We start from the raw sequence: 57,671 nt of genomic DNA, 5'->3' as shown, positions 1-57,671 counted from the left end.
ATGCGAGCTCAGGCCGGTTCCTGCTTTTGGTGAATATGGCTGAATTGTGTAGCCTTTATAAATCAGGTCTTTATCATAAATCTGAGAAAGCAACCACCATACACTTTCCATATATTTTGACGTATAGGTGATGTATGGGTCGTTCATATCAACCCAATACCCGATTTTTTTGGTCAAATCATTCCAAACATCTGTATAACGCATTACAGCATTTTTACAGGCTTTGTTATAATCTTCGACCGAAATTTTAGTTCCGATATCTTCTTTGGTAATACCAAGTTCTTTTTCAACACCTAATTCAACAGGAAGACCATGTGTGTCCCAACCTGCTTTACGCTTTACTTGGTAACCTTTTTGTGTTTTATAACGACAAAAAATATCCTTGATTGAGCGCGCCATCACGTGGTGAATGCCAGGTAAGCCATTTGCAGATGGTGGTCCTTCAAAGAAAACAAAAGGCTCTTGACCTTCTCTTGAAGTCACGCTTTTATCAAAAATTTGGTTTTCTTCCCAGAACGCTAGAATTTCTTCTGCGACTTTTGGCAAGTTTAAACCTTTGTATTGCGGAAATTTTTTGCTCATTTTAACTATTGATTTCAAATGATTCGCGAAAATAATGATTTTTACTTAACTCAATATGAGAATGTAAAGTGATATTTGAAATATGTATAAAATTAATTTCAGTTTAGAATTAAAAGCTTGATATTCATTTGTTTTTTATCTTTTATAAATGCCTAGAAATAGTCGTTTCAAAGCTTTTGTAGTCTTGTTTTAAAAAAGTTGATTTTCTTCTTTTTTGCTAAATTAAATTTATCATAAATGAAATTGATTTCTTTGTTTAAGAAGATTTTGTGTATGGGAAAAACTCTTTATTCAAAAACCAGAATCGTGTTTGTTTTTTTCGGCGTGATAACCAGTAAGATAGACAGCTCTGATTTTGTAGGTTGTATATGTTCATGTTTTGGTATGCATAAGTAATAATTTAAGTACTTTTGAACATCAAATTTAAGTAATTCAAGCAAATATTTATGCCGATTTACAAGAGACTATCGATTGATGAACAAACGACTGTATTGATATGGAAGATTGAAGAATCACTCGAAGAGCTAAAGGAAAACATCACATTATCACCTTATTGCGCTTCTCGTTATGACGCAATGAAATCCGAAATTCATAAAAAAGGTTTTATGAGTATTCGGCATTTACTAGCTGAATTTAGATATACAGATTCAGATTTGATTTATGATGAAAAAGGAAAACCACATTTAAAAGACGATAAAGAAATCTCGATTACACATTCTTTTGAATTTACGGCGGTTATTGTTTCTGATAAACCTGTTGGCATTGATATAGAAAAACAACGAGATAAAATAAAAATCATCGCCCCGAGATTTACGCCTGTTGATGAATATAATGCTTTAGGGCCAAAAGATTTAATTAAAAAATTAACCATTGTTTGGGGAGCAAAAGAATCGCTTTATAAGCTTTATGGTAAAAAAGGTCTGCGGTTTTATGAAGATATTTTTGTGCATGATTTTGATTTCACTGCAGGAACGACAAATGCAGAAGTGAATCATCATGGATTAGAAACACATTACACATTGAATTTTCTTGATTTTGAAGGGTTTATTTGTGTTTACGCAATCGCTTTATCATGAGTCGTATCAATCAATCCATTTTTAAAAAAATAAAAAATCAGAAGTCACTCGCTATTTTGATTGATCCTGATAAGTTTGAAGGCTCTTCAGTTAATCAACTTGTTGAAATGCTTCCTAAAGAAATCAGCTTTATTTTGGTTGGCGGAAGCACGGTTGATGATGGTGATGCCGAAAATTGTGTCAGAGCTTTAAAAAAGGCAACTGATTTGCCAATTGTTTTATTCCCAGGGTCATATCGCCAAATCACTAAACATGCAGATGCTTTGTTTTTTATGAGCTTATTATCAGGTGATAATTCAGAATACTTGATACATCAGCAACGCAAATCTATTGATTGTATTTTGGCATCTAAACTTGAAATTATACCCACGGCTTATATTTTAATCGATGGTGGTAAAATAACTTCCGTAGAAAGAATAAGTCAAACAAATGCGATTCCGCAAGATGATTTAAAGTACATTTTAGATACAGTGATGGCTGGTGAATTTATGGGGAAATCATGTGTATATTTGGAAGCTGGTAGTGGTGCTGAATTTCCAGTTTCTACAGAAATTGTGAGAGCAGTTAAAGCCATAAGCTCAATGATCATAATTGTTGGCGGTGGTATCAGAACTCAAAAACAACAAAAAGAATTATATGAAGCAGGTGCCGACGTTATCGTTATCGGAACTGCTTTTGAACAAAAAATGAATAAATTATGAGAATTTCAGTCGAGTTAACCCTGACACCAATTCAGGACGATTATGAACCTGCGATTATTCAGTTGATCAAAAACTTGAGAAAATCAGGTTTACGAGTGCTTGAAAATCCTTTAAGTACGCAAGTTTACGGTGATTATGATAAAGTGATGGAAGTCCTGAATGAAGAAATCAAAACAGCCATGGAAGGCATGGAACGCGGATTGATTTATATGAAGATTGTAAAAAGTGATCGCCAGAATTATGAGCCACATTTTTGATTGGTTGCTGTCACAATACGACGGTGCAGAAACCTACCTTATTGTTTTAGAAAGTATTGCTGTTGTCTTTGGATTTCTAAGTGTTTGGTATTCAAAACAAGATAATCTTCTTGTCTTTCCGACAGGAATTATCAGTACAGGAATCTTCGTTTATATCCTAAATATCTTCGGACTTTTAGGGGATATGCTCATCAATGCTTACTATTTCAGTATGAGTATTTATGGTTGGTATATGTGGACGAGAAAGGTTGATGACACTCATTTTATCCCAATTAAAAGAATCAATGCTAAAGAGAAAAAGCAATCTGTTTTTCTTTTTATTGGCGCCATCGTTTTTGTCGGTTTAGTTTACACTTATTTTGAAAAATGGAACGACTGGACAGCTTATGTTGATACATTTACCACAGCTTTATTTTTTATAGGGATGTGGCTAATGGCTAAGAAAAAATTGGAGAATTGGATTTACTGGATCATCGCTGATATAATTTCAATTCCACTTTATTTTTATAAAGGTTTAGGGATAACAGCTTTGCAATACATTTTATTTACTATTGTTGCGATTTACGGTTATAGAGCATGGAAAAAAGAACTGAACAAACCCAAAGAGACATTGTTAGAATAGTCTTGTTTGGGCCTGAATCGACAGGAAAAACAAGTCTTGCTAAAGCTTTAGCAAAACACTATAAAACAAAATGGGTGCCTGAGTTTGCCCGCGATTATTTGCAAAATAAGTACGACGAATCAGGACTCATTTGTGAAACTAAGGATATCACACCTATTGCTGAAGGTCAGTTAAAAATTGAGAACAAAGTCGCTAAAGACGTAAATAATTTGTTATTTTGTGATACAAATGCATTGCAAACTTTAGTTTATACTGAAGCTTACTATGACAATTACGAAAATGAAAGGCTCAATCAGCTTGTTCGTGATCTTAATTATGACTATTATTTTTTAACCTATTATGATACGCCATGGGAAGACGACGATTTAAGAGATAAGCCAAATGAACGCGAAGCTATGTTTAACAGATTTCATCAAAAACTCATCCTACACAATCAACCTTTTAGTATTCTAAAAGGCGATGAAGCTGTGCGTTTAAAGCAGGCGACGCAAATTATTGACCAACTATTTTAAAAAACAATTAATCATGTCTAAATTTTATCCTGAAGATTTAAGTCATATTCATTCGCATGAATTAACGCCAGAAAAAGTGAATGCAGATGTTAACTGCTTTAAAAACGGTTTTGAAACATTACAAATTATCAAGCCAGCCACTTTGAATGATGGCATCTTGAAATTAAATCAAGCTGACATTAAAAAATATTGTCAAGCTTACGATCAGGCTGAAATTGATGTGACGAAATTTGTTCCTTCAAGTGGAGCAGCTTCACGCATGTTTAAAGATTTACATCATTTTGTAAATACTTACGATAAACAACAACCACTCAAAAATAATTTGATTGCTCATGATCTTGAGCATTTATTAGATTTTTTTGAACATATACAAGACCTGCCATTTTATGGAGCCCTTGTTGAAAAAATGGGTTCGACGAAAACTAAGTTGACTTCTGATGAAGAAAAATTTGAATTCATAAAAGCGGCCTTGTCATATTCTGATTTGCCAAAAGCTTTAATTCCTTTTCATAATTATGGTCAGCATTTACTTTCAGCTTTTGAAGAACATTTCTTTGAAGCTGCAGAATACGCATCTCAAAAAGGAATTTCAAAATTACACTTTACAATTTCAGAGTTGCATCGTGAGAAATTTGATCAGTTTTTAGTAGAGAAAACTGATTTTATTTCAGAATATACAGGTGTTAAATTTGAGGTAAGTTTTTCATACCAATCACGGTCAACTGATACTGTTGCTGTTAATCCAGACTTATCTTTATATAGAGATCAAAATGGAAAACTTTTATTCAGACCAGCTGGCCATGGTGCTTTAATCAGTAATTTGAAAAGTATCGATAGCGATTTGATTTTTATCAAAAACATTGACAATGTACATTATAAGCCAGGAACGGAAGATGAGGATGTCAATGTTATTTATAAAAAAGCTTTAGCGGGATTGTGTTTAGATTTTGAAAATCAGTTAAAATCTCATATCAGAAATTTGAAAAATCATGCTTCTGTAAGTCAAATCAAAGCAGCGCAAGGTTTTGTTCAAACACATTTCCAAAATTCAGTTGAAGAAAACGTACAATGTTTGCTAGAATTTTTGGAAAAACCAATCCGCGTATGTGGAATGGTTAAAAATGAAGGTGAGCCAGGTGGAGGACCTTTTTGGGTAAAAACAAAAGATGGAGAAATGAGCCTTCAAATTGTTGAAAAATCTCAAATCGATCTTCAAAATGGAAATCAAGTTCAGTTGATGGAAGGCTCTACGCATTTTAACCCTGTTGACATTGTTTGCAGCATTAAAGATGTCGATGGAAATAATTACGACTTAGAAAAGTTTGTTGATTATAATCAAGGCTTCATCGCTGATAAATCTGTGAATGGGAAGCCAATTAAAGCTTTAGAGTTGCCAGGTTTGTGGAATGGCGGAATGGCAGATTGGCACACCATTTTTGTTGAGGTTCCTGTAGAAACCTTTAATCCGGTAAAAACAGTGGTGGATTTGTTGAAGCCAAGACACCAAACTTATGTTGAAATTTGATAAAAATCTTTTAGAAAGAGAAATTGATTTTCAAACCAGCTTAAGCGGTGGTCCAGGAGGACAGCATGTCAATAAAACTGAAACCAAAGTTATTTTAAAATGGAATTTTGAATCTTCTGAAGTGTTATCAGAAGTTCATAAGGGTCGTGTTCGTCAACATTTACAACGCTTTATTGTGCAAGATGATTATTTGCAAATGTCATCAGCAGAAACACGAAGTCAGCATAAAAACAAAAAATTGGTTTTTGAGTTGTTGATGTCTCACTTGGAAAAAGCTTTTCAGCCAAAAAAGAAAAGAAAGAAAACAAAGCCAAGTAAAATGCAAAAATTAAAGCGATTGCAATCCAAAAAGAAACAATCCGAAAAGAAAAGCCTCCGTAAGAAACCAGATTATTAAAGAGGGTTACTCATAAGAAAAAACATATCTTGCTTAATTCATCGTCTGATTGTGAAAAGTCAGATTTAGATATATCAAAATGACAAAGTATCTTCTCGGAATCTGTTTGATTTTATTTTCCAACTTTAGTTTTTCACAATCTATTTCAAAAGAGCAAGCTTTAGAGGATATTGACGAATTTATTGCTTTATTAGAAACAGAGTCTTCTTATTATCAGCTCTCCGATTTTGATTTTGAAGCGCGTTACACTCAAATTAGAGATAACATTCAAAAGAAAGATTCTGTCAGAATTGATTTTTTAGCTTATGAGTTTGAAAAAATCATTGCAGAAACCATCGATAGACATGCAAATATTAGATTTAAAAAGTCTAAAAATAAGTCTTCAAATACACCTGATTTGTACTTCCCTTTTGTAGTTTCTTCTCTAAACGGGAAAGTCGTTGTTTTAAGAGAGAAAAAATCTAAAAATGAATATCAGTTTGTCAAGAAAAAATATCCATACCTTAAAAGTATCAATGGAATTTTAATCGATGATTTTTTAGAAAAATATGCATACAGAAGAAAATTATCACCAAAGCAAGCGCAGCTAACCGATGCTTTGTTAGACTTGAAAAGAACAGGAAAGCTTTATCAAAAACAAGACGAAGAAATTCCTGAGAAAATCGACTTGGTTTTGACAAAAGGTCAAAAAGATTTTGAAATGAAACTTCCTTTGAGTCGAGAAAAACATGATTGGTTTCATCTAGGATCTTTGAGATATCATAAGGAGATGAAAACTTTTTTTAGAGATAAAAATTTTGATTTATCTCAATTAGATCAATGGCTGACAGATTCTATTGCCTATCTCGCTATCCCAGCGATGCAGAGTTATCGCAGAAATACAAAGCTTGAAGCTTATCTTAAAAATACAATTGAAAAATCAAGAAATGCAAAAGCTTTAATTGTCGATTTGCGAGGTAATGGTGGCGGAACAAGAGAAATATTGAATACTTTATCTGCTTATTTTGTACAACCAGAACAATCACCTTGGGTTGCAAATGTAGCGCATGTACGAAGCGATCAACGTCTGAATGAAGACATGTCTTCTATGCGAGGCAGATTCCTTTTTAATTATGATTCTGAGTTTTTATCTGATGATGACAGAGAAGCAATTGATGCTTTCAGTAAAAATTTTGAGGCTAAATATAATTTTGATAAGAAAAAATTTAGCAGTCCATTTTATATGGTTTTGAACAGTGGTGAAAAACCGTTTAAAACGCCTGTTTATCTTTTGGTCAATGAAGAAAGCTTTAGTGCAGCTTCAGTTTTTACATCAGCTTTTAAAGGTTTGCCAAATGTGAAAGTTGCTGGTGTCACAACCAATGGCTCAAGCGGAAGATCGGTGAGGTTTTATTTAAAAAACTCGAACATCCGCGTCAAGTTGTCAACAATGCTTTCCTTTCAAAGAAACGGAAAAACCCTTGATGGAAATGGAACTCAACCTGATGTGTTAATTGAAAGAAGAGAAGCGCAAGTTTTAGGTCAAAAAGATACGCAGCTCGAAGATTTGATTGAAATCATTAATGATAATTAATCACAACCGCAATCAGACATGCCACATGATTTAGCGGTTTTCTTACTTTTCCAAAAGAACTTTTTGATGATAAAACCGATTGCAATTGCAAAGGCGATAAAAACTAAAATTTCTTGTATCATAATTCTTTATTTTAATAATTGAAAGGCGATTAAAGCAACAATATAAGCAAAAGCTGACATCCCGAAAAACTGAATGAGCGGCCATTTCCATGTGCCTGTTTCTCTTTTAACGATAGCCAAAGTACTCATGCATTGCATCGCAAAGGCGTAAAATAAAAGTAAACTAATGCCGCTTGCAAAAGTGAATAGTTTTCCGCCTAATATTGGATTGACCTCTTGTGCCATCCTGTTTTTAATTGTTTCTTCCTCCTCGCTACCGACACTATAAATGGTGGCAAGCGTCCCAACAAAAACTTCACGTGCAACAAACGAACTGATAATGGCAATCCCGATTTTCCAGTCGTAACCTAAAGGCACAACAACAGGTTCAATCGCGTGTCCCATTTTACCGATATAGGAATGCTTGAGTTTATAAGATGCGATTTTTGTCTCAATTTCGTCAAGTGATATTGTTTCACCAGAATCTACAACTTCCGTTTTAACGATTTCTTCTGCATTATTGAAATCATCTCCAGGACCATAACTTGCTAAAACCCAAAGAATCACTGATATTGCCAGAATAATTTTACCTGCACCAAAAACAAAAGCCTTTGTTTTTTCAATAACATTATAAGCCACATTTTTAAACATTGGCATTTTATAATCAGGCATTTCTACAACAAAATAGCTTGAACTTTGCATTTTTAAAAACTTATCAGCTATCCAAGCAGAGCCAATTGCGGCAGCAAAGCCAATGACGTAAAGCAACATTAAAGTAATGCCCTGGTAGTTAAAAATACCAAACAAGCGTTCATCAGGAATTACTAAAGCAATAATAATAAGGTAAACGGGTAGGCGTGCAGAGCATGTGGTAAAAGGTACAACAAGGATGGTGATCAAACGCTCCTTCCAGCTTTCAATATTTCTGGCTGCCATCACGGCAGGAATGGCGCAAGCTGTCCCTGAGATTAACGGAATCACACTTTTTCCACTTAAACCAAAACGTCGCATAATTCTGTCCATTAAAAAGACAACACGACTCATGTAGCCAGATTCTTCAAGAATACTGATAAATAAAAACAAGAAAGCAATTTGTGGTATAAAAATAACAACACCGCCAATACCTGGTATGATGCCCTCAGCTATCAAACTTGTAAAGGCACCTTCTGGAAGATTAGAGTTTGCCATTTCGCTTAAACTTGCAAATAATGTATCGATCATATCCATCGGATATTCTGACCAATCATAAATGGCTTGAAAAATCAAAAATAAAATGGCTGCAAAGATGACATAACCCCAGACTTTATGAATGAGTAATCTGTCAAGTTTTGCACGTAAACCAGTCGCCTGATTGAGATCTTTGACCAAAAATTTGTTGAGCGTATCATTGATAAATTGATAGCGCTTGATGGTTTCTTTATGTTGAAGTCTTTTTATTTCAGACTTCGATTTTGTTTCTAAATTTGACTCAGCCTGAACCCTATTTCTATTCAGATTACCAAAATTGGCATCTTGAGAAATCACAAGCCAAAGTTTGTATAAATCTTCTTTAGGGTAAGTCTTTTTGAGAATTTCAAAGTAATCTGGGTCGATTTCTGAAGCATTTAAGCAAGGCTCTGTTGATAGATTTTTATAGTTTTCAATAAGGTTTTTAAGGTTATCGAAACCAGTATTTTTTCGAGCACTGAGCAAAGCGATTTTTGTTCCTAATCTTTCCTCCATGCCTTTGACATCAATGCTGATCCCTTTTCTTTCCATGCGGTCAGCCATGTTGATGGCTAAAATCGTAGGAATGCCTAGATCCTTAATTTGAGTAAAAAGCAAAAGGTTGCGTTTTAAATTTTCAGCATCGCTTATGACAACTATGACATCTGGGTAATCTTTATCGTTTTTGTTAAGGAGGAGTTCAATCACAACGCTTTCATCAAGCGAAGAAGCGTTAAGACTATAAGTGCCTGGTAAATCAATTATATGTGCTTTAAGAACCCTTGAAATTTTAGAAATACCTTCTTTCTTTTCAACAGTGATTCCTGGATAATTACCTACCTTTTGCTTTAATCCTGTTAATTGGTTAAAAACGGATGTTTTACCAGTATTAGGATTTCCGACTAATGCGACATTGATTTGTTTTGCCATAAAAACTTATGAGATAATTTCGACTTCGATTTGGATTGCAGTTTCTTTTCTGATCGCCACATATGAATCATTGATGTTTAAATACAGTGGATCCCTAAAAGGGGTGTTTTGTACCAGTTGGATATCATTACCTGGAAGGCACCCCATCTCAAGCAACTTCAATGGGATAAAGTCAGATGATATATCTAAAACTTTTGCTTTTTGCCCTTTTTTAAGATCTGCAATCGTCGGCATTTTTATTTAGATTTATTTTAAACAAAAGTAATAAAGAATTGTTGTCTTGAGTCTTAGCGATTAAATTTTTTTTTAAATTAACAGAAGATGCTAAAGCTTTATGGATAAAAATGGGCCAACTTAAAAATGCGTAGTAATTAATCTTCAGGTTGATATTCAAGCTTTAAGATGCCGATGTCCTCAATTAATTGCGTGATTTCCTCTTGATTTGTTCCATCATAAAAACCACGAATTCTTTTTTCTTTATCAACTAAAACAAAGTTTTCAGTGTGTACTAAATCATAAGGACCAGCATCACCTTCTGATTTTGAAGCTAAATATTGCTTCCTTGCCAAATCATAAATCTGTTTTTTATCGCCAGTTGCTAATTGCCATTTGCTTGCAATCACGCCTTTTTCTTTAGCGTATTTCTGTAATTGTGGAACATCATCAATTTCGGGTGTCACGCTATGTGATAGTAAGCGAATTTCAGGGTCATCAATGTACTCTTCTTGCAGACGTTGCATGCTTGAAGCCATATCGATGCAAATACTTTGGCAGGTTGTAAAAAAGAAATCTGCCACATAAATTTTGTCTTTAAAATCTTGTTCAGAAATCGAATCACCATTTTGATTGACTAAGTTGAACTCGCCTATTTTATGAAATTTTCTTACGTATTGAACAGTGGTGTCAACCAAGTCAGCGGTGACCATATCTGGTTGATAAACCGGAAGTTTAGGCGTTGGTTTATAGAGATTGTAAATAGCCGTCACAATGAAAACAGACAAAATAAACAAGACGATAGCTAAAAACTTATATTTTGCAAAAAACTTCAACATGATTCTTTTTTCTGCAAAATTAAACTTTATACGATGTATTGTCAGATAAATATGCGACAATTATTTGTTAACTCTTAATGATAGTTCAATTAAAATATTGTCTTTGCATTTTTAAAAGTTTACTTTTGCGCATTGAAATTTAAAATCAGTTCATGGATCCATTTTATATCAAGACAATTCAGTTTTTCCTGAGTTTATCCTTACTTATTGTTCTGCACGAGTTGGGACACTTTATTCCAGCAAGATTATTTAAAACACGTGTTGAGAAATTTTATTTATTTTTTGACTTGAAATTCTCTTTATTTAAAAAGAAAATAGGCGATACAGTTTATGGTATTGGTTGGATTCCTTTAGGTGGTTACGTGAAGATTGCTGGAATGATCGATGAAAGCATGGATAAAGAACAAATGGCAAAGCCACCACAACCATGGGAGTTTAGAAGCAAGCCAGCTTGGCAAAGATTAATCATTATGTTGGGTGGTGTAACCGTTAACGTGTTGCTAGGTTTTTTTATTTATATGATGATTTTACTGGTTTGGGGGAAAGATTATGTGGCTCCTGAAAGCTTAGAAAACGGCTTTGCACCAGTTTCAGTTTTACAAGACTACGGTTTCCAAAACGGAGATTTAATCGTCAGCGTTGATGGGGAAGAGTTGGAAAGTCAGCTTGATATTAACAGATATATGATGCTGAAAGAACCACAAGAAATCACTGTCAAGCGTCAAGATGGTTCTACAGAGTTGATTAAAATGCCAGAAGATGTTGGGCTCGAACTTTTTGAACAAGGCTATATGCAGCCAATGATGCCGATATATCATAGCGTTATTGATAGTGTACTCCCAGAAAAAACTGCACAAATTGCAGGATTAAAGAAGGGAGATAGTATTGTAAAAATCAATGATCAATCTGCTCAATACTGGCACGAGTTCACTGAATTAGTTCAAACTAATAAAAATAAAAAAATCAATATTTCTTTTTATAGGAATGAAAATTTAGAAGAAATAGAGTTAGAAGTTCCTGAGGAAGCTAAAATTGGTGTTATTTCATCACCTGATTTTGAAATCAAACACAGAGATTTTACTTTTGGTGAAAGCTTTGTTGGCGGTTTTGATATGGCAGCGGAACAGCTTTCTAATTACGCAGCACAATTCAAGTATGTATTTACGAAAAAAGGAGCAACGCAAGTTGGTGGATTTGGAGCTATTGGCGGATTATTCCCAGACTCGTGGAACTGGATTGGCTTTTGGGAAACGACAGCCTTTATTTCACTTATTCTCGCATTTATGAACATATTGCCTATTCCTGCATTAGATGGTGGTCACGTGATGTTTTTGTTATACGAAATGATTTCAGGCCGTAAGCCAAATGAAAAAGTGATGGAATATGCTCAGATGATCGGGTTTTTCTTATTGATTGCTTTGGTTCTTTACGCCAATGGGAATGACGTTTATCGCTGGCTATTTGAATAAATAAAAAAAATATAAAAAAAGTTTTGCAGATATGAAAAATGAGCTTATATTTGCAACCGCAAAACGAGCAAGTTTTGTATAATAAATTCCTCCTTAGCTCAGTTGGTTAGAGCATCTGACTGTTAATCAGAGGGTCCAAAGTTCGAGTCTTTGAGGAGGAGCAAATAAAGCCTGATAGGAAACTATCGGGCTTTTTTGTTTTATAAATTTTCTAAAGAAAATTAAAAGTTATTTTAACCAAAGTTCCCCCGACGCTTCGGGGTTTGAAGAGGAGCAAACAAGGCCTGATAGAAAACTATCGGGCTTTTTTGTTTTATAAATTTTCTAAAGAAAATTAAAAGTTATTTTAACCAAAGTTCCTCCGAGACTTCGGGGTTTGAAGATGAGCAATTAAAGTCTAGCATGAAAATGTTTGGCTTTTTTGTTTTTTGATAGTTTTAAAGACAGATTATTGTTTTTGATTTGCATTTTGCACTTCTAGATTGAGGTGCTATTTTAAAATTCTTAATAATTAAAATTATTTATTGAAATAAACCAATTGGCTAAAGTATTTATTACCCAAAGTTTTCTATTTTTGAGACTTTATTATGAAAACTTCAAAAGTTATGAAAAAAACATTGGCCGCATTGTTTTTGATTTTTACTTTACCGTTTACTTGGGCGCAAAGCAGTTTTGAAAAAGGTTATATTGTCAATAATGAAGGTGTAAAAATTAATTGTTATATCAAAGACAACAATTGGAAAGCTACACCATCTTCATTTAGATATAAAACCAATTTAAATGAAACAGCAAAAGATGGTGAGATGGTTCATGTTAAAGAATTTGGGATTGGTGATGATAAACGTTTTGAAAGACATACTGTTAAAATAGACAGATCTTTAGATGATGTTAACTTCTTGACCTCATCTAGATTATCAGAACTTAATGAAGAAACCTTATTTCTTCAGGTTTTAGTAACTGGGAAGGCTACACTTTATTATTATGAATCTGGAAAATTGAGAAGATTTTTTTATAAAACTGGAGAGGATGATGTGCAGCCTCTTATTTATAAAAGATATTATAATAAAAATAGAAAAATCGCAACGAATAGCCGATACAGGCAACAGCTCTTTAATAATGTAAATTGTGATAAAATAAGCCAAAAAAGTATTGAAAATTTAAAATATTTTAAAGATGATCTCATCGATTATTTTGTGAAATACAATTCATGTTTTGGTGATTTAAAAGCTGATGAGGTTAAGGAAGATAAAAGCACATTCATCGTAAAAGAGAAAAAAAATAAGGGACAGTTTAATCTCAGCTTAAGGCCAAGTTACAGAAAGGGATCCGTAAATGTTACTAATTTTACAATTGGTGAGCCAAGATCACCTAAATTTTCAGATCAAAATCAATTTGCTTTCGGCGTAGAGTTAGAATATATTTTACCATTCCATAATAATAAATGGGCGGTATTTGTAGAGCCTACTTTTGTGCAAAGCTATGAAGGCTTTAAAGAAATAGGGCATTTTAAAAATCAAATAGATTATAGTTCAATTGAAACTCCTATAGGCATAAGACATTATTTTTTCTTAGGTCAAGATTTTAAAATATTTTTAAATGGAGCTTTCATTATAGATGTACCAATTTCAAATTCTGAGCTTAGTTTTGCCGAGCAAAGATCATCTATTACAATTGAGTCAGGTACCAATATTGGTTTAGGCGCTGGCATAAAATTTAAAAATAAATTTAGTCTAGAATTTCGTTACCTAACAGAAAGAGAGCTTTTGATAAAACATCAAAATGTTTCTGCAAAATATGAAAGCTTAACCTTTGTTTTAGGCTACTCTTTTAATTTGAGTAAAAAATAAAGACTGTTATAAGCCAGCTTTTGATTGTTTAATTTAAGTCGAGTAGATAGAGAATGTTTTTTTGTTATTGTCTTAAGAATAGCAAATTTTTGAATTTTTACATTTCTAACAGATGATATTTAGACCTAATAATTTGATATAAAAAAGCTGCTTCATTTCTGAAACAGCTTCTTTAGATAATTATAAAAATACTATAAAAATTTATTTCTTGATAAACTTTTGAGTCATAGTTCCTTGCGCTGTCTTGATGTTTAAAAGATAAACACCTTCAGAAAGTGTGTTGACTTGTATTGTTTTGTTTTCAATCTTTCCATCTAATACAATCTGACCAGAATAATTAAAGATTTTAAAAGCTTCTAAATCAAGTTGTGTTGAAATATTGATATCATTTTCAACAACAGTTGGATAAATGCTCAACGCAAGCTTAATTTCCTCTGGCTGAGTCGTTGAAAGCGTTTGATCTAAAATAGGGTAACCATCATTTTCATTTGCATCTAATGTCCAAGGGTTATCGCTTGATCCAGAGTTTAGTAAATCAACAACAGCTTGTGATTTCATTTCAGCAGTTGTTTTGCCTTCAATATCATAAGTTTGTGTAGGGCCAGTAAAACCACCAACACCTTCAGTCATGTTTGACGATTCAGTATCAAAATAAGTATTTTCAATAACCACACTACCGCCTCCAAAAGCACCGATGACGCCACCCTCAAATTCAGGCGCATAGACAGCCCCTGTTGAATAAGAGTTTGTAATTAATAAATCACTATCTCCGCCGCCATAAAGTCCACCAGCTCTACCTAAAATGACTGTAACATCAGCTCTTGAATAACAATTATCAACTGCGTTTGTTCTGTAAGGTGCAAATGCCATTGTGCAGTAGCCGACTAAACCGCCAGCCAAATATTGAGCTGTGATATTTCCTTCTGAATATGAGTTCGTAATGTCCGTTCTATCCCATGCTGATCCAACTAAACCGCCAATTTGACTCTCTCCAGTCACTTCTCCAGCAGCAGAGCTATTGCTGACACTTGAGTCTGTTAGAAGTCCACCGACGAGACCTCCGCAATTATAACCTTCACAAGTGATGTTCACATTAATAGCATGAGAATTATCAACTGAACTTTCTGTAGATAAGTTTCCGACTAAAGAACCCGCAGTGTCGGCAGTATTAATATATGCAGTATCAATTTTTATATCAGATAAACTTGCGCCAAATGCCTGGCCAAAAAGACCTTTGAATGAACCACTGACGTCATTAATCCATATATTTGAAATTGTAAAGTTGTTACCTTCCATAGTTCCCGAAAATGGAAAATCAACATCTGTACCAATAGGTGTCCAGAGGTTGCCGTCTAAATCGATATCCGCATCAATATTAATCGTTTTACCTGAAAAGGTATTTCCGTCTTGAACAAGTTCAGCCAGGCCAGCTAATTCTTCTGCAGTTGTGATTGAAAAGTTATCCGAGCTTGCATCGTACCAAGTCACATCAGCAAAATCTATCCATTCTGTCGTTGGATAGTTTTGTGCATAAATAGCTGTTGTCGCTGTTATACAAAAAAGTAATAAAAGTTGTAATGTTTTAGTCATGATTTAATGTTTTGTAAAGTTTGCGGCAATTTAGGTAATTCTATTCTTTTAATTAATACACAAATGATATTAATTCGGCTTTATGACTTACAAATATTTTAGCATTTGATAAAGCGTCTTTATGATACTGAATAAGTTACTTTGTCGTAATTCTACATGAAAAACAACTGAATCAGTCGAGGATTTGTTTTTTTGAATTTTTTATTGTAAATTATCGAGGGTCATTTTTTCATGTTTTAAAACTTAAATTTTAAGGATTAAATGACTGTTTGTCAATATTTTACAAAATTAAATTTTACATTATAAGAATTAATTATTTAACGTCCTTTTGTAGGATACATAAATTTATAGCATAATATGAACAACAAAAGAGTAGGAATAATAGGAGCAGGACCAAGTGGTTTAGCTCAATTAAGAGCTTTTGAAGCTTTAAAAGATAAAGGAATTGAAATCCCTGAAATTGTATGTTTTGAAAAGCAAGACAATTGGGGAGGTATGTGGAATTACTCTTGGCGAACTGGTGTTGGTAAATACGGTGAGCCTGTACATGGAAGTATGTATAAATATTTATGGTCTAACGGACCTAAAGAGTGCTTAGAGTTTTCAGACTATTCGTTTGATGAGCACTTTAAAAAACCGATTTCATCTTACCCACCGCGTCCTGTTTTATTCGATTATATTCAAGGTCGTATCAAAAAAAGCAATGCACGTGAATATATCCGTTTTAACACAACTGTTAGATGGGTGTCGTTTGATGAAAGCACAAAAAGGTTTAAAGTTGTTTTAGATGATCTTAAAAGTAATGAAACTTATGAAGAAGAGTTTGATTATTTGGTAACTGCTTCTGGACACTTCTCAACACCTAATATGCCGCATTTTGATGGTATTGAAGATTTTCCAGGTCACGTGATGCATGCTCATGACTTTAGAGGTGCCGATCAATTTAAAAATCAAAAATTACTTCTGATAGGCAGTAGCTATTCTGCTGAAGATATTGGGGTGCAGTGCTTTAAGCATGGTGCTGAATCAGTAACTTTAAGTTACAGAAGTAACCCTATTGGCGTTGAATGGCCAGAGGGTATTAAAGAATTACCTTTAGTAACTCATTTTGATGGGCCGACTGTGCATTTTAGTAATGGAGAATCTGAAGATTTTGATGCTGTTGTAATGTGTACTGGTTATCAGCATAAATTCCCATTCTTGCCAAGTGAGTTGAGATTGAAAACTAAAAACAATTTATATCCTGATAATATTTATAAAGGAATTTTCTTTAATGATAATCCACAGTTAATTTATTTAGGAATGCAAGATCAGTATTATACATTTAATATGTTTGATGCGCAAGCTTGGGTTGCTCGTGATTACATGATGGGAACCTTGGAGTTACCTTCAAAAGAAGAGCGCCGTAAAGATATTGATCATTGGTTGGCAAAGCATGACGCGATGGAAGATGCTCTAGATTCGGTTGATTTTCAATCTGCTTACATAAAGGATTTACTTGAATTATCAGATTATCCAGATTTCAATGTTGATAAAGTTGCAGTCATGTTTAAAGAATGGTTACAAGATAAAGAAGAGAATATTTTAACCTATAGAGATAAAACATACAAAAGTGTTGTTACTGGCACAGAAGCTGTAGAACATCATACTGAATGGATGGATGAGCTTGATGATAGCAAAGAACGCTACTTGAAATTTAATAAAAAAGTAGAAGAGCTAACTTCTTAAAATAGTAAAATTCAAAATTTATAAAACCATTTCGTTTATTTAATGAAATGGTTTTTTTATATAAAACAACTAAGATTTTTCAGGCGTAATTATAACTCGGAGTCATAAAGCCATAAGAAATAGAAAAATATCTTTTAAATCTTGACGAAGTCTGATATAAGCAATACGCATTTGTGACTCTACTGTTTTAATTGAAATATCCAATTCACTGGCAATTTCTTTATAAGTGGCGCCGCTCATTTTTAATTTTAAGACTTGCTGACAAGCCTGAGGCAGCTTTGCTATACTTTTATTGAGTTCTTTACACTTTTGCTCAAATTCTTCATGTGTTAAACTGTAACATCTTGCAGTGCTTCATAAGTTAAGTGGTCAATAAGTGAAGCTTCTTTATCTTTTTTACGAAGACGCATTAAATATTCATTGTAAGCCATCCTGTATAAGTAGGCTTTAGAAGAAGCAGTGATGAAAATTTCTTTTCTTTTATTCCAAAATTTCACAAACACAGATTGTGCAATTTCTTGTGCAGTATCGTGATCGATTTTAAAAGATTTTAAATAGATATAAATGCTTTGATAATACTTGTCAAAAAAGCGCTTAAAGGCCGACTTGTCGTCCTTTTTAATGCTCATTAGTAAATCTTTATCGTCCACTTTATTAGTCAAATTAATCTTAGTTTTTACCTAATTGTGAAAAAAATCAAAATTTCTTTAAGGGTAAATCTAAATTTTGGCATCACATTAGTAAATACCATCTATTATTTTGGAAAATATTATCATAAAATATCTTAACAACTCAATCTCTGAGTCAGAATTAGCACAATTAACCGACTGGTTAAAAACGCCTGAAAATCAGATTGAATTTAAGAAATATATCCAATTACATCACAAGTTGGAATGCACATTTGAACCAAACGCAAATCAAACGGCTTTTGATAAAGTGAAATCCACAATACAAAGAAAAGAGAAAAAAAACAATTACCGAACTTTTTATCGTTATGCTGCGGTATTAATTATAATGTTAAGCCTTGCAGGAGTTACTTTTTTCTTAATCAATACGAAAGATCAAATTGCTGCTGAGGAAAATTGGGTTGAACTCGAACTTAATGACGGTAGCATAAAATATATTAAACCTGACGAAACCAATTTCGTTGATGAGTTAAACAGTTTATCAGGCTCAGATACCCAACTTGTTTATGACGAAGAAATTGCTGAAGATCAAAAACAGATTTTCTATAACACTTTAAGTGTACCTTACGGTAAAACATTCAGCATTGTTTTGTCAGACGGAACCCGTGTTAATCTTAACTCTGGTTCTTCTTTACGTTACTCAACAATATTTAGCAAAGATTCATTGCAGCGCCAAGTCTTTTTAGATGGGGAAGCTTATTTTAATGTCACTTCTGAAAAAGAGCGTCCGTTTATTGTGAATTCCGAAGGGATGAATATTGAGGTTTTAGGAACAAAATTCAACCTGACTTCTTATCAAGAAGATGAAAAAGCTTATGCAGTTTTGGTCGAGGGCAGCATTAATGCTCAAAACCCAAAATCAGAACAACGCATTACTGTCAAGCCAGGTCAAAAGGTTTTTTACGAAAATTCTGATCTGTTAACGCAAAAAACAGACATACGTAAATACATCGCATGGGTTGATGGCGAACTTGTTTTTATCAAAGATTCTTTTCATGTGATTAAAAATAAAATTGAGAGACAATATGATGTTGAAATTAACAACAGCTATAATGCTTTAAACGATATCAAAATCACTGCAAGATTCAGCGAAGAAACGATTGAAGAAGTTTTAAAGACTTTTCAGACTTACAAAGACTTTAATTACATAATTAATGGAAAAACAATTGAAATTACAGAACCAAAAAATAATAAACAATCAGAATAATTTTTATAAATCTAAAATTAATGAACCTCTAACAAGTAAAATCAACTAAATTTATGAACAATCAATTTTTTAAAAATCAAACCTTTAAAGGTTTCTCTAAAGAGATATCGATGAGGTTTGCTTTCGTTTTTTTAATACTGTGTTCTTTTCAGATGAACGCAGAAAATTCAAAGCTTTTACAATCACAAGAAGTGAGTGTTTATGCTGAGAATTCTACATTGAGTCAAGTTTTTGAACAAATTGAAAGTCAAACGACTCTCCGATTTTTTTTATAGTGCTGAAGAGGTTGATGTAAATCAGCCAATCAATGCAACTTATAAAAATGTCAAATTATCTGAAGTTTTAGATGCTGTTTTAAGCCCTCAAAACTTAACCTATAGCATTCTTAAAAATCAAATTATTTTAAAAAAGAAGTCTCCGAAGCAAGTGATGCAAACTTCTTCAAAAACAAGTTTTCAAAAAAGAGTGATTGAAGGAACTGTCACAACAGAATCTGGCTCGCCTTTACCAGGTGTGAACGTACTTGTTGAAAACACTGATTCAGGAGCGATGACTGATTTTGATGGTAATTACTCAATTGAAGTTGATGCAGATAGTAAAGTCTTGGTTTTTTCATACGTTGGTTTCAAAACTAAACCAGTTAAAATCGGAGATCAAACGCGTATTGACGTCTCCTTAAAAGAAGACGTTCAGTTACTTGATCAAGTTGTTTTGATCGGTTATGGGCAACAAAAAAGAGAGGACGTTACAGGGTCAGTTTCTAGTGTTGAAACTGATGATATTGTACAGGCAGCAGCAGGTCAGGTCGGTTTTGATCGTGCACTTGGTGGCTTGGTTAAAGGTGTTCAAGTCTCACAAAACTCAGGACGTCCAGGAGCTCCAATTCGTTTAAATATTCGTGGGGTCACTTCTCCTTTATCTTCAGGACTTGGTGGAGGCGGATTAAATCAGCCACTTTATGTCATTGATGGTGTGCCTTTTAATACTGAAGGTATTTCAGGATCTAATCCTCTCTTGACGATTAATCCAAATGACATCAAAAGTTTTGATGTTTTAAAGGATGCAGCAGCAACTTCTATTTATGGATCAAGAGGTGCGAATGGTGTGATTATTATTGAGACTAAAAAAGGAAAAAGAAACCAGAAAACACAAACAAATCTTTCTTATACCACAACATTTGCAAGACCGATTAATACGGTTGATGTTTTAGATGCACAAGGTTATAAAGATTATTATGATTTATTGCTCAGCAATAGTGTTGGCGCAATTAACTCAGGAAAATTAGATCCATTTTTTGCTTTTGATTTACAAAACTTAGGTAATGTTGATCTTGATTTTTCAACATTAACAGCAACTTATAACGGTTTAAACGAAAACTATTTTGGTGATGCAAATACAGATTGGAATGATGAGGTTTTTAGAAGTGTAGCTATTTCAAATCAAGTTAACTTCGGGATCAATGGCGGGACTGAAAACACGAACTACTCTTTAAATTTATCTCACGTTAATCAAGAAGGTGTTGCGGTAAACGATCGCTTTGAGCAATATAATATCGGAATGTCTTTAAACACTGATTTGTCTGATAAATTCAACTTTGGTGCAACAGTCAATCTAGGTCACACAAAAGCTAAATCTGGCGAAGAAACAATCTTAGGTCAATACAACATTAATACAATGGTTGTACGTGCACGACCTGATTTACCAATCAGAGACGATAATGGTAACTTATTACCTCAAGAAGACTTTTCTAACGGATTTCCAACATTTGAACCTAACCCATTGATGCGTTTAGGTAATGATGATGTAGATAAATCATACAATTTTATAGGGAATGGCTTTCTTGAATATGAACCTATCGATAGATTAAAGCTAAAAGCGGAAGTTAATTCAGCTGTTTTCTATAATGACCAATCGACATTTGTACCGAAATCTGCTCAAGCAGATATGGTTTTTGTTCCGACAACTTCATTTTTATCAGAAGCAAATTCATTGGTATCAAACGTAACAACAAACTTGACGGCTAATTATAGTTTCAGATTTGACAAGCACCGTTTTACAACATTGATTGGTGCTGCTTGGGATTATACTAAAACAGATACAAAAAGTCAATTTTATTCAGGTTTCCCAGATGATGATTATTTAACAAACCCAACATCAGCAGAAAATCTATTATCATATATTGGTAACAAGGCTGAAACAGGTTTAAACTCATTGTTTTCAAGGGTAACATATAGTTATGATAGCAAGTATAACGCAACATTTAACTTCAGAACAGATAAGTCATCTAAATTCGGAAGCCTAAATAGCCGTGCATACTTCCCATCAGTATCTACAAGTTGGAATATTGCACGAGAAGACTTTTTAGAAAGTAATGATAATATTAACGATTTGAAATTAAGAGCAAGTTTAGGTCGAGTTGGCTCAACTAACGTGGCTAATTTTGCCTACATTCAGTTTTTAAATACAAGCGCAAGTGATATTTATAATGGAGAAACTGCGGTTGTACCAAGCGACATTTTTCCGAATGAAGATATTGGTTGGGAAACAACAGATGAGATTAACCTTGGTTTAGACTTTGGTTTCTTAAACTCACGTTTAAGAGGTACAATTGATGTTTACAACAGAAAAACAGAAGGCGCTTTAGTGACAACACCAATTCCTCAGGAATTAGGTCCAAGTATATATTACTCTAACTTTATCGATGTTTCTAACAAAGGTGTTGAACTGAGCTTAGGTGGAGATATCATCCAAACAGATGATTTTAATTGGAGTGTTAATGCAAACTGGGCTGTTAACCGCAACAAATTAGATAAATTTAATGGTGCTGCAGTCAACCAATTTCAATTAGATTATTTTGTAGAAGGCGAACCTGTCGGAACAATTAAAGGTTACAAAGTTAAGCGCATCATTCAGTCGCAAGACGAAATAAATGATCTTAATGCAGCTTCACCAACAGGAACTTATGATCAACCAACAACAGGTGTTGGTGACTACCTTTTTGAAGATACAAATGGTGATGGTCGAATTACATCAGACGATAGAACTGTTATTGGAGATGTAGAGCCTGACTTCTTCGGTGGTTTTAGTACAAACCTTAATTACAAAAACTGGAATTTATCAGCAATTTTTCAATATTCAGTTGGAGCAGAAGCTTTGTGGGATGGTATTCCAAAAGGTGTATTTAATACTTTAGGAGAAAACAAATATGCTGAGTATGCAAATAATACATGGACACCAGATAACCCTGATGCACGCTTTGCACAAGCGGTTTATTTTGATCCTTCATCAAACAGTAGAGTTTCTGATCGTTATATGTACGAAACATCTTTCTTGCGTTTCAGAAGTTTACAATTAGGTTATACTTTTGCACCGAATGTTCTTAAAGATCTAGGCGTTACTCAGGCAACTTTAACATTATCAGGAAATAACTTGGCGACATGGACAAAATGGCCAGGCGTTGACCCTGAAACTTTTTCTGAAAGAAGTAGCATTACAAGTCAAACCAATAATGAAGATGCTTACCCATTATCGAAATCATTCTCGGTTGGTGTTCAGCTTAATTTCTAAAAAATATAAAAATGAAAAAATTTATCAATAAATTAATAATTCTATCACTCATCGCATTATCTGCATCTTGCTCGGTTGATGATGTTGAACCATATTATCAATTGACCCCTGAAGATGCAATTAGAGACGAAGCGAGTGCACAACGTATATTAAATGGTGTTTACGATTTAAGCCGAGAGTTTGATGTCAGCTTCTTCCCGTTGCATTTGGCGGCTTATGGAAATGAAGGAAGAATCTCTGGTTTTTTAAGCGGGATGAACGGTATGAATAACAACACTGTTAAGGTTCAGAATCCATTTTTGTCTAATCTCTATAACGGACACTATAAAATTATCAACTCTGCAAACTTTTTAATTGGAAAATTAGAAGAAGGAGCAGCTGTTGGCATCAGTGACGAAAGAAAAGCGTCTATGATTGCAGAAGCAAAGACAATGCGCGCTTTGGTTTCATTTAAGTTGTTGCGTTACTTTGGTGAGCATTATGATTTATCTTCACCTTACGGTATTGTTTTAAAAACTAATTTTTCTACTGAAATAGTTTCTATTCCAAGAAGTACAGTCCAAGAATCTTATGATTTTATTCTTGAAGATTTAGATGATGCAATTGCAAATGGTCCGAGTAATATTCCTCATTTTTTAGTCGGAAAAGTGACTGCGCAAGCCTTAAAAGCAAAAGTTCTTTTATATATGAATGATTACCAAGGTGCAGCTAGCTTAGCTGATGAAGTGATCAATAACGCTGAAGGTTACGCTTTGGAAACTGATTATGCTTCAATTTTCACAAACACCTACAACTCCCCAGAAGTTTTGTTTGCGCCAGTACATGGCTCCGGATCTGAAGGAGGAACGCAAATGTCTCAAGTGAAACAAACAACATACAGCGAAACTTTACGTGCACTTTCTGATGCGCAAGTACCAGGCGCTGGAGTTGTCTCTTCAGGTGCTGATTACGATCCGAGATTTGCCTATGCATATTCTGATATGACAAAAGGAAATAATGCTAATGGTAAATATCCATTTATTTCTAATGCTGAAAATGAAAATAACACGATGTATCATTTAAGATTAGCTGAGATTTATTTAATCAGAGCAGAAGCTTTATTAAGAGACCCAAGTGGAGATGATACTGAAGCATTAAGTCTTTTAAATGAAATCCGTACACGTGCAGGTGTTGCACCTTCAACAACAACCGATAATGCGGAATTATTAGAAGAAGTAAGACAAGAAAAATTATTAGAATTGTTCTTTGAAAATGGCGAACCACTTTTCGATTTAGTGAGATTTAGTATCTTAGGCGATATCAATGCTGCTGATGTTAAGCAGTCGCTAGATCAAGAGTATAAATACATTTTTCCAATGCCAGATCAAGCAGTGATTGGAAACACAAACCTTGAACAAAATCCAGGTTATTAATTTTAAATATGAAAATGATAAATATGCGAACTAAATCAACATTATTCCTTGCAGGCGCTATGAGTTTATTCTTTGCGTGCGATAAAGCACCAGAGCCAACTCCTGATTATGCCATTATTAAAGGAGAAGTTGCCAACCCTAAAGAAGGCGTTAATTTTAGGCTTTACAATCCTAAAACTTCAAAAACACAAATGATTGAAGTTGATGAAAACGGGAAATTTCATGATACTTTAAAGCTTGAAAACCCTGTTTATTTTAATGCGTCTTATAAAGATGTTTTTGGACTTTATGTTCAAAATGGCTTTGATATGACACTGAATTTCGATTCAGAAAGCGCTTCTAAATCTTTAAAAATAAAAGGTGAAGGTGCTGAAGAAAATGCTAGTCTAAGAAAGAGGTCTAAAGAAACAAATGCGCTTTTTGGTGAAGATTATCGCGACTTCCTCTCTTTAGAAGAAGAAAAGTACAACAAAGCAATGACCGATTTTTCTGATAAACTCAACAAGCGTTTAGAAGAAAATAAAGATCAGTTAGATGAAAAGTTTATCACATCAGAAAAGAAGAAGATTGATGAACTTGTAACATCATTGGCAGCACAACGTGAAGACCAACTTAAGATGAATGAAAAAGTTGGTGTGGGTAAAGAATCACCACTTTTTGAGGATTACATGAACTATGACGGCGGTACTTCTTCTTTAAAAGATTTTAGAGGAAGCTATGTTTATATCGATATGTGGGCGACTTGGTGTGTGCCTTGCTTGTATGAAATTCCTTTTATGAAAAAAATTGAGGAACAATACAAGAATGATAATATTAAATTCCTTGCTGTTTCTCTTGATAAAAAAGAAGACGAGCAAAAATGGCGTGACTTAATCGAGAAGAGAAACTTGCATGGCACTCAACTTTTAGCTGATAATGCAATGGAATCTCAGTTTGTAAAAGATTACTTTATTTACGGAATTCCACGTTTTATTTTGCTTGATCCTGAAGGGAGAATTGTGAGTGCAGATGCACCACGTCCATCAGAAGATAAGCTTAAAGAATTATTTGATAGCTTAGATATGTAATCAAGCGGTTAAAAGATTCATGATCAGAGACTGGCTCAGGTTTTCATTTATTTTTGAAAATTTTGAGCCAGTTTTGTTTTTCATAAACTTTTATGACTTGTGATAAATGATGGGAATTCAATTCCCTTAGTTTTGCAAATAAAAAATAAAATGAAAACAATCTTATTTAGCCTCGTTTTTAGCTTTATCAGTTTAACGAGTTTTGCTCAGCAAAAAGAAGGCCAACTTTCAACTCATATTCTTGACATTTCAACAGGTCAACCTGCACCAAATGTTGAGGTTCAGCTTGAAAAATATAATGCTCAAAATGACACTTGGCATTTGGTTGCCACAAAGAAAACTTTGACTTCAGGACGAATTAATGATTTCTTATCTCAACAACAAGATAACTTAGGTATTTATAAATTGAGATTTAAAACAAAAGCTTATTTTAAATCCAATGATATCAATAGCTTTTATCCATACATTGAAGTTGTTTTTGAAATCGAAAACCAAAAGCACTATCATGTCCCAATTACCTTGTCAGCTTACGGTTACTCAACTTATAGAGGAAGCTGATTTTGTCGGATTCATTTGATTTAAGTATCTTTAAGATTCTCAACATTAATTTATATTATAAACATGTCACAGGAAAAAGATCAATTGAGCAAACAGGATAAGTATTTTTTAGAAATGTGCGTAAACCTTGCCGAAGAAGCACTGAAAGCAGGTGATAAACCATTTGGATCTGTACTTGTTGGAGAGAACGAAAATATTTTAGCAACTTCAAGAAATCGCATCAACGAGAAAACAGTTTTAGCACATCCTGAAATTGATTTAGCACAATGGGCTTGTGATAATCTAGATATTGAAGAACGACAAAAAGCAACTCTTTACACAAGCGGTGAGCATTGCCCGATGTGCGCCGGCGCGCATGCTTGGGCGCAGATAGGAGAATTGGTTTTTTTGAGTTCTGCAGAACAATTAACAGACTGGCTTAAGCAAAAAGGAGTAACAGAGTCGCCAATTAACTTTGTGCCATCACGTGACATCATTAACTTCGGAAAAGTGAGAGGTCCTTTTGAAGGAGAGCTTTTTGAAAGAATTAAAAGCTTGCAACTCAAGGCGTAATCCATTTTGAGTTGCGGATTCTATTTTTGATGATCTATTTTTTGTTAAGAGCTTATTAATTAAATCAGTCTATTAGATTTTATTAATCATTTTTGCAAAAATATCATCATGAAAAAACTAAGTTTTATCTTATGTGCCCTTGTTTTAACAACGGCATGTCAGCAAAATAAAAAAGACTCGGATCAGAATACTGAACCAGCAACAAAAGAAAATAACGAGGCTCAAGAGCAAGCCATAAAATCACAACTAACAGCTGCAGTTTGGACTTTATCTAAAATCAAGGGTGAAGAAGTTAAGAAACCGGCTGAAGAGCAACAAGAAGTCCACTTCATGTTAAGTGAAGATGATAAAGTAAGCGGATACACAGGTTGTAATCAAATAATGGGGGCTTATGAACTTGGCGAAAATTCAAGCTTAAAGTTTAAAGATGTCGCCACAACGCGTCGTAGCTGCCCAGAGCAAAATAACAAAGAAAATGAATTCCTTGAGGTTTTAAGTCAAACATCATCTTTTAAATTAGATGACAAAAAATTGAGTTTACTTAATACACAAGATGAAATTATCGCTGTCTTAACTTATAAAGCTTCCAAGGCAAAAGTTATGGATTTAGGTCAATGGGAACTTAAAACTCTAAAAGGCGAGCCTGTTAAGTTCGAATCTAAAGAAAATAACAAATTACACTTCGAATTTTTAGAAGACAACAAAATTACTGGCTTTTCTGGCTGTAATACATTTTCGGGAGCTTACAGCTTAAATAAAGATAAAGGCATTGAGTTTTCTCAAATGATTTCAACCCTAAAGGCTTGTCCTGATGTTGAATTTAAAGAAGCGATTTTCTTGAAAGTATTTGAGCACAGCACGTCTTATACAATCGAAAACGATCAATTAAAACTTTATAATGATAATGGCAAAGAATTAGCCAGTTTCACAGCACTATAAAATACGTAACGCAAGACTGCATGTCTTGCAAGATCATATGACATTTTTAAACTGTTTTAAAGCAAAAGCTAAGCTTGTTTTAAAACAGTTTTTCTTTTTTAAACTTTTAAAAATACACCCATGGACATCAAAATCTTCAAAAATAAATGGTTTTTACTCACCATCATGGCAATCACTTGGGGAAGCTCCTTTATTTTGATTAAGAAATCACTTTTAGCCTTTACACCATTTCAAATTGGCGCTTTTAGGGTAGGCTTAGCAGGCTTGATTCTTTCTTATTTAGGAATACCAGCTTTACGAAAAATGAGCAGACGCGATGCTTTATGGGTTGGTGCAGCAGGCTTTTTTGGTAACTTTTTACCCATGTTTTTATTCCCGATTGCACAAACGCAAGTCGGAAGTTCATTGGCGGGAATCATCAATAGTTTAGAGCCTATTTTTGTTTTGGTATTAGCTTTTATGCTCTTTGGGATCAAGAGCCGCTTAACACAAGTGTTTGGCGCAATTATCGGTTTTTTAGGTGCGGCCGTTCTGCTTTATTTTTCAGAAAGTAAAACAGAAGATAGCCAAATCGCCTACACACTTCTCATGGTTTTGGCTTCTGCATGTTATGCAATTTCTGCTTTAATTATTAAACTCAAATTACAAGAAGTCAAGTCTATCCATGTTTCTAGTGGCGTTTTTACCATCTGGATGGTTCCTTCGATGTTTATATTGATTTTTTCAGGATTTTTTACAAAAGATTTTGATGCAGCTGCTATTGAGGCGCTTGGCTTTATGAGCTTGCTCAGTATTTTCGGGACAGCTATTGGTATTGTTTTATTTTATAAATTGATTCAAGATACATCAGCGGTTTTTGCAAGTACAGTTTCATATCTTTTACCTGTCGTCGCTGTGATTTGGGGCGTTTTAGATGGTGAAGAATTTAATATTTGGTATCTGTTAGGAGCTGTTTTAATTTTAATCGGAATTTATTTAATACGTGAAAAGAAAAAGAAACCACAAGTGACGCCGCGTTAAAATATTAAGCTTAAATTAGAGTTCTAATATTATTGAGTTTGCATCTTTTTTTACAAATCGCATACGGCTTACTTATTTTCCTTGTCATCTTGCGTATTCTTTATGATACACGAGACGCAACAAAGGCTTTAGCCTACATTTTGTTAGTAATCTTTCTGCCTTTACTCGGTATTTTCTTCTATTTTTCCTTTGGTGTCAATTATCGTAAACGAAAAATTTACAGCAAGAAGATCATCAAAGATGTGAAGCTGCGTGAGAAAATAGAAACCAATTTAAAAAAATATCACCAAGATGTTATTGATGAAAAATTGGTTGCAAATCAACATACAAACTTGGTGAATTTTGTGGCTCAAGCTGGTCGAAATCCGCTTGCTGCCAATAATCAAATCGATTTGCTCGAAAATGGAGAAGATAAATTTCCAGTTTTATTAGAAGCACTTCAAAACGCCCAAAAGCACATTCATTTACAATATTACATTTTTGCAGATGACATTACCGGAAATCAAATCGCTGATGTTTTAGTGCGAAAAGCACAGGAAGGTGTTGAGGTCAGATTTATGTATGATGACTTTGGGAGTCATGCCTTAGGTAGAAAGTTTATTCGAAAACTTGAAGCCGGCGGGGTTGAAACAGCCCCTTTTTATAAGATTATTTGGTACGCATTTGCCAACAGATTAAATTATAGAAATCACCGTAAAATTGTCATTATTGACGGGGTGACTTCGTTTGTAGGAGGCATTAACGTGAGCGACAGATATAGAAATGATCTATCTTTAAATCAAATTTTTTGGCGAGATACGCATTTAAAAATTCATGGCTCGGCGAGCTTTTTCTTGCAATACATCTTTATCAGTGATTGGAATTTTTGCAGCAAAACACCCATAACTGAACACCAAAATTACTTATTAAGGCCAGAAGCTGTTCCGCAGCTTAAAGGTGATGTTGTGCAGGTGGTCTCCTCTGGGCCAGATTCCGACTTGCCAGTGATTTACTATACACTTATCGAAGCGATCAATTCGGCCAAAAAAAGCATCTACATTACCTCGCCTTATTTCATTCCTGGCAATAGCCTCATGGATGCTTTGATTATTGCAGCCAATAAAAACATCGATATCAAAATTTTAGTTCCAGGAAAATCTGACTCCGTGATGGTGAATTTAGCAGCGCAATCTTACTACACAGAATTATCACATTATGGTGTTGAAATTTACAGATATGAGCGCGGTTTTGTGCATGCCAAAACCCTTTGTATTGATGATGATATAGCAATGGTAGGTTCTGCGAATATGGATTATCGTAGTTTTGATTTAAACTTTGAAGCCAATGCCATTGTATACAGCAAAAAATTGAATTCTGAGTTGTCGGCCTTATTTTTTAAAGATATCAAATCTTCCGAAATGATAGACCCTGAGCTTTATCTCAAACGCTCAAAAGCTCAGCAACTTCTCGAAAAAATCTTCCGTTTACTCTCACCTTTTTTATAGGACTTCATATTTGTTTTTTCACTTCCCCATCATCTGTTTTAGTCTGATTTCAGTCTATGCATAGGTATGCTTTGTGTATGCATCAAGTATACTTAGTTCGATGCTCACGCGATGCTTGTTCGATCTTTCTTCGGTAAAGCCAGTCATACCGAGGAAACAACGTCTAAACATCGAAGGAATAACGAAGGAAGTATGGGGTTAGTATAGAAAAACATAGTTTCTGTAATAGCTTAATCATAAAAAAGATATTTTTTAAATATCTTACACCGACATTATTTGGCGAACCCCTTATCTAAATTTGAAAACTATGGCAGGATATAAACTTTTAAAGCGTTTAGATGTAATTCTTCATTTAATTGAAGCATATCCATACATCTCAAAATCTGAACTAATTGATCGTTTAGCTGATGATTATAATATTGTCACGACTAAACGAACGATAGAGAGAGATTTTAGAGCCTTGTCGCTTGATTTCGGAATAGAACTGACATATTGCACAACTCGAAACGGATATAGGCTTTCAGAAGAAGATGAGCAGCGCATACAGTCCTTTCTAAGATATGTAGAGCTTGTACATGTAGGAGAATTATTTAAGCAAGGTTTAAATGATTTTGATGTTTTAAGGCAAACAATCGCTCTAGAAGATAGTTCAAAATTTAAAGGTATTCACTTGATAAAACCATTGCTTTTAGCAGTTAAACAATCTCAAAGCGTCAATTTTATCTATGAAAATTATAGTCGTGAAACCCATCACAACTACAAAATAACGCCTTTGCAAATACGTGAATACCTAAACCGTTGGTATGTAATTGGTGTTCCTGAAGGTGAAACACACATCCGCACTTTTGGGTTAGATCGTATATCTGATTTAAAATTAAGCGAATACTCGACCATCAAAATCTCAGAATTTGAAACACAGCTTGATAAGTTTAATAATGTTGTCGGGTTAAATTATAATGCTTCAGAAAAGCAAGAATTCATCAGAGTTGCTGTTACAGAAAAGCAGTATAAATACCTGAGAAGTTTGCCCTTGCATCAGAGTCAGACTCTGGAAAAAGAACTTGATGATCAGCGTCTTGAAGTCTCATTTTATCTTAAACCCAATTTTGAGTTTAAAATGCACATATTAAAAATGGGAAGCCGAATAGAGGTATTATCTCCAGATTGGTTAAGAGAAGAAATAAAAACAGAATTACATAACAGTTTTAAACAATATAAATCATGACACAACATAAGAAACACCGCGAACATTTGAGTCATTTTATGATCTCAGGCTTCACCTATTATGAAGGCGCACTTGTCTTTAAAGAGCTTCAGGTCGGCACAGAACTCAGTTTGAAGTACGAAGAGGATAATAAGTTTGATGCCAGAGCTATTGCCATTTATTACAAGGCTCATAAACTTGGTTTTGTGCCTCGCAGCGAAAACCGCATCATCTATAAACTGATGAAAGTTGGCTTTTCAAATCTTGAGATTCGTATACAACAAGTTGACCCGCAAGCCCACCCAGAAGAACAGGTTGGCGTTGTCGTTCATTTAGTTAGCAATAAATAATTATTTTTTAATACATTAATACTTATTAACATGTTTTTTGTATTTTTAGGAGAAATTAACAAATAGTAGGGTTTAATCATATAGTAAAATAATTTATTATGGCAGTAAAACATATACCAACAGGAGTTGTTCACATTGGAAATAAAGGCGGAAGAACAGGTTGTAGTTATGATACAAGAGTAAATGCATCACATTGGATAAATACGAATGAGAGGGTTAATTGTAAAAAGAATGGGTGTAGGTAAAATACTTATTTTGAACTTGTACTCAATTACTATTCTATTTAGAGATTTAATTAAATTAGCAAATCATTAATAAAAAAAGAGAATTGAAATTTAAGGTAACATTAGAACAACAAGGGGCACAAGGGATTTTGCCTATAAACTATCAATACCCTTTGAGTGCAGCTATCTATAAAATTCTGAACCAAGCCGATCAAGAATATGCAAAATTCCTGCATTCTTCTGGATACGGAAAAGGTTATAAATTTTTCACATTCTCCGATCTAAAAGGAAAGTTTAAAATTAAGAATGACCGAATGCATTTGCGGTTTCCAATAGTGTCGTTTCATATAAACTTTCATTTGCCCAAAGCATCTAAAAATTTCATAAAAGGCATTTTTCAATCGCGAAAAATTGAAGTTTTCGATAAACTTTCTGGCGTCTCATTTGAAGTTAAAAATATTGAGGCTCTACCTGAAAAATTCCCCGATAAGAAGGATATGTATATAATTGATGAAGTTCTAAAACCTTATTCTCCCATAGTTTGTGGAGTAAAAAATGATCGGGGAAATTATGACTTTCTACATCCAGAAAACGATTTGTTTCTAGATAGTCTACTTTACAATTGGCAACAAAAAATTCAAGCGAATTATGATATAATGACGGCCGAAAGCGCACTTTTGAATGCAGAAGTTGAATTTTATGATAAAGGAAAACCAAGATCACGACTTGTGACAATTAAGTCAGGAACACCTGCAGAAACAAAAATAAAGGGCTTTCTCAATTTTAAAATACGGGTACAGGCGGAAAAGAGATTTGTACAGCTTTTACAAAATTGTGGCGCCGGACTTTACAATGCGCAGGGAATGGGATATGTGCAATCCATCAAAACAAAACAAAATGATTAAAGAGCTTGTAAATTTTACGGATAAATTAGAAGAACCTTTCAAGATACTTGGTTATGAACCCAAGCCAGGTCTTCATATTCTTGTGAATAAAACCCAGCAAAACGGAACTTCAAAAATTGACCTTCAAGATTTTCATTACGAGAAGTACGACAAAAAAATGAAACAGGATATGGAAAGCGATTTTCTTGAAGATTGTAAGCTTCGACAAAAAAACAGTTGGTGTGTCAATACCAATAAATGTTTTGATTTGCCGACAAAAGCAATTCATTCCTGTTCTCCCTTCTGCGTGGCTTTTAAAAGAGAACATTTAGAAGGTGGAAAGAAATACAAACAATATGAAGGGAATGAGAAGAAGCCTCAGATTTATGACCGTTTTAAAAGCTATTTCGAAAAAGCTTTTTCTTTGTTCAATAATGAAGAAGAGAAAGAGAAATATATTGTATTTGAACGATTCTTTAGTAATGATGATTTCAGTGAAATTTTAAGGGAAATTGATGACAACCAAAGGGCAAAAGAAGAAGAGATCAATTCCAAAATCAAAGAAATTCAAGAGAACGCTAAGGCCACGTCAGATAAATCAACAAAGAAGAAATTAAAAGAACAAGCTAAAGTTTTAAAGCACGATGCACTACAATTTAAAGAGTTATCAGATCAGGATTATGTGATATTCTATTTGGATGTACCCTTGAAAAAATATAAAGAAGTGCACGATAATTATCTTTCCGATAAATTATTCAACACAACGGATTATAACATTGAAGACAATCAAAAAGAATTGACTTACGGAACAAGTGATTTTTTAAATGGTTTTAATAGTAAAATGCCGTTTTTAATGCATCAAACGGCCAGCTTCGATATTTCTGGCCGAATCAGTAACAAAGAGGCAAAATCACTCTATGAATTCCTGAATATTTTACCAAACCGTTCCTTACCCAGTCCACTTCCTATTTTTATTTACGAAGAAGAACTTCAAAGCGAAGCTATTAGTCTTTTTAAGGAAAGTGGGTTTAAATATTCCTACACCGAAATTTTAAAGGAATTGTTTAAAAACCATAATGACAAAGAAATAGCCAACTATTATTTATTGTATTGGCTCTACACTAAAAATGGGGTAGTTTTTAAAGATTTTGATTTTGTTTCCAAATTTGAGTTTAAAGTTGATTCGCAGAAATGCAGGATCTTAAATCTTTTTGGCATAAAGAAAAATGATAAAAATCAAATGAAAACCTATCAACTTGATAATATTTTTGATTTTGAAAGCCTCATATTTAAACAGCTTTTACAGAATAAATATTTAAAACTGGATTATTTCGGGGAATTAAAAAAAGATGATTATACCGGTTTTGATCTTAGCTTCAGTAGTTATTCCAAATACAGAAAAGCAGTTTACGATTATGTTTACAAATCCAAACGTCAGGCGATCAGTTATCACACCTTTCAAGAAATGGTATTTGCACGTTTAAAAGACAATCTCAAGCAAGACAATGAATACGGAATTAAGGAAATCTTGAATATCTGGTTTAGCCTTGCCGAATTTTTTATTAATCCTAAAAATCCCAAAATCACTATGCCCAGTAAATTAAAGAGTTATCGGGAATTTGTTAAAAATTTAGTTTCCGATGAAGAAGCCCCTGAAGTGGTTTCCAATGAAGAGTTCGCTTTTACGGCGGGCCAAGTCATAAAATATATTCACAGCAAAAGCAAATCGGCGGATTCCGGTTTCGGATTGCTAGAACCTTACACGCAACAATCAAAATGCGATCAATTTAAATTGCGTATTGCAAATGATTTTGAGCGATATAAACACGAGAATTTCTCACGAAATTTTGAACGAGCTGCATCTTTTATCCTCAGTTTTGAAACTGAAATAGATCTCAAGAAATTGTTACCGGAAATGCTGGCCGGTTTCTTTAACGACAATAAACTTTTCTCTAATTCTAAAAACGAAGACCAATGAGTTCATTTAACAATCGCGTTTACGGATGCGCCATCATAAAATCCGTTAATTCAAACTACAACGCTGATTTTTCCGGCCAACCGCGAAAATTACCAAACGGTAAAGTTTATGCCACGGATAAAGCTTTGAAATATTCCATTAGAAACTATCTTAAAGAGGTAATGGGCGAACGGATATTTTATTTTAAATCTTTGAATGAAAAAATGGCGCCAAGAACTTTAGACGAAACATATCTTCATTATTTCGAAGAATTTAAAAATGAAAAAGATAAATCAAAGCTGCGTCTTGAAGTTTTGGAAAATTTATTGACTTGTCTTGATGTGAGGTTATTTGGTGGCACCTATGCCGGAAAAACAAATATTTCACTTCACGGAACTTGCCAGATTACTCCTGGAATAAATAAATTTCCGGAAAATGTGATTTATTCTGAACAAATAATGTCGCCATTTAAAAATTCTAATGAAAAAAGTGCAGATAGCACAATGACAACCTTGGGAACGCAATCCCGTTTAGAAGAAGGTCATTATGTACACCATTTTTCGGTAAATCCAAAAAACATTGCGGAAGATGTGGATCGCATAAGTGGTCAAGCGTTGAGCGATGAGGATATCAAAAAATTAAAAGAAGGCCTGCGACGTGGAGCTTCATTTTATGATTCATCGGCAAAAGCCGGTACTGAAAATGAACTTTTATTTTGGGTTCAGCTTAAAGAAGATTCGAGAATTGTTCTACCATCATTTGTTGAATTAGTAGATGTAAATGAGGATAAAACCATTGATTTCAAAAAAGTAAATGAGCTTTTATCGCAAGATCACATTAAAGATGAAATTGAAAAAGTTGAGATTTATTACAGTGATGCGCACACAAAAGTGATTAACGAACCTGAAATTGCTGAAAAACATCTGCTTTAATTCTTAATAAATCCATTATGAAACTCGTTTCTATAGATTTAAAAGCTGATTTCGGATTTTTTCGGAAACCAGATACAAATAACACGATAAACCTGTCTTACAACCTCATCCATAAGCCCGCAATTTTAGGGATTCTGGGTGCGGTTTTGGGTTTGAACGGTTATCGGAAAAAAGGCGAGATGCCCCAATATTATGAGCTGTTGAAAAACCTCAAAATTGGGGTCCGGCCTTTGGGTCACGAAAAAGGGAATTTTCAGAAAATTAATATTAAATATACCAATACAGTGGGTTATGCTAATAAAGGTTCCAATTTTTTGACAGAAGAACTCACGCTTATTAACCCGGCTTACCGTATTTTTATAATGCTGGACGAAAAGGATGAATTGCACCAAAAACTCTTGGAATATTTACAAGAAGCAAAGACTGAATACATCCCGTATTTCGGTAAAAATGAATTTTCAGCGCACTGGACTAAAAATAGCTTTCAAAATTATGATTTTGAAGGGGCCAAAGCTGACCGTTCAGGATCAATCAATATTCTAACTGTGTTTAATAAAAAAGGCAATTTAAAAGACAACAGTGAAGAACCTTTACCAGATCCACTTAATTTTTCAAAACAAGAAGTTCCTTTTCTTTATTTTGAGCGACTGCCGAAAGATTTTGATTTGGAATTGATGCAATATCAACTGGAGGAATTCGCCTTTACGAATTACGCTATTCAAAATAGCTTTAGTCTTGACAATCTTTATCATTTGAAAGAAACCGATGATTATGTGCAACTCGTATAAAAAATCATCTTCAATTTTCAAAGAGAACATATCGATTGATAAACTCTTGGACGGTTCAGAAAAATACTGGGCTCATCTCCCATCTTCTGAGGACTCTAAAAAGCCCGAGACGTTAGAAGAACATATTGAGCTGGTTAATTCTTATTGCCAAAATATAATTGATGCTCATCATCTTGACCCTGTAATTGATATTCTAATAAAGGATTTTCTAGATGAGTTCTATGAATTAAACGATTGCGGTAATTACCTTAAAAAACTTTTCCTTGATACTGTTATTTATCACGATTACGGAAAAATCAACGAGAATTTTCAGGTAGATAAAATGAAAAACACTTCATTTAATAAAATTAAGTCTTCTCCAATTTCTTCACGACACTCCTCACTTGGTGGCTTTATTTATTTAGCCCAACATTTTCAAGAAATACAAACCAGTAAATTCAGTCAACTTGAAAAAACAATGCTCTTTTCGGTGACTTGGTATTTTTCTTACTCCATTTTTAAACACCACGGTTTTCAACTGCACGACGACATCGAGCAAAGCCTATGTTTTTTGAAAGATACGGAAACAGTTAACATAGCCGAACTTAAATCTTTTATGCAATCTTATGTTCGTCACTATAATTTCGATATCATTCCCAAATTATATGATTTAATTGGCACTTCTAAAGCTTTAAACCACCCCGGTTTCACAAAGTATCAACATTCCTTTTCCTTATATGCACTTTGCCGCTTAAATTTCTCATTATTAACAGCTTCAGATTATTTGGCGACTCACGAATATATGAACACCTCGAAAATTGATGATTTTGGGATTTTAAGTAAAAAGAAAATTGAGGAAATAGTTCAGTTTGTAAAGACAAGTGATTTTTTGGATAAAGCCCAATCAGAAGAAAATTACAACAAGGATGTTTACAAAAAAATGCAACAACCAAATTATGTTCCTGAAAAACCAACTGAAATCAGCGCTAACAACCTGAACAAACTTAGGCAAGCAATGGCCGTGGAAACGATTCAGAATTTTAGGAAAAAACCTAACGAAAACCTCTATTACCTCGAAGCTCCCACTGGTGGTGGAAAGACCAATTTATCATTGTTGACGGTTTTGGAAATTCTGGAAGCAAACAAGGGTAAAATAAACAAGGTGTTTTATGTGTTTCCATTCACAACCCTGATCACGCAAAGTTTTAAAAATGTAAAGAATACCTTCGGTTTGAATGATGAGGATGTTGTTCAATTACATTCAAAAGCCGGTTTTCAAGAGAAATTTCCAGAAAAAGAAGATGACGATTATGGAAACAAAAAAATGAATTACATCCAGCATCTTTTCGCAAATTTCCCATTTTCACTTCTTACGCACATAAAGTTTTTTGATATTTTAAAGACCAACGAAAAAGAGACAAACTACCTGCTGCACCGTTTGGCCAATTCAGTTGTTGTGATTGATGAAGTGCAATCTTATCCGCCAAAACACTGGGACAAGATTGTTTATTTTATTAAAAAATATGCTCAGAGTTTCAATATTAAATTTATTGTGATGTCTGCAACGCTACCGAAAATAGATAAACTTAAAATTGGACAAGATAGAAAGCAAGATTTTACTTATTTACTTCCAAATTCTAAGAAAGACTACTTTCAAAATCCAAATTTTGGTGCTCGTATAGTTTTCGACTTTGAATTGTTTGAGAAAAAAGATCTTTCACTTGATCAGTTAAAAGAAAAATTGCTTGAAGAATCAAAAAAATACGCACTAAAAGAATTTGGTGTGATTAAACCTAGTAATAGTGTTTTTACGATTATTGAATTTATCTTTAAAAAAACCGCTTCTGAATTTTTCCAGCTGTTCAAATCAAGTGAATTTTTTGATGAAGTTTTCTTGCTTTCCGGGACTATCCTCGAACCACGACGAAGATATATTATCAATTACCTTAAAGACAAATCAAATCGTAATAAACGTGTACTTCTCGTTACAACCCAAGTGGTAGAAGCCGGTGTTGATATTGATATGGACATCGGTTTTAAAGACCGTTCCCTTATTGATAGTGATGAGCAACTGGCCGGACGCATTAACCGCAATATCAAAAAACAGGACTGTAAGCTTTTCTTGTTTAAATATGATAAGGCCGGTTTTATTTACGGAAAAGATGAACGATTAAAAATTTCAAGAAAATTGAAACCCGAAGAGTATCGAGGCATTTTAAAGAATAAAGATTTCGATGCTTTGTATTATGATTCTGTAATTGGCCTAAGAAATAAACAAAACGAAACACCCTATTTAAAAAAATTCAATGATTACAAAAATCTGGTAGAAACTTTAAAATTTAAATCGGTAAAGGATAATTTTAAACTTATTGACCAAGAGAATATTTCTTGTTTTATACCTTTAAATATACCCGTGATTATTTCCAAAATTGGAAATGATATTGATTATACTTTTACCAAAAGTGAATGGGATTTTTTGATGGAAAACGGAATCGAACCAATTGAAGGGAATAAAATAAATGGCGAAGCTGTTTTTAAGTTATACATCAATTTGATTGAACAAAATGAAAGCTTTATCAATAAAAAGATCAATCACAAAATCCTTCAGGGCATCCTGTCCAATTTCATCTTTTCCATTTTTGCCTCCGAAAAAATAAAAACAGAAATAGTCAAATTTTCAGATGAAGAAAGAAGCGATTACGGTTACAAATACATTCAAGACTGGAATCAATTTTATGATTTTGAAGCGGGAATGAATGATGAAGACTTTGGAGCTGTAGAAACACAATTTTTATAATGCTAATCAACGCCACACATATAAATTTACTTCATGTTTGCCATCGCGAATTATGGCTACATTATCACGGAGTAAGAATGGAACACACCTCCCAAACCGTAGCCGAGGGAAAACTTATAGGTGAAACCAGCTATCCAGAGCGCGCGAAAAAATACACCGAATTGGCGATGGACGGTATCAAAATTGACTTTTATGATCCTAAAGAAAATGTGGTTCATGAAGTAAAAAAATCAAATAAAGTTGAGGAAGCACATATCGCACAAGTTAAATATTACCTATACATCTTACGAAAAAACGGTATTGAAGATCCGTCGGCAATTATAGAATATCCCAAATTACGACAACGCCAAGTGGTGGAGTGGGAAGATGGTGATACCAAAAAAATTGAAGCTTGGAAACAAATGGTAGAAGATATCGTTACCCGAGAGGAATGCCCGCCGCTTTTACACGCTCGCATCTGTCGAAGTTGCAGCTATTTTGATTTTTGTTACTCAGACCAACCTGATACACCAAGCAATTCATAACGTATGAAAAAATCTTACTACCTGTTTAATCCGGGTCGCTTAAGCCGAAAAGACAATACATTAAAATTCATCCCTGTTGATGAAGACGGAAAAGAAAAAAAGCCAAAGTACTTACCCGTAGAAGGAGTTTCCAACCTTTTCTGTTTCGGGTCATTAGATGCCAATAGCGCTATGTATAATTTTTTAGGAAAGAATCAGATAAGTGTTCATTTTTTTGATTATTACGAACATTACACCGGAAGTTTCCAACCCAAAGAATATCTTTTGGCCGGGAAGATGCAAATAGAACAAACCCAACATTACCAATCGGCGAAGAAGCGACAGGTCATCGCCAAACAGTTTGTAAAAGGCGCTACATTTAATATCCAGAAAAATTTAAAATACTATCAAAACCGCGACCGTGATGTTCAAGCTTATTTAGATAGGATTCAGGAATATGAAAAACTCATAGAACAGACACAGGATATTGAAACTTTGATGGGTATTGAAGGAAATATCCGCCACACTTATTATGGGGCTTTTGATGAAATTATCAAGAATTTTAAAATGGAAGGACGCAGCAAACAACCACCCCAAAATGAAGTTAACGCATTGATTTCTTTTGGCAATATGATATGCTATACCTTATGTTTAGACCAAATTTACCATACACAGCTCAATCCAACCATTAGTTTTTTGCATGAGCCCGGGTACCGCAGATATTCGCTGGCTTTGGATTTAGCTGAAATTTTTAAGCCTATTTTAGTAGATCGTACTATTTTCAAGGTTTTGAATAAAAAACAATTGCAAGCCAAAGATTTTGATGTAAAAGTAAATCGTGTTGTGTTGAAAGAATCGGGCAAAAAAGCCTTTATCAAAACTTTTGAGGATCGCCTTAACGAAACGATAAAACATCGAGCCCTCAAAAAGCACGTGAGCTATAAACACCTGGTGAAATTGGAATGCTACAAACTAAGCAAGCATATTTTAGGCATAAACAACTATAAACCTTTTAAAATTTGGTGGTAACAATCTCATTCAATCTTAATCAATCTATAATATGTATATTGTCTTAGTTTACGACATTGGAGAAAAGCGTGTTGGTAAAATGCTAAAATTATGCCGACGTTATTTGAATTGGATTCAGAATTCGGTTTTTGAAGGGGAAATTACTCCTGTAAAATTGAAAAGTTTACTAGCAGAAGCTAAGCTAATTATGGATGAGGAACAAGACAGTTTGATTCTTTTTAAAAGCCGTAGTGAAAAATGGTTAGAAAAAGAAGTTGTTGGCAAAGAAAAAAATGAACTGGACACCTTTCTATAAGGCGTCGCTCTCAATCAAAAATTTATACAAAAGGTAAGTTCTTTGACATTCTGAACTTAAACTCCTGAAAATAAATAATTTATCTCATTGTCGAACCTAAGGTAAAAATCGGCTATTACAGATCGACGCTTTTTGCAGGCTAAAATAGAAAGTAGTAGATTTGCCAAGTCTTGGAAATAGGCTTTTTTTGTCGTCGATTGCGACGGCTTTTAATCGCACCTTAATGGAATTGAAATGAATACATTGCAGGTTGGAAAAAAGCCTTGAAACACCTTTTAATCGCACCTTAATGGAATTGAAATTTGCTTGGGTTATCAAGAAAGCAAGAAAAATATATTTCTTTTAATCGCACCTTAATGGAATTGAAATTTGTTAGCCTTATCATAAGCACTACTTTTTTTCTTTCTTTTAATCGCACCTTAATGGAATTGAAATTAAGCTTGAACGCCCTCGCAGGCGGTATTCATTATTTCTTTTAATCGCACCTTAATGGAATTGAAATATCCAATGATTTGCTTCTTTCCAACCATTCTTAGCCTTTTAATCGCACCTTAATGGAATTGAAATTTAATCCTAAAAACTAAAACCATGCAGACAATCAACTTTTAATCGCACCTTAATGGAATTGAAATATTAATGACTGGAGCTGAATTAAAGCAAAAGTTAGCCTTTTAATCGCACCTTAATGGAATTGAAATATGTTATTATGCTCATCTTCGCATTCTATTAGCTCTGCTTTTAATCGCACCTTAATGGAATTGAAATTCACAAGTACTGAAAGCAAATATGCGTGTAGTTGGTCTTTTAATCGCACCTTAATGGAATTGAAATTTGCAGAAGCTGAACGTATAGCCGAAATGGGACTTGACTTTTAATCGCACCTTAATGGAATTGAAATAGGAATAAGAGGCGTAGCTACGGCAGATTATGTGTTCTTTTAATCGCACCTTAATGGAATTGAAATTCTTCTTTGTCTTTTTTGATTATTTCTTTTTGCTTTTCTTTTAATCGCACCTTAATGGAATTGAAATTGGGTTAAATTCCTACGAGTTTGATATTATCAAACGACTTTTAATCGCACCTTAATGGAATTGAAATAGGAATGCTTAATGCTTACTCTAACTTAACTATAGACTTTTAATCGCACCTTAATGGAATTGAAATCCCTCAGGGTCGTAGATCAACCCCCCCGTATAAGTTCCTTTTAATCGCACCTTAATGGAATTGAAATAATTCCTTTAAATTAATAACTACGCATTCCTCTTCAGCTTTTAATCGCACCTTAATGGAATTGAAATAAATCTCCGTTATTAACAAGCGTGATTCTTTTATACTTTTAATCGCACCTTAATGGAATTGAAATACCTGTAACAATAATTGAATGATTTTTTATTAATCCCTTTTAATCGCACCTTAATGGAATTGAAATGCTTCTAACTTCTCACGCTTTGCACGCTCCTCTCTTCTTTTAATCGCACCTTTATGGAATTGAAATTAGTCATGCGTAGTTATTCCATCTTCATATTCAAAACTTTTAATCGCACCTTAATGGAATTGAAATATTGTAAGGTTTGATTTCTGATCGTTGTCTTTCTCACTTTTAATCGCACCTTAATGGAATTGAAACGCAATAAAATGTGTAGAATTAGGCCTATCAATATTTTCTTCAAAACCAATCCAACAAGAAACTAGGATTGAAACGAAAATGCTAGCAGCAAATTGTATTCAATAAAAAAGCAACCCTTAGGCAAGTCTCGATACCGTGTGGTATTGGAGTAAAATGCAGGTTGCTTTACATAAAGATAATCATAATTATTTACTTCTTTAAAACCAATATAACTAGAAGCTAGGATTAAACATGCTAAGAATGTCAATTGACATTTTTGCTGTAAATCATGAACTAAAAGTACTCCCCGAAATTTCAGGATTAAAAACAATTCACAAACATCACAAAAGCTAATTTACGCTGATGCTGTTTGTAAATTATAAATCAAATGTACAAAAATATGTTTCTTTTTTTTTCTACTATGAAGTCAGTTTAATTATAGCTTACTAGAAACTTGCTTAAGGATGATTTGCAGTCAAAATTTTTAAACCTTCTACCCAGATATAGCCTTCACGATTAGTTATTTTTAAATGATAAACGCAAAGTTTTCTTTAGCCCTAAAACGCTTTTTAAAATAGATTGTAACAGCATTTTTATATAGCTCAGGGGGTATCTCTATCTTTAAACCTAAGGTCCGTACATTGTTCTTTTAACCTCTACTGTTGTTTCTCTTAAATCCTGGCTAGGTTTATTTGAATAAGCCTTATAAACTTCACCACGAGTTTGCTGAGGGTAAATTTGTGCTGCAGTTAGCAAGGGCAAAAAAAGTAAAATGTAGGGGATATTTTTCATAGACTCAATTTAAACACAAAACTAGGATTGAAAGAAAAGCAGCGACAAAGTTTAGTAAACAATTATTGAATGATGTTTTTGGAATGTTTCAGTTTTCTATTTATAGCAGTTCATACTCTTTAGATCAAAAAAATATTGCTAAAGAAAAGTCGCAGCCACGCAAATTACAGATAAATAATTACGGATGATTGAGCACTTTGATGAAAAAATATAGAACCAGAAACACTAGCTTGTCAATAAGAGCTTTTATGAATCAAAATTCTTTAATCGGTTTAGGCTTGTCAGAAGCTTTATTAGCTCATTTTTAATTCCTGAAAGCTTAGTTAATTTTCAGATTATCAGTTTTTTTATGAAATTTATAGCGTGAAAAAATTTATAAGAAACTTTAATCTAAAAGATAAGTTGTAAAAAATATCGAGACTTAAAAGCCTCGATATTTTAAACTTCACACTCTTACAGAGATTATATCTTTTTCAGGAAGTTCTTTTCTAAAGCTTTCTTTATTAAAACAATCCTTCAACAGATAAGTAACGCTCACCTGTGTCATAATTAAAGCTAAGTACCTTCGCGTTTTCGGGAATCTCTGGAAGTAATTTTGCTACCGCAGCTAGTGAAGCTCCTGTAGAAACTCCGCCTAGCAAACCTTCTTTTAATGCTGCTTTTTTAGTATAATTAAAAGCCTCTTCCTTCTCAACGGTTATTACCCCGTTTATCAAAGAAGATTCATAAATGCTTGGTTCAAATCCTGCTCCTATTCCCTGTAATGGATGTGGTCCTGGTTCTCCACCAGACAAAACAGGAGATTGTGCTGGCTCTACAGCATAAACTTTTAGCGCAGGAAATTTTTCTTTCAAAACTTTTGCAACACCTGTAATATGTCCACCGGTTCCTACACCTGTAACAAGATAGTCTATTCCTTCTGGAAAATCTTCGATAAGCTCCATGGCAGTTGTTTGCATATGCGCTTTAACATTTATGCTGTTATCAAACTGTCTCGGAGACCATGCTTTAGGGTTTTCAGCGACCATCTCCATAGCTTTTTCTATAGCTCCTTTCATTCCTTTTTCTTTTGGAGTGAGCACAAATTCAGCGCCATAAACTTCCATTAATTGACGGCGTTCGACACTCATAGATTCTGGCATTACCAAAATGACTTTATAGCCTTTTACTGCACCTACCATTGCTAAGCCTATACCTGTGTTTCCTGAGGTTGGTTCTATTATTAGGCCGTCTTTTTGTAAAGCTCCGCTTCTTTCTGCATCTTCAATCATAGCCAAAGCGATACGGTCTTTAATACTTCCGCCTGGATTGTTTTTTTCTGTTTTTATCCACACATTAGGGTGGGTTTTATAGATTCTTCTTAAGTTAACAACTGGGGTATTCCCAATAAGTTCTAAAATGCTATTTGCTTTCATAATTATTTAGATTTAAATGTATTTATATGATAAAATTGATAGGTGGAGGAAATGCTTCATTATCTTTTACAATGACCTCGCTTTTATGATAGACGACAGTATAACTCGGTAACGAATTTGTAAGCCATACGTTTCCGCCTATAATGCTATGATCTCCTATTTTGGTTTCTCCGCCTAGAATGGTTGCATTGGCATAAATAGTGACGTGGTTCCCTATGCTAGGATGTCGTTTTTGTTTTGCTAGGTTTTTGGCAACACTTAAAGCACCCAAGGTTACCCCTTGATATAATCTTACATCGTCTCCGATAATAGTGGTCTCACCTACAACAATACCTGTCCCATGGTCTATAAAAAACCTTTTTCCTATTTGTGCTCCTGGGTGAATGTCAATGCCTGTTTTTGAGTGTACGTACTCTGAAATTAACCGCGGTATCACAGGAATCTCTTGTTTCCAGAGCCAATGCGCTATCCTATGAAATGTAATGGCAAAAAAACCAGGATAAGAGAGTAGTATTTCACTACGGCTTTGCGCTGCTGGGTCAAAATTATAGATAACCTCCAAATCTTCCTCCAAAATATCATGAAGGCTTGGAAGCTTCTCAAAAAAACGATCCGCCTCTTGTTTTGCTTGTTCCTTTTCTGTTACACTTGCTAAAATTTCAAACAGCTGTTCTTTTAGCTCTTCTTCTTCCTTTTTAAAGTTGGTATATGTGATATGGGTTTCATCTATGCCATAAAACCAATAGAAAAATTCTTCTATCCATTTTTCTGTATTCTGTTTTGCGGGTAAGCAGCACGACCACTTTTTATTTTTTTCGAAAATAGTTTTACTCATTTTTTCAGTATAAAAAAAGCCCTTCAATACTATAATTGAAGGGCTTTAATGATTTGATATTTTTAGAATTATGATCATAACAGTATTGCCCTATAAATAGGGAAGCAACAAGTCTGTTTTAACGATAATGTTTTCATTATGAAGTGATTTTACAATGCAAATATAGAATTTGTTTTATACGGGAATACTAAAAATTAGAATTTTAAAACAATTATAACAAATAAATCATGTAGCTTGTTAACTACTGAGTTTTTTACTCCTTGTGTCAAAGGTAATGCGCTTGCTTAGTTAAACTCCAAAAACCACTCCAACAAAAAGAAAGTAGACCAAAAACCACAGACCCAAGACTACAGACCCAAGACTACAGACCCAAGATATATGTAATCCTTGAACCCGATTATGGACGTAGATAAGTCTATTATCTAAAGTTTAATACCTACCAGTTACCATCTAAAATCTGCTATCTAACTTAAACTTTTCCTTAAGAGTATTTTTGAATATGTTTATTAATTTCAGTCTTTCATCTATTATTTATCAATATGTCTGAAAATAACCAAGCTCAAAAAGAAAAAACATTCACACAAAAAGTCTGGATTGTCGGTTTCATTTTTGCACTCATCGCTACCATTCTTCTGCTTATTGAAGCGACTTTTAATATTTTTATACTTGTCTTAGCAGGTGCGCTTGCCGCTTCTTTTTTTAGGGGGTTAAGTGATATTATTCAAAGAAAAACAAAGCTTAAAGCAAATTTATCTCTTGCCTTATCAGTTATTGGCACCACTTTAATTTTGGCGGGCTTAATCTTTCTTATAGGAGCTAAGGTTGTTTCTCAAACCAACAAAATGCAAGAAAAAATTCCTGAGGTTATCAATATGGTGAAAGAAGAGCTTAATGAGACTGATGTAGGCCAAGAGCTCATTGCGCAAACGAAACGCATGCGATCTTCTGATGAGCTGATGACTTTCATTTCTAAGTTTTTTAAAACAACTTTTGGAGGCTTAGGTGACATCTATATTATCTTTATGGTAGGTGCATTTTTTACTGTAGCGCCTAGCTTATATACAGACGGTATCAAACAGCTTGTACCACCAAAGCATCGAGAAAAAACCAACGACCTACTTCTGCGTTTAGGCAGTGGTCTCAAAAAATGGTTGGCTGGTAAACTTATTGCTATGTTGGCTGTTTTCATCCTTACAGCAATTGGTTTAATTATTTTGGACATTCCATTGTGGCTAACTTTAGCGATTATCGCAGGCTTACTCAACTTTATACCAAACTTTGGGCCTTTAGCAGCCATGATTCCAGCTGTTCTTATCGCTTTGTCTGAAAGCCCAACCATGGCACTCATTGTTGCGGGTTTGTATATGGTTATTCAGCTTTTTGAAAGCAGCGTGATTACTCCTAAAGCACAACATAGATTGATAAAAATACCACCAGCCTTAATTATTTTAGCACAGATTTTTATAGGGGCATTAACAGGAATTTGGGGTGTTATTTTTGCTACACCTTTGGTTTTAATCATCATTATTCTTGTGCAAGAACTTTATGTTAAGCCCATGAATGAAAGGGCTAAGCTTAAATCAGTTAAATAGTTTATAATCTCTTTTTCTTGAGAATAAAAGCTCTTGGGAATCATATTTTATAAAAGGAAATTTAAAACAACTGATGCTTTTATAAAATCTCGATATCTTTGTGTTATGGATAAATTTTCTTTAACTGAAGGGCTTGATTTTCGGAAGCACATACGTAAAATCATCCACGTTGATATGGATGCATTTTATGCTTCAGTTGAAGCTTTAGATCATCCTGAATTGCGTTATTTGCCGATTGCCGTTGGTGGAAGCTCAAAGCGAGGTGTTGTGGCTGCCGCAAGTTATGAGGCAAGAAAATTTGGCGTGCGCAGTGCCATGAGCGGCCGATTAGCTGCAAGGCTCTGTCCTGATCTTATTTTTGTTAAACCGCGCTTTGAACGCTATAGAGAAATATCTCAGCAAATACGTCAGATTTTCTTTGAATATACCGATTTGGTTGAGCCACTTTCACTTGATGAGGCATACCTTGATGTAACTTCCAATAAAAAGGAATTGGATAGCGGAACTATCTTAGCTAAAGGAATTAGACAGAAGATTAAAGAAAAAACAGGTTTAAATGCTTCTGCAGGCATTTCAATTAATAAATTTTTAGCCAAAATTGCCAGTGATATCAATAAACCTAATGGCCAAAAAACAATTCCACCTGATGAGGTTTTAGATTTTATTAAAAAATTAGATGTCAAGAAGTTTCATGGCGTTGGTAAGGTAACACAAGAAAAAATGTACCAAGTAGGCATCTTTACAGGTGATGATCTTTATCAAAGAAGTTTGGAGGAATTAACAACACTTTTCGGAAAATCAGGCTTGCATTATTACCGTGTTGTTAGAGGGGTGCATCTAAGCGCTGTGACGACTGATCGCATGCGAAAATCTCTAGGAGCTGAACGTACTTTTAATGAAAATATTTCGTCAGAAATTTACATGATTGAACGCCTTGAACAAATCGCAGATGAAATACAAAAACGATTAAAACGCCACCAACTGGCAGGAAAAACAATTACTTTAAAAATTAAATACAGTGATTTTAAAGTGCAAACCAGAAGCAAAACACTGCATTATTTCATCTCCTCAAAAGATCTAATTTTAGAAGAGGCAAAGCAATTGCTGTACCAAGAACCCATGAAAGATTCTGTGAGATTGCTTGGTATTAGCCTTACTAATTTTAATATTAATTCGCCTCAAAAGAAAATAAAAGCCTCTCAATTGCGACTTCCTTTTTAGTGATTTTAGCGTTTTAAATTGGGTTTTTAGCTTATTTTTATCGTTTTATCAGCTTTAGCGAAATTTTTATTTCTTTTACCTTTGCGCTCATGAGTCAAAATCCTATTTTTTCGAGTTTTTCAAATTCTGCAGATGCTCAAGCATTTTCAAATGCATTTCTTCAAAAGTCATCTGCTGCTCCAAAATTTAAAGTTGAGTCATTAGTCGGTTCAGCTGTATCATTCTTAATCGCTTCTGTTTTTCAACAAAGCGATGCTCCTTTTTTATTGATATTTAATGATAAAGAAGAAGCAGCCTATCATCTTAATGATTTAGAGGCAATTTTAGGTGAGAAAGATGTACTTTTTTATCCAGGGAGCTATCGACGTCCTTATGAAATTGAAGAAACCGATAATGCTAATATTCTGCTAAGGGCTGAGGTGCTTAACCGTATTAATTCTCGTCAAAAGCCTTCAATGGTTGTGACCTACCCAGAGGCACTTTTTGAAAAAGTAGTCACAAGATCAGAGCTCAATAAAAGCATTTTAAAAATAAAAATTGATGATGAACTTTCGATTGATTTTGTGAATGAAGTTTTGTTTGAATATAAATTTAAACGTGTTGACTTTGTCACTGAACCCGGCGAATTTTCTGTGAGAGGTGGTATTATTGATGTCTTTTCCTTCAGTCATGACGAACCTTACCGAATCGAGTTTTTTGGTGATGATGTAGAGAGCATCCGTAGTTTTGATGTTGAAACACAGCTGTCAACGGCTCAACATAAGAAGATCTCCATCATGCCAAATGTTGAGATTAAAGGTTTGGATGAAAAAAGACAGAGTTTCCTTAATTATATTTCGAACCATTCTAAAGTTTTCATCAAAAATACAGACTTGCTTTACGCAAAACTCGATGATCTTTTTAAGAAATCAGAAAAAGCTTTTTCGGCTTTAACTTCTGAAGTTAAACATGCTGAACCAGCTGAATTATTTTGTAATGCTTCAGTTTTTCAAGAGCAATTATTAGATTATGCTGTTGTTGAATTAGCAGGACAAGCGAGTTTTAAAAACTCTGAAATCTTTCATTTTAATACAAAACCACAGCCTTCATTTAATAAAAAATTTGATTTATTAGTTGAAGATTTAAAAGCGCATGCTAAAGCTGGTTTTACCAATTATATCTGTTGCTCAACACAGCAGCAAAGCAAAAGGTTTAAAGATATTTTATCAGAAATTGATGCTGACTTAAAGTATCAAACCAAAGTGATTCCGCTGCATGATGGTTTTATCGATGAAACAAGCAAAATTTTATGCTATACTGATCATCAGGTTTTTGATCGATACCATAAATTTCATTTAAAAAATGGCTACGCTAAAAAGCAAGCTTTAACTCTAAAAGAACTCACCAGCCTTGAAGTTGGCGATTATGTCACACATATCGATCACGGAATTGGTCAGTTTGGTGGTTTGCAAAAAATTGATGTTGAAGGGAAACAGCAAGAAGCGATCAAGCTGGTTTACGGCGATAGAGATATTTTATATTTAAGCATTCATTCGCTTCATAAAATTTCAAAATACAATGGCAAGGATGGCAAAATGCCAAAAATCTATAAATTAGGAAGTAAAGCTTGGAAAAATTTAAAGAAGAAAACCAAAACTAAAGTCAAGAAAATTGCTTTCGATTTGATTCAGCTTTATGCAAAACGAAAAGTTCAAGAAGGTTTTCAGTACGGGCCAGACTCGTATTTGCAGCATGAGCTTGAAGCTTCTTTTATTTATGAAGATACGCCAGATCAAGAATCAGCAACAGCTGATGTTAAGAAAGATATGGAAGGTTTACAACCGATGGATAGATTGGTTTGTGGTGATGTTGGTTTTGGGAAAACTGAAGTGGCCATTCGTGCCGCGTTTAAGGCTGTTGATAATGGAAAACAAGTGGCCGTTTTGGTACCAACAACCATCTTAGCTTTTCAGCACCATAAAACATTTGCTGAGCGTTTACAAGATTTACCTGTTAGTGTTGATTATTTGAACCGTTTCAGAACTGCCAAAGAAAGAACTCGGGTTTTAGAAGAACTGGCTAATGGGCAAATCGATATCATTATTGGGACACATCAATTGGTGAATAAATCGGTTCAGTTTAAAGATCTTGGTTTATTAATCATTGATGAAGAACAGAAATTTGGTGTTTCTGTCAAAGATAAACTGAAAACCATCAAGGAAAATGTTGATACTCTAACCTTAACCGCGACGCCGATTCCGAGGACTTTACAATTTAGTTTGATGGCTGCACGTGATTTGTCAACCATTAAAACGCCGCCACCTAATCGTTACCCAATTGAAACACAAGTGGTGCGCTTTACTGAAGAAACTATTCGTGATGCGGTTGCTTATGAAATACAACGTGGAGGACAAGTTTTCTTTATCAATAACCGTATTGAAAACATCAAAGAAGTAGCTGGCTTGATTCAGCGTTTGGTGCCTGATGCAAAGATTGGGATAGGTCACGGTCAAATGGAAGGTAAGAAGTTAGAAAAACTCATGTTATCTTTCATGAATAATGAGTTTGACGTCTTGGTGGCGACAACTATTATTGAAAGCGGATTGGATGTCACCAACGCCAACACCATCTTAATTAATGATGCTAATAATTTTGGACTTTCTGATTTACACCAAATGCGCGGGCGTGTTGGACGTAGTAATAAAAAAGCATTTTGTTATTTAATTACTCCGCCACCTTCAGTGATGACGCCTGACGCACGAAAACGAATCACGGCCTTAGAACAATTTTCTGAATTAGGAAGCGGATTTAATATCGCCATGAAAGATTTAGAAATACGTGGCGCCGGTGATTTGTTAGGAGGAGAGCAAAGTGGTTTTATCTCTGATATTGGTTTTGATACTTACCAGAAAATCCTCAATGAAGCGATTGAAGAGCTGAAAGAAAATGAGTTTAAAGACCTTTATGAAGACGAGGTTAAGGATGAAAATCGTGTTTTTGTCAAAGATGCTCAGATTGATACTGACTTTGAAATTCTTTTCCCTGATGATTATATCAACTCTGTGAAAGAGCGATTGAGCCTTTATACTAAACTGAATGAATTAAGCAGTGAAGACGAGCTCAAATCTTTTGAAGATGAATTGATTGATAGGTTTGGAGAATTGCCTACGCAAACCCAAGATTTACTAGATTCTGTGCGATTAAAATGGATTGCTGCAAGTATGGGCTTAGAGAAATTGGTTCTGAAGAAAGAGCAAATGATAGGTTATTTTATCGCAGATCAGCAGTCAGATTTTTATCAAACAAAGAGATTCAGAGAAGTTTTACAATACGTGCAAACCAAGCCTAATCATTTTACTCTAAAAGAAAAGGATACACGACAAGGCTTGCGTTTATTGCTTAAAAGCAAAAACGTTAAGGATGTTACAAGGGCATTCCAACTTCTTAAGCCTTTAGCAAAAGAAGAGACCTTGGCTTCATAAATCTGATTAATTTTTGAATTTAGCAGATCTTAAGATGGCTTCAATTTCAATCATTTGATTACGTTTTGAAGCAGAAGGTTTAAAAACGAAACCTTCTAAAATTAAGAATTTGTCTTCAAGTTCAACAGCGTAAGTGAGAAACGGTCCGCCCATAAAAAAGCCTTTTACTTCCCATGTGCCCTTGATTTCGTATGCAAAGTGACCATCGATTTTTGTCTCAAATAAATAAGGTGCGTAAGCTTTTTCTGTTGACATATGGCTAGATTCTGTTGGACCAGGAATATATTTTTGACCGATTGAATCTCGCATTTTGATTATATTTTCAAGAATAGAATCATTTGCTTTGATGGTTTCTTTAGGAACTTCATAAGCGAGAACTTCCATGCCACCATGTTTGATATCTTTTCTTAGCCAAATAAAGTTATCTTCTGTTTTAGCATAACGATAGGCAGTTGGTAAATCTATTGTGACGCCAAATTCTTCTTGGATGGCTGAGGCATCTAAACTTGATTTCTTGATACGTCTTTGGCGTTCTTTGATTTCAGTTTGCTGGAATTCTTTAATAATTTTCGGGCTATTTTCTTCAAGTAGTTTTTTGAAGTCACTTTTCTTTTGTGCACTGATCACATAACCGATTTGTGGCTTGGCAAAACTATCAACCACTTTTGTAATCATTGGTTTTTGCGTTTGCTCCACTTTGATAAATAATCTGTTTTTACGTGCAAAACCTGTAAAAACACTAGGTGGAATTTGTTTTAATGTAAAATGTGGTTCTTGTTGAGGCAAGCCTTTGTAGTCTGCAGCAAAGTAATCACGAATCAATTCACCTAATTCGCCATTCCAATTGTCATTATCAATAATCACTGAAAGCTGATTGATATTTCCTGAGGAGTCTGAAACATAGCGTTTACTTGGTTTATCATCACCGCAAGAACTTAGCGTCAATCCTAAAAAAAGGATACTTAGTATAAAAAATCGAGGCATTATTGTTGTTTTTGTTGAATCATCCAAAATCGTTCCAAAGTGTCGATAAATAAAGGAAAGTTTAGCTTTTAACGTCAAAAGCATCACGCAAAGCATTTCCGATCAGCATAAAAGCCATCACGAGGCTCATAATGCCCAATCCAGGGATAATAGCAAGATAAGCTTTGCCGACAATAATATAGCTGTAATGGTTCTTAATCATCGCTCCCCAACTTGGGATAGGAGGTTGAGCGCCAATTCCTAAGAAACTCAAGCCACTTTCTATAAGGATAGCTGCTGCAAAATTTGCTGCTGAAATAACAATAACGGGTGCAATAGCATTGGGTAATATATGCTTCATCATAATACTTCGATCAGGAATGCCAAGCGTTTTGGCTGCGGTGACATATTGCTCGTTTTTAATACTGATAAACTGACCGCGCACAACTCGTGCAACTTCAATCCACATGGTTAAACCTACAGCGATAAAAACTTGCCAAAAGCCTTTGCCTAAAACCAACGTAATAGCGATAACGAGAAGTAGAGTAGGAATGGACCAAGTCACGTTGATAAGCCACATGATGGCTTGATCTATTTTCCCACCAAAATAGCCAGCAATTGCGCCTAAAGCGATCCCGATAACTAATGAAATAAAAACAGCAACAAAACCAATGGAAAGTGAAATGCGAATTCCGATAATCATTCGACTGAGTAAATCTCGACCATATTTATCAGTACCGAGAATAAATGTTTTGGCACTGATATATTTTTTGTTCTTAATATCTAAATTTTTTAAAGCAATTTGCTTGTCAAATTCTGCTTGTTTAACACCATAATCATTATAATACAATGTATCATTTTTGACTTCTGAATGCTGAACTGGTGTGAATTGATGCACTTTAGTTTTTCCGGATAAAAACCATAATGCGCTTTCTTCAGTTAAGGATTTTTTATAAAAACCATCAACTTTAAAGCCTGGTGGTTTTGAGTGAATACTCAATGCCATTTGGTTTGCATTTTTAGAATTATCTGGCGAGATCACGTAAGCGAATAGAGCCACCAAAATGCAAAAGATCACATAGAAGAAACTGAAAACGCCCCAGGTGTTTTTTTTAAACTTCTGGAGCGCTAAATATGTTTGTGAGTTTTTTGAAAACAAGGTTAAAGCTTTAGTTTTTGCGTGCTTTTAAACTGTAGCCTGCTTTATCTTTTGTTTTTAATTGACTTAAGACTGTGACAGCTTCCTCGATGTAAACATCGTGGGTTAAATTTTCAAACCAACGTTCACGTTTTTCAGCTAAGGTTGTATCTGTTTTGAAGGTTTTAGCTTCACTTGCAATTGCATTAAATGTCAAGTTGTTTTGATAATCAGAAATCGCTTCAAACTTTTTAGACATTTCTTCTAAAGCTTTTTCATCTTCCTGATACTTTATGTAATTTAGGCTGTAAGCCTTTTCATCACGCTGTGTTCTGATCCACTGCGCGTTTTCGTCAATTAATTTGATTGTTTCCTGCTCTAATAAACGTTTTGAAGATTCTTTAATCACTTCTTGTAAGTTAGAATAACCATTCCATTTTTTATAATCGGCTGGTTCTATTTTATCCCAAGGCATTGGGTTTTCATAATCTCTTTCGCCTAAATCGATATAAGAATAACGATCAGGAACGGCAACATCACTCGCAACACCTTTCAATTGTGTTGAGCCACCATTGATTCTATAGAATTTTTGAGTTGTAATTTTGAGTGCGCCCATATCGCCCAAAGAACTGTTACGCATCCATCTGTTGAGGTCAACAACGTTTTGTACAGTTCCTTTTCCATAAGTTTGCTTACTTCCGATAATCACAGCTCTTTCATAATCTTGCATCGCTGCTGCTAGAATTTCTGAGGCTGAAGCCGAAAGTTCATTAACAAGGATGACTAAAGGTTTCTCCCAAATAATTTTTTTGTCTTTATCTTTCAAAACATCAACATCGTTTTGTTTGTCGCGCACTTGAACGACAGGACCATTTTCTATAAAAAACCCTGCGATATCGACAACTGTAGAAAGCGAACCACCTCCATTATTTCTTAAATCAATGATGAGGCCTTCAGCATTTTCTTTTTGTAAAAACTCGATTTGTTTTTTAATATCAGAAGCAGCGTTTCTTTCTTTATAATCATTAACATCAAAATAGAATTTCGGTAAATTGATAATACCGTATTTACGTCCATCTTTATTAGTCGTTGCCGACTTTGCGTAAGTTTCTTCAATTTCAACAACATCTCTGATGATTTGGATGTTTTGTAAACTTCCATCAACCTTTTTAACCGTTAAAGTGACCACAGTTTCCTTTGGGCCTTTGATTAAATCAACAGCATCTTCAAGTCGCATTCCTGTAATCGTCACCGCTTGATCTTCATCTTCTTGCTTAACTTTTTGGATAATATCACCGACCTCAAGTTGTCCGTTTTTCCATGCAGGACCACCAGAAATCACTTCTAAAATTTTCACTTCATCACGTTGCTTTTGCAAACGTGCTCCAATACCTTCTAATTTACCAGACATCGAGATGTCGAAACGTTCTTTATCTTGTGGTGCAAGGTAATTTGTGTGAGGATCAAACTGACTAACAATTGAGTTGACATAAATTGAAAACCAATCTTTACGTTCAAGCTCAGACATTGTTGAAAAGTAATTTTCCATAGATTTACGCGTGATATCACGCGCTTCAATCTCAAGTGAATCTTTGCTCTTCATTGTATAGCCTTCCTCGTTTTCAACTTTGTTTTCTTCATCTTTAATTAAGTCTGCATAAGTGGCAAGTGTTGAAAACTTTAGCTGATCTCTCCAGCGTTCTTTCAATTCTTCATCTGAAGATGTATAATCTATATTATCATAATCTGTTGAAATCGTCTCTGTTTTAGTAAAATCAAAGGGTTGACTCAAGATGTCTTCATAAAAGGTTTCAGCAGTTTGCATTTGCTTTGTAAGAGATTGATGTGCATGATTGAAGAAATCTATATTTTTGTCACTGATAGCATCATCGATCTCTGTTTCATATTCTTGTAATTCAGAGATTTGTCCTTTTGTGAAATACCTTTTCATCGGGTCTATAGATTTAATAAAATCTTTATAAACAGCCGCTGAAAATTCATCATCGATATTTTTCATATCATAGTGTCCTTGGGAAACTACGAATGAAATGAGTTCAATGAGAACTTTGTCTTTGTCAGAATCAGCATCGAATTTCTTAGTCGTAAAACTGCATGATGTGACCGATAGTATAGTGATAACAAAAAGTACGATTAAATTTTTTTTCATAATAATTTTTTGAAATTGACTCTGGTAATAAAAACAAATGTATGTTTTTAAAATAAAATACGCTTCAATTTTAATATTTAGCTTTCATAATGTTAACAACCTGTTTTGAAGATACTAAAATTTGCGCTTATGTGAATGAGAAAGTTTAAATTTGGGCTTCTAATAAAATTTTATGAGTAGAAAACCTTTAATTTTAGTGACAAACGATGACGGAATTACAGCGCCTGGGATTCGTCATTTGATTCAAATTATGAATACAATTGGTGATGTAGTTGTTGTTGCGCCAGATCGACCTCAAAGTGGAATGGGACATGCCATTACCCTGAGTGAAAATTTGTATTGCGATCCTGTTGTTATCGATCAATACTCTGATATCGAGGAGTATAGTTGCTCAGGAACACCTGTTGATTGTGTGAAGATCGGTACGCAGCAAATCCTTGTTCGTCAACCAGATCTGCTTGTCAGTGGTATAAACCATGGCTCAAATGCTTCTATAAATGTGATTTATTCAGGAACTATGAGTGCTGCTGTTGAAGCTGGGATAGAAGGCATACCTGCAATTGGCTTTTCTTTATTGGATTACAGTATGGAGGCCGATTTTAAACCGAGTACCAAGTATGTAAAGCGTATTGCAATGGAAGTTCTAGAGAAAGGTTTACCTCCGCGAACAGTTTTAAATGTTAATATTCCGATTGCAAAAAAAAGTAGCGATATCAAAGGTATCAAGATTTGTCGTCAAGCACAGGCTAAATGGCAAGAACAATTTGATAAACGCTCCAACCCACAAGGTCGCGATTATTACTGGCTTTCAGGGGAATTTGTTAATCAAGATGATGGGGAAAACACCGATGTTGAGGCTTTAGAAAATAATTATGTTTCTGTTGTGCCAATTCAATTTGATCTAACAGCACACACAGCTTTGGAAGAACTTAAAAAATGGGATTTAGATGCGTAAGAAACACATGCTCATTGGTTTTTTAATTGGTTTGCTTTCTAATATGGCAGGGCTCTATTTATATGTTTTCTTTTTTACAAAATATGAAATTGAATTTGCTTTACAAGTAAGTTATGAAGACGGATTTATAGGTAAGCTTATCGCTTTAGGCGCTATACTTAATTTTTTACCCTTTTTTGTTTTTATCAAAAAGAAAGAAGATTTTAAAGCACGTGGTGTTTTGTTAGCCACTATTTTAAGTGCGATAACTATATTAATATTAAAATTTATTTAAATGTATTTAAAAGATTTTGAAGTCAGATGGAGTGATATTGATGCAAATCGTCATTTGGCAAACTCTGCTTACCAGAATATGATGAGCCATGCAAGAATGGATTTCTTAACAGGAAATGGATTTACGCACCAATCATTAATCAAGCACAACCTTGGACCTGTTGTGTTTTATGAACATATTTATTACTTTAAAGAAGTGATGCCAGATGATTCATTAAAAGTGAGCACTGCCTTAAAAGGTTTATCTGATGATGGTCGCTTTTTTCAGTTTGAACATAACTTTTATAACCAAAACGGTAAAAATTGTGCTCGTGCAATCATGCTTGGTTCATGGATTAACATGAAGTCGAGAAGTATAACAACATTACCAGAAAACATGTTGAACATGATTTCGGGAATGGAAAAAACAGATGATTTTAAGAGGTTAACTAAAGAAGATACTAGAAAGTATCAACAGCGCCCTGTTGATCTAGAAACTGCTTAAACTTTTAATTTTTTTAAATTAAAAATCAGACGAGTTGAAATATTTTTTTAGCTCGTCTTTTGTATCCCCCCGACGAACCCCATATTGCGTTAATTAAAAAGCTGATTTAGTTTTGTAGCATGACAACACAAGACAACAGAACTCAAAGGTTGGCTATGATAGCCCAT

Annotated in this window: 50 protein-coding genes, 1 tRNA gene and 1 CRISPR repeat array (1 of these 52 running past the window's edge); of the genes, 37 read left to right on the top strand and 14 right to left on the bottom strand. The window is 34.2% G+C overall.

What is annotated here, in order from left to right; translation table 11 throughout:
• A protein-coding gene (gene ileS / locus BLV84_RS10010; protein ID WP_093244541.1) for an isoleucine--tRNA ligase crosses the window boundary here: on the bottom strand, positions 1-582 show its 5' end (the start). 2,826 nt of this gene lie to the left of the window's left edge; 582 of the gene's 3,408 nt are visible here — the first part of the coding sequence; its start codon is at positions 580-582; its stop codon lies off the left edge, out of view.
• Between the two features lie 446 nt (positions 583-1,028).
• On the opposite strand from ileS, the gene BLV84_RS10005 reads away from it, so the two are divergent.
• The 8 genes from BLV84_RS10005 to BLV84_RS09970 all read left to right on the top strand — a co-directional run bounded on the left by BLV84_RS10005 (position 1,029) and on the right by BLV84_RS09970 (position 7,245).
• Entirely contained in the window at positions 1,029-1,658 is a 630-nt protein-coding gene (locus BLV84_RS10005; RefSeq protein ID WP_093244540.1) for a 4'-phosphopantetheinyl transferase family protein, read from the top strand.
• A complete protein-coding gene (locus BLV84_RS10000; RefSeq protein ID WP_093244539.1) occupies positions 1,655-2,359 on the top strand; it encodes a phosphoglycerol geranylgeranyltransferase in 705 nt (234 codons plus the stop codon). The genes BLV84_RS10005 and BLV84_RS10000 overlap by 4 nt, the downstream gene beginning before the upstream one ends.
• Complete coding sequence (locus tag BLV84_RS09995) at positions 2,356-2,616, top strand: thiamine-binding protein (protein WP_093244538.1); 261 nt, start codon at positions 2,356-2,358, stop codon at positions 2,614-2,616. Before BLV84_RS10000 ends, BLV84_RS09995 begins: the two co-directional genes overlap by 4 nt.
• Positions 2,600-3,238: a nicotinamide riboside transporter PnuC gene (pnuC, locus tag BLV84_RS09990; RefSeq protein WP_093244537.1), complete on the top strand. Its 639-nt coding sequence runs from the start codon at positions 2,600-2,602 to the stop codon at positions 3,236-3,238. The genes BLV84_RS09995 and pnuC overlap by 17 nt, the downstream gene beginning before the upstream one ends.
• On the top strand, positions 3,193-3,750 hold the full coding sequence (locus BLV84_RS09985; RefSeq protein WP_093244536.1) for an AAA family ATPase: 558 nt from the start codon (positions 3,193-3,195) through the stop codon (positions 3,748-3,750). Before pnuC ends, BLV84_RS09985 begins: the two co-directional genes overlap by 46 nt.
• A gap of 13 nt (positions 3,751-3,763) precedes the next feature.
• Positions 3,764-5,275, top strand: coding sequence for a DUF4301 family protein (locus BLV84_RS09980; RefSeq protein WP_143521350.1), 1,512 nt, complete (start codon positions 3,764-3,766; stop codon positions 5,273-5,275).
• The gene (gene arfB / locus BLV84_RS09975) at positions 5,262-5,672 is read left to right on the top strand and encodes an alternative ribosome rescue aminoacyl-tRNA hydrolase ArfB (protein WP_093244534.1); all 411 of its coding nucleotides are present in this window, start codon (positions 5,262-5,264) and stop codon (positions 5,670-5,672) included. Before BLV84_RS09980 ends, arfB begins: the two co-directional genes overlap by 14 nt.
• Before the next feature lie 79 nt (positions 5,673-5,751).
• Positions 5,752-7,245 carry a S41 family peptidase gene (locus tag BLV84_RS09970; RefSeq protein WP_093244533.1) on the top strand — a complete coding sequence of 498 codons (1,494 nt, stop codon included), beginning with the start codon at positions 5,752-5,754 and terminating at the stop codon, positions 7,243-7,245.
• Here BLV84_RS09970 and BLV84_RS09965 read toward each other — a convergent pair.
• From BLV84_RS09965 to BLV84_RS09950, 4 genes are all read right to left on the bottom strand, one after another.
• Positions 7,242-7,367, bottom strand: a complete 126-nt coding sequence (locus BLV84_RS09965; RefSeq protein ID WP_093244532.1) for a FeoB-associated Cys-rich membrane protein — start codon at positions 7,365-7,367, stop codon at positions 7,242-7,244. The genes BLV84_RS09970 and BLV84_RS09965 overlap by 4 nt on opposite strands.
• Before the next feature lie 6 nt (positions 7,368-7,373).
• On the bottom strand, positions 7,374-9,482 hold the full coding sequence (gene feoB / locus BLV84_RS09960) for a ferrous iron transport protein B (RefSeq protein ID WP_093244531.1): 2,109 nt from the start codon (positions 9,480-9,482) through the stop codon (positions 7,374-7,376).
• A 6-nt stretch (positions 9,483-9,488) separates the two neighbouring features.
• The gene (locus BLV84_RS09955; protein WP_192869998.1) at positions 9,489-9,716 is read right to left on the bottom strand and encodes a FeoA family protein; all 228 of its coding nucleotides are present in this window, start codon (positions 9,714-9,716) and stop codon (positions 9,489-9,491) included.
• A 137-nt stretch (positions 9,717-9,853) separates the two neighbouring features.
• Entirely contained in the window at positions 9,854-10,534 is a 681-nt protein-coding gene (locus tag BLV84_RS09950; protein ID WP_093244529.1) for an SCO family protein, read from the bottom strand.
• A gap of 152 nt (positions 10,535-10,686) precedes the next feature.
• On the opposite strand from BLV84_RS09950, the gene rseP reads away from it, so the two are divergent.
• The 3 genes from rseP (at position 10,687) to BLV84_RS09935 (ending at position 13,850) form a co-directional block, all read left to right on the top strand.
• Complete coding sequence (gene rseP, locus BLV84_RS09945) at positions 10,687-12,003, top strand: RIP metalloprotease RseP (protein WP_093244528.1); 1,317 nt, start codon at positions 10,687-10,689, stop codon at positions 12,001-12,003.
• An 87-nt stretch (positions 12,004-12,090) separates the two neighbouring features.
• Positions 12,091-12,164, top strand: a tRNA-Asn gene (locus tag BLV84_RS09940).
• A gap of 444 nt (positions 12,165-12,608) precedes the next feature.
• Positions 12,609-13,850 (top strand): porin family protein, encoded by a 1,242-nt coding sequence (locus BLV84_RS09935; RefSeq protein WP_159429420.1) that lies wholly within the window; start codon positions 12,609-12,611, stop codon positions 13,848-13,850.
• Positions 13,851-14,051: 201 nt separating this feature from the next.
• On the opposite strand, the gene BLV84_RS09930 is transcribed toward BLV84_RS09935, so the two are convergent.
• Entirely contained in the window at positions 14,052-15,440 is a 1,389-nt protein-coding gene (locus BLV84_RS09930) for a T9SS type A sorting domain-containing protein (RefSeq protein WP_093244526.1), read from the bottom strand.
• 357 nt (positions 15,441-15,797) lie between these two features.
• Here BLV84_RS09930 and BLV84_RS09925 point away from each other — a divergent pair, with 357 nt between their 5' ends.
• Entirely contained in the window at positions 15,798-17,168 is a 1,371-nt protein-coding gene (locus BLV84_RS09925; RefSeq protein WP_093244525.1) for a flavin-containing monooxygenase, read from the top strand.
• A 102-nt stretch (positions 17,169-17,270) separates the two neighbouring features.
• Here the strand turns inward: BLV84_RS09925 and BLV84_RS09920 are convergent, their stop codons facing one another.
• On the bottom strand, positions 17,271-17,408 hold the full coding sequence (locus BLV84_RS09920; protein WP_394330500.1) for a sigma factor-like helix-turn-helix DNA-binding protein: 138 nt from the start codon (positions 17,406-17,408) through the stop codon (positions 17,271-17,273).
• Positions 17,409-17,497: 89 nt separating this feature from the next.
• Entirely contained in the window at positions 17,498-17,830 is a 333-nt protein-coding gene (locus BLV84_RS09915; RefSeq protein WP_143521349.1) for an RNA polymerase sigma factor, read from the bottom strand.
• A gap of 97 nt (positions 17,831-17,927) precedes the next feature.
• Between BLV84_RS09915 and BLV84_RS09910 the strand changes: the two genes are divergently transcribed.
• The 19 genes from BLV84_RS09910 (at position 17,928) to cas2 (ending at position 40,602) form a co-directional block, all read left to right on the top strand.
• Positions 17,928-19,061: a FecR family protein gene (locus tag BLV84_RS09910; protein WP_093244522.1), complete on the top strand. Its 1,134-nt coding sequence runs from the start codon at positions 17,928-17,930 to the stop codon at positions 19,059-19,061.
• A gap of 231 nt (positions 19,062-19,292) precedes the next feature.
• On the top strand, positions 19,293-22,628 hold the full coding sequence (locus BLV84_RS09905) for a TonB-dependent receptor (protein WP_143521348.1): 3,336 nt from the start codon (positions 19,293-19,295) through the stop codon (positions 22,626-22,628).
• Positions 22,629-22,639: 11 nt separating this feature from the next.
• Positions 22,640-24,040, top strand: a complete 1,401-nt coding sequence (locus tag BLV84_RS09900) for a RagB/SusD family nutrient uptake outer membrane protein (RefSeq protein WP_093244520.1) — start codon at positions 22,640-22,642, stop codon at positions 24,038-24,040.
• A 23-nt stretch (positions 24,041-24,063) separates the two neighbouring features.
• On the top strand, positions 24,064-25,107 hold the full coding sequence (locus tag BLV84_RS09895; RefSeq protein ID WP_234953132.1) for a TlpA family protein disulfide reductase: 1,044 nt from the start codon (positions 24,064-24,066) through the stop codon (positions 25,105-25,107).
• A gap of 150 nt (positions 25,108-25,257) precedes the next feature.
• A complete protein-coding gene (uraH, locus tag BLV84_RS09890; RefSeq protein WP_093244519.1) occupies positions 25,258-25,665 on the top strand; it encodes a hydroxyisourate hydrolase in 408 nt (135 codons plus the stop codon).
• A 63-nt stretch (positions 25,666-25,728) separates the two neighbouring features.
• Positions 25,729-26,217, top strand: coding sequence for a nucleoside deaminase (locus tag BLV84_RS09885; protein WP_093244518.1), 489 nt, complete (start codon positions 25,729-25,731; stop codon positions 26,215-26,217).
• A gap of 108 nt (positions 26,218-26,325) precedes the next feature.
• Entirely contained in the window at positions 26,326-27,156 is an 831-nt protein-coding gene (locus BLV84_RS09880; protein ID WP_093244517.1) for an META domain-containing protein, read from the top strand.
• Between the two features lie 120 nt (positions 27,157-27,276).
• Positions 27,277-28,176 carry a DMT family transporter gene (locus BLV84_RS09875; protein ID WP_093244516.1) on the top strand — a complete coding sequence of 300 codons (900 nt, stop codon included), beginning with the start codon at positions 27,277-27,279 and terminating at the stop codon, positions 28,174-28,176.
• Positions 28,177-28,214: 38 nt separating this feature from the next.
• Positions 28,215-29,660, top strand: a complete 1,446-nt coding sequence (cls, locus tag BLV84_RS09870) for a cardiolipin synthase (RefSeq protein WP_234953131.1) — start codon at positions 28,215-28,217, stop codon at positions 29,658-29,660.
• A gap of 307 nt (positions 29,661-29,967) precedes the next feature.
• Positions 29,968-30,885 carry a helix-turn-helix transcriptional regulator gene (locus BLV84_RS09865; RefSeq protein ID WP_093244514.1) on the top strand — a complete coding sequence of 306 codons (918 nt, stop codon included), beginning with the start codon at positions 29,968-29,970 and terminating at the stop codon, positions 30,883-30,885.
• Positions 30,882-31,214, top strand: a complete 333-nt coding sequence (locus BLV84_RS09860; protein WP_234953130.1) for an HIRAN domain-containing protein — start codon at positions 30,882-30,884, stop codon at positions 31,212-31,214. The genes BLV84_RS09865 and BLV84_RS09860 overlap by 4 nt, the downstream gene beginning before the upstream one ends.
• A gap of 328 nt (positions 31,215-31,542) precedes the next feature.
• Entirely contained in the window at positions 31,543-32,343 is an 801-nt protein-coding gene (gene cas6 / locus BLV84_RS09850) for a CRISPR-associated endoribonuclease Cas6 (RefSeq protein ID WP_159429419.1), read from the top strand.
• Positions 32,336-34,300: a hypothetical protein gene (locus BLV84_RS09845; protein ID WP_143521347.1), complete on the top strand. Its 1,965-nt coding sequence runs from the start codon at positions 32,336-32,338 to the stop codon at positions 34,298-34,300. Before cas6 ends, BLV84_RS09845 begins: the two co-directional genes overlap by 8 nt.
• Positions 34,297-35,211, top strand: a complete 915-nt coding sequence (locus BLV84_RS09840; RefSeq protein WP_093244509.1) for a type I CRISPR-associated protein Cas7 — start codon at positions 34,297-34,299, stop codon at positions 35,209-35,211. Before BLV84_RS09845 ends, BLV84_RS09840 begins: the two co-directional genes overlap by 4 nt.
• 17 nt (positions 35,212-35,228) lie before the next feature.
• Positions 35,229-35,999, top strand: a complete 771-nt coding sequence (gene cas5b / locus BLV84_RS09835) for a type I-B CRISPR-associated protein Cas5b (RefSeq protein ID WP_093244508.1) — start codon at positions 35,229-35,231, stop codon at positions 35,997-35,999.
• A gap of 46 nt (positions 36,000-36,045) precedes the next feature.
• The gene (gene cas3 / locus BLV84_RS09830; protein ID WP_159429418.1) at positions 36,046-38,775 is read left to right on the top strand and encodes a CRISPR-associated helicase Cas3'; all 2,730 of its coding nucleotides are present in this window, start codon (positions 36,046-36,048) and stop codon (positions 38,773-38,775) included.
• Positions 38,775-39,299 carry a CRISPR-associated protein Cas4 gene (gene cas4 / locus BLV84_RS09825; protein WP_093244506.1) on the top strand — a complete coding sequence of 175 codons (525 nt, stop codon included), beginning with the start codon at positions 38,775-38,777 and terminating at the stop codon, positions 39,297-39,299. Before cas3 ends, cas4 begins: the two co-directional genes overlap by 1 nt.
• Positions 39,300-39,302: 3 nt before the next feature.
• A complete protein-coding gene (gene cas1b / locus BLV84_RS09820) occupies positions 39,303-40,307 on the top strand; it encodes a type I-B CRISPR-associated endonuclease Cas1b (RefSeq protein WP_093244505.1) in 1,005 nt (334 codons plus the stop codon).
• A 31-nt stretch (positions 40,308-40,338) separates the two neighbouring features.
• Positions 40,339-40,602 (top strand): CRISPR-associated endonuclease Cas2, encoded by a 264-nt coding sequence (cas2, locus tag BLV84_RS09815; protein WP_093244504.1) that lies wholly within the window; start codon positions 40,339-40,341, stop codon positions 40,600-40,602.
• A gap of 206 nt (positions 40,603-40,808) precedes the next feature.
• Positions 40,809-42,229: a CRISPR direct-repeat array (repeat unit 30 nt; unit sequence CTTTTAATCGCACCTTAATGGAATTGAAAT).
• 606 nt (positions 42,230-42,835) lie between these two features.
• On the opposite strand, the gene BLV84_RS12525 is transcribed toward cas2, so the two are convergent.
• The 3 genes from BLV84_RS12525 to epsC form a co-directional block, all read right to left on the bottom strand.
• Positions 42,836-43,000, bottom strand: a complete 165-nt coding sequence (locus tag BLV84_RS12525; RefSeq protein WP_159429417.1) for a hypothetical protein — start codon at positions 42,998-43,000, stop codon at positions 42,836-42,838.
• 503 nt (positions 43,001-43,503) lie between these two features.
• Positions 43,504-44,415, bottom strand: coding sequence for a cysteine synthase A (gene cysK / locus BLV84_RS09810; protein ID WP_093244503.1), 912 nt, complete (start codon positions 44,413-44,415; stop codon positions 43,504-43,506).
• Positions 44,416-44,437: 22 nt separating this feature from the next.
• Positions 44,438-45,250 carry a serine O-acetyltransferase EpsC gene (epsC, locus tag BLV84_RS09805; RefSeq protein ID WP_093244502.1) on the bottom strand — a complete coding sequence of 271 codons (813 nt, stop codon included), beginning with the start codon at positions 45,248-45,250 and terminating at the stop codon, positions 44,438-44,440.
• Between the two features lie 539 nt (positions 45,251-45,789).
• On the opposite strand from epsC, the gene BLV84_RS09800 reads away from it, so the two are divergent.
• From BLV84_RS09800 to mfd, 3 genes are all read left to right on the top strand, one after another.
• The gene (locus BLV84_RS09800) at positions 45,790-46,842 is read left to right on the top strand and encodes an AI-2E family transporter (protein WP_200796273.1); all 1,053 of its coding nucleotides are present in this window, start codon (positions 45,790-45,792) and stop codon (positions 46,840-46,842) included.
• Between the two features lie 105 nt (positions 46,843-46,947).
• Positions 46,948-48,063 (top strand): DNA polymerase IV, encoded by a 1,116-nt coding sequence (gene dinB / locus BLV84_RS09795; protein ID WP_093244500.1) that lies wholly within the window; start codon positions 46,948-46,950, stop codon positions 48,061-48,063.
• Between the two features lie 89 nt (positions 48,064-48,152).
• Entirely contained in the window at positions 48,153-51,524 is a 3,372-nt protein-coding gene (mfd, locus tag BLV84_RS09790) for a transcription-repair coupling factor (RefSeq protein ID WP_093244499.1), read from the top strand.
• A gap of 6 nt (positions 51,525-51,530) precedes the next feature.
• Here the strand turns inward: mfd and BLV84_RS09785 are convergent, their stop codons facing one another.
• The 3 genes from BLV84_RS09785 to BLV84_RS09775 all read right to left on the bottom strand — a co-directional run bounded on the left by BLV84_RS09785 (position 51,531) and on the right by BLV84_RS09775 (position 55,792).
• Positions 51,531-52,508 carry a DUF4837 family protein gene (locus tag BLV84_RS09785; protein ID WP_093244703.1) on the bottom strand — a complete coding sequence of 326 codons (978 nt, stop codon included), beginning with the start codon at positions 52,506-52,508 and terminating at the stop codon, positions 51,531-51,533.
• A 61-nt stretch (positions 52,509-52,569) separates the two neighbouring features.
• On the bottom strand, positions 52,570-53,646 hold the full coding sequence (locus tag BLV84_RS09780; RefSeq protein ID WP_093244498.1) for an ABC transporter permease: 1,077 nt from the start codon (positions 53,644-53,646) through the stop codon (positions 52,570-52,572).
• A 10-nt stretch (positions 53,647-53,656) separates the two neighbouring features.
• Positions 53,657-55,792: a carboxy terminal-processing peptidase gene (locus BLV84_RS09775; RefSeq protein ID WP_093244497.1), complete on the bottom strand. Its 2,136-nt coding sequence runs from the start codon at positions 55,790-55,792 to the stop codon at positions 53,657-53,659.
• Between the two features lie 172 nt (positions 55,793-55,964).
• On the opposite strand from BLV84_RS09775, the gene surE reads away from it, so the two are divergent.
• From surE to BLV84_RS09760, 3 genes are read left to right on the top strand one after another with little or no spacing between them, the layout of a single operon-like run.
• The gene (gene surE / locus BLV84_RS09770; protein WP_093244496.1) at positions 55,965-56,747 is read left to right on the top strand and encodes a 5'/3'-nucleotidase SurE; all 783 of its coding nucleotides are present in this window, start codon (positions 55,965-55,967) and stop codon (positions 56,745-56,747) included.
• Positions 56,740-57,021 carry a hypothetical protein gene (locus tag BLV84_RS09765; RefSeq protein WP_093244495.1) on the top strand — a complete coding sequence of 94 codons (282 nt, stop codon included), beginning with the start codon at positions 56,740-56,742 and terminating at the stop codon, positions 57,019-57,021. The genes surE and BLV84_RS09765 overlap by 8 nt, the downstream gene beginning before the upstream one ends.
• Positions 57,022-57,504, top strand: coding sequence for an acyl-CoA thioesterase (locus BLV84_RS09760; protein ID WP_093244494.1), 483 nt, complete (start codon positions 57,022-57,024; stop codon positions 57,502-57,504).
• The last annotated feature ends 167 nt before the right edge of the window (positions 57,505-57,671 follow it).

It is taken from the genome of Psychroflexus halocasei (assembly GCF_900107595.1).
Lineage (GTDB): Bacteria > Bacteroidota > Bacteroidia > Flavobacteriales > Flavobacteriaceae > Psychroflexus > Psychroflexus halocasei.
This window is presented reverse-complemented; position numbering and strand designations above follow the sequence as displayed.

What these genes read in the sequence shown, in the direction of transcription:
- BLV84_RS10005 (WP_093244540.1), top strand. Translation starts at nt 1,029, where the DNA reads ATGCCGATTTACAAGAGACTATCGATTGATGAACAAACGACTGTATTG.
- BLV84_RS10000 (WP_093244539.1), top strand. Translation starts at nt 1,655, where the DNA reads ATGAGTCGTATCAATCAATCCATTTTTAAAAAAATAAAAAATCAGAAG.
- BLV84_RS09995 (WP_093244538.1), top strand. Translation starts at nt 2,356, where the DNA reads ATGAGAATTTCAGTCGAGTTAACCCTGACACCAATTCAGGACGATTAT.
- pnuC (WP_093244537.1), top strand. Translation starts at nt 2,600, where the DNA reads ATGAGCCACATTTTTGATTGGTTGCTGTCACAATACGACGGTGCAGAA.
- BLV84_RS09985 (WP_093244536.1), top strand. Translation starts at nt 3,193, where the DNA reads ATGGAAAAAAGAACTGAACAAACCCAAAGAGACATTGTTAGAATAGTC.
- BLV84_RS09980 (WP_143521350.1), top strand. Translation starts at nt 3,764, where the DNA reads ATGTCTAAATTTTATCCTGAAGATTTAAGTCATATTCATTCGCATGAA.
- arfB (WP_093244534.1), top strand. Translation starts at nt 5,262, where the DNA reads ATGTTGAAATTTGATAAAAATCTTTTAGAAAGAGAAATTGATTTTCAA.
- BLV84_RS09970 (WP_093244533.1), top strand. Translation starts at nt 5,752, where the DNA reads ATGACAAAGTATCTTCTCGGAATCTGTTTGATTTTATTTTCCAACTTT.
- BLV84_RS09965 (WP_093244532.1), bottom strand. Translation starts at nt 7,367, where the DNA reads ATGATACAAGAAATTTTAGTTTTTATCGCCTTTGCAATTGCAATCGGT.
- feoB (WP_093244531.1), bottom strand. Translation starts at nt 9,482, where the DNA reads ATGGCAAAACAAATCAATGTCGCATTAGTCGGAAATCCTAATACTGGT.
- BLV84_RS09955 (WP_192869998.1), bottom strand. Translation starts at nt 9,716, where the DNA reads ATGCCGACGATTGCAGATCTTAAAAAAGGGCAAAAAGCAAAAGTTTTA.
- BLV84_RS09950 (WP_093244529.1), bottom strand. Translation starts at nt 10,534, where the DNA reads ATGTTGAAGTTTTTTGCAAAATATAAGTTTTTAGCTATCGTCTTGTTT.
- rseP (WP_093244528.1), top strand. Translation starts at nt 10,687, where the DNA reads ATGGATCCATTTTATATCAAGACAATTCAGTTTTTCCTGAGTTTATCC.
- BLV84_RS09935 (WP_159429420.1), top strand. Translation starts at nt 12,609, where the DNA reads ATGAAAAAAACATTGGCCGCATTGTTTTTGATTTTTACTTTACCGTTT.
- BLV84_RS09930 (WP_093244526.1), bottom strand. Translation starts at nt 15,440, where the DNA reads ATGACTAAAACATTACAACTTTTATTACTTTTTTGTATAACAGCGACA.
- BLV84_RS09925 (WP_093244525.1), top strand. Translation starts at nt 15,798, where the DNA reads ATGAACAACAAAAGAGTAGGAATAATAGGAGCAGGACCAAGTGGTTTA.
- BLV84_RS09920 (WP_394330500.1), bottom strand. Translation starts at nt 17,408, where the DNA reads ATGAGCGGCGCCACTTATAAAGAAATTGCCAGTGAATTGGATATTTCA.
- BLV84_RS09900 (WP_093244520.1), top strand. Translation starts at nt 22,640, where the DNA reads ATGAAAAAATTTATCAATAAATTAATAATTCTATCACTCATCGCATTA.
- BLV84_RS09895 (WP_234953132.1), top strand. Translation starts at nt 24,064, where the DNA reads ATGCGAACTAAATCAACATTATTCCTTGCAGGCGCTATGAGTTTATTC.
- uraH (WP_093244519.1), top strand. Translation starts at nt 25,258, where the DNA reads ATGAAAACAATCTTATTTAGCCTCGTTTTTAGCTTTATCAGTTTAACG.
- BLV84_RS09885 (WP_093244518.1), top strand. Translation starts at nt 25,729, where the DNA reads ATGTCACAGGAAAAAGATCAATTGAGCAAACAGGATAAGTATTTTTTA.
- BLV84_RS09880 (WP_093244517.1), top strand. Translation starts at nt 26,326, where the DNA reads ATGAAAAAACTAAGTTTTATCTTATGTGCCCTTGTTTTAACAACGGCA.
- BLV84_RS09875 (WP_093244516.1), top strand. Translation starts at nt 27,277, where the DNA reads ATGGACATCAAAATCTTCAAAAATAAATGGTTTTTACTCACCATCATG.
- BLV84_RS09865 (WP_093244514.1), top strand. Translation starts at nt 29,968, where the DNA reads ATGGCAGGATATAAACTTTTAAAGCGTTTAGATGTAATTCTTCATTTA.
- BLV84_RS09860 (WP_234953130.1), top strand. Translation starts at nt 30,882, where the DNA reads ATGACACAACATAAGAAACACCGCGAACATTTGAGTCATTTTATGATC.
- BLV84_RS09845 (WP_143521347.1), top strand. Translation starts at nt 32,336, where the DNA reads ATGATTAAAGAGCTTGTAAATTTTACGGATAAATTAGAAGAACCTTTC.
- BLV84_RS09840 (WP_093244509.1), top strand. Translation starts at nt 34,297, where the DNA reads ATGAGTTCATTTAACAATCGCGTTTACGGATGCGCCATCATAAAATCC.
- cas5b (WP_093244508.1), top strand. Translation starts at nt 35,229, where the DNA reads ATGAAACTCGTTTCTATAGATTTAAAAGCTGATTTCGGATTTTTTCGG.
- cas4 (WP_093244506.1), top strand. Translation starts at nt 38,775, where the DNA reads ATGCTAATCAACGCCACACATATAAATTTACTTCATGTTTGCCATCGC.
- cas1b (WP_093244505.1), top strand. Translation starts at nt 39,303, where the DNA reads ATGAAAAAATCTTACTACCTGTTTAATCCGGGTCGCTTAAGCCGAAAA.
- cas2 (WP_093244504.1), top strand. Translation starts at nt 40,339, where the DNA reads ATGTATATTGTCTTAGTTTACGACATTGGAGAAAAGCGTGTTGGTAAA.
- BLV84_RS12525 (WP_159429417.1), bottom strand. Translation starts at nt 43,000, where the DNA reads ATGAAAAATATCCCCTACATTTTACTTTTTTTGCCCTTGCTAACTGCA.
- cysK (WP_093244503.1), bottom strand. Translation starts at nt 44,415, where the DNA reads ATGAAAGCAAATAGCATTTTAGAACTTATTGGGAATACCCCAGTTGTT.
- epsC (WP_093244502.1), bottom strand. Translation starts at nt 45,250, where the DNA reads ATGAGTAAAACTATTTTCGAAAAAAATAAAAAGTGGTCGTGCTGCTTA.
- BLV84_RS09800 (WP_200796273.1), top strand. Translation starts at nt 45,790, where the DNA reads ATGTCTGAAAATAACCAAGCTCAAAAAGAAAAAACATTCACACAAAAA.
- dinB (WP_093244500.1), top strand. Translation starts at nt 46,948, where the DNA reads ATGGATAAATTTTCTTTAACTGAAGGGCTTGATTTTCGGAAGCACATA.
- mfd (WP_093244499.1), top strand. Translation starts at nt 48,153, where the DNA reads ATGAGTCAAAATCCTATTTTTTCGAGTTTTTCAAATTCTGCAGATGCT.
- BLV84_RS09785 (WP_093244703.1), bottom strand. Translation starts at nt 52,508, where the DNA reads ATGCCTCGATTTTTTATACTAAGTATCCTTTTTTTAGGATTGACGCTA.
- BLV84_RS09775 (WP_093244497.1), bottom strand. Translation starts at nt 55,792, where the DNA reads ATGAAAAAAAATTTAATCGTACTTTTTGTTATCACTATACTATCGGTC.
- surE (WP_093244496.1), top strand. Translation starts at nt 55,965, where the DNA reads ATGAGTAGAAAACCTTTAATTTTAGTGACAAACGATGACGGAATTACA.
- BLV84_RS09765 (WP_093244495.1), top strand. Translation starts at nt 56,740, where the DNA reads ATGCGTAAGAAACACATGCTCATTGGTTTTTTAATTGGTTTGCTTTCT.
- BLV84_RS09760 (WP_093244494.1), top strand. Translation starts at nt 57,022, where the DNA reads ATGTATTTAAAAGATTTTGAAGTCAGATGGAGTGATATTGATGCAAAT.